This window comes from Candidatus Nanosynbacter sp. TM7-087 (assembly GCF_022828365.1).
In the GTDB taxonomy this organism is placed as follows: domain Bacteria; phylum Patescibacteriota; class Saccharimonadia; order Saccharimonadales; family Saccharimonadaceae; genus Nanosynbacter.
Map to the genome: position 1 here is coordinate 1 of NZ_JAJQJU010000002.1, position 57,671 is coordinate 57,671.

Here is a 57,671-nt window from a genome sequence, read left to right on the forward strand (position 1 = left end):
ATGAGAGTGTCGTTGCCAGCGTCGCCACGTAGCCAGTCGTTGCCAGAGTCGCCATCTATTAAAGTATACTGACTACCCACACTGAGAGAATCTCCACTAGCCGTTCCGCGTAAAACCTGTTCACCAGCAAAGTCGATAATACGACCATATTCCGCCGATTTACCAACATAATAACTTCTCAAAACAATAAACTCTTCACTGCTCTTCAGCCCGTAATATTTCATTGCCCGCACAAACTCGCTCAGCAAACTAACGCCAGCAACAGAGTCTCGAGAGATAGCATCATCTATTATCTGTTTAGCTTTCTCGAATGAAACCTCATCATTGTCATCAGTCACACTATTCACTACATCTTTCAACTGCGCTTGAGAAACCAATGATACATACACAACCTCAAACAACTTAGTGTACGAAGATTTTAGCAAGGGCGCCGAGTTGGCGTTTGGCGACCCTTGAAATTCTGCACCAAAAAATTTCTCCAATACAGCCAATTTTCGGGCATCAAACGCATCGCCGCGGCTTTTCGGATCAACGGAACCCACTCCCGCCCAACGCGCTAAAATATCCTCAGCTAACGCCTCGCGTTTTGCAACATCTTTTTCTGCAATAAATTGATTGACCAAACCGCGTAAAGAACCGGATTTATCCTGCATTATCGCCTTATGCAATGAACCGACATTGCCCGCTCCTTGTACATTTGGAAGCAGCGCAACATCATCGGAAATCTCTACCTGCGACGAATCCACCGAATACACCGGATTACGATTCAGCAGATATTCTCCAGTCATCCGAGTACTGCCATCCGCCAAAGTAAACGTTCCTGTTCGCACTTGGATGTTATTAGCGCCGTCGGTCACGCCAGTGTTGTTATACGACAAGCCAATGGACACAATCCCCAAATCAACCAACTGCTTTAATTCGCCAGCGGAAGCAATACCGTCGCCGTCAGAATCTTGCCAAATCCTCAGCAGTGTATATATCGCATCATTGCTATCAATCTTGCCGTCCTTGTTGTTGTCATACTCTGCCAATGCCGTAAAACCGCTTGATGCCAACGTTTTGCCATCTTTCATTAACGTACGGTCGCCGAACAACTCATTGCCGCCATTAATTATCCCGTCGCCGTTTTTATCATATGCCAACAAGCCTTCTTTGACACCAACCCACGAGGTTTTTTCAGCGAAGCCATTATCATCCAAATCAAAGAAAGCATTTGACTCCTCAAGTGAAACTGTCGTTATTCCGTCGCCATCCAAATCAAACACCAGCGGATCAATACGACGGTTCTGCTCGGCTTGGGCTTTCTGCATATCGACATACGATTCCATAAATTCGCCTGAAACAAGGCTACGTTCAAACTGTTGTACAACATAATTTGCATACGCTATTTGATCATGATTATATGACGTAGTAGATATTGAGCCATCGGATAGAGTTACAAGATTATTGTAATACGTAATACCATCATATGATATAGTTGTCAGCAATGGGGGTTTGTTAATGATATCCATATTGTAATTATTGTCAATTTTTGCACGCTCAATAACCTGGAAAGCATTAATTAAATTAAACAAATCTCGTAGGTTGCGAACCGACAACTCTTGATTCTCTATAGTCTCTGTCATTTTGTATTGCAGACCAGGCTTGCTAGGATCGTTGCATAAAAACCTATCCAAATTATGTCGAGAGGTGTTAAGAAGCCCGGAACCGCCATTGCCACCAACTTGCTCATAGCCTCTATAGACAGCCATCGTATCAGCAACCGTATACCTGCCCGTTTCATCTTCAATAGTATTTTTTATATCATTTATTTTACGTTTATATTCTAAATTATTTATACTACCCTTACTAAGCCATAATCTAACAGCCAACATTTCACCAAGAGCATTGAAATTAACCCTTGCATAATCTAGATCAGATTTATCTATATGATACACAGTATGTCCAAGCTGGAATCCATACGTGCCTACCCAATCAAGAGAGTTGACATGATCAACAACGTTATACTCACTAAGTCTAGTTAGGGCAGCAACGTCAAGAAGATTAGTTGCTATCCCAACAGCGTTAAAAGTAACAGCTTTAATACCTCCATAATGCTGTCCAGATGAAAAATCTGACGTCATATATGTCAAATAAGAGGCTAATCCACCGCCCAAAGAGTGACCTGTAACAGTAGCATTACTAGCCCGCAGATACCTAAGAGCATCACCTTTACTAACATTACCGTCGCCAGTAAGCTTAGCGACAGTAGACTTAACAAAATCCAGAGTACTCCAAAACTGCTGCACAGGAGGTGTAATCATAGTACCGATGGTTAAATCTGTAAGACCGTCGTTCCAGACTGGTATACCGTTCTTGTCAGTTTCAGTACCACGAAGAGTAAGAACAATATCTCCAGAAGGAGACTTAAAAGCCGCGCCAGCAAAGCCAGAAACGTCGTCTTTTTCAAAGTGGATGAGAGTGTAGGAGCGAAGTGGGTTAGAAGAATTTTGGAGGGCAGAGAGTTCAGGACTATCAAGGTTAAAATCTTTGCGTGATTTCTTTTTCTGCTCATCTATAATAATCTCGTCCAGAGTTAATCCAGCGTCAGATTCTTTAAAGTCAACATAAGCTAATGCTGACAAACTTAAGTACTCAATGGTTTTTACCATCTATCGCCCTCCTCTACTGGCATATTTTTTGACATATCAATACAACCTTTTATCTCATTAATTGATGACAACTTATCTCTATTACAATATTCTCTTGAAATAAGCTTGCCATTCTTCGATAAGTATATATTTACAGATATATCTTTAGGGCTCACTCCCACGTTTTTCGCATACTCTATCATCTCGCGTATACCACTAGCAAAACGACTCTCGTCTTTAATGTCACCATCATACTTAAAATCTAATCCATAAGCTAAATTGCCACGCTGCCCGACTTTATTTTCAGCCAAAAACACCTCCTCAAAAGTTGGCTTTTTCAGAGTGAAGGTACGCTCTACGTCTGGGTCTATTACGCCTAGTCTAACTTTTACATCAACGGGCATGTCTTTAAATATTTCTCTGACTTTGGGTTGAATTTTGGCAGTTTGTTCTTTTTGCCAAGTTCTTACAACATAGTCATCACTATATTTTGTTTGATTATCTACCCGAGAAACATACACCTTTATGCTTTTATCTGATTTAGGATAAGCATCAGCAGACCACACACAAGAAATACCAAGAGCACCGCCATTACAACTAGGTTTTTCTACTTCAAAATCTTGGTCATATTTGTTTTTTAGATAGCTAGTCATATTAGCCTGTTCAGTCTTATCGCTAACCGAACGTTTTATAATTCCACCTACAATGTACACTACAGTCATTACCACAATTGTTAACGACAGAGTAATTAAAATAATTTGCCAGATTTTTTTATTATTTACATGCGATTTGCTCGTTCTTTTGCTCTTACTATTCGCCATACAATATAGCCCCTATTGCTTAGTTATTTATCATTTTACCTTAAGAATAAGCACGATGCAACGGACTGATAATTCTATAATTTATTTCTATGCTAAACTTTTACCTCGCTGACGCTAAACGGGGATTGGGCTATAATCTTCCAGGAGCGGAGAGGATTAGAAGAGCTTTTGAGAGCGGAGAGTCCGGAGTCTAATAGCTTGAGATTATTAGAAAAGAGCTTTTTATCTATAATATAACCAACGCTTTTACCTTCTGTCTCCTTCGTAAAATCACCATAGGATAATGCACTAAGATTTAGATAATCTATAGTTGAAACCATTATTCACCCCTTCCTATTTCTGTCATTTTAGACAGTTTTTTATATTATCGTACGAATAGTCGAATGGTTTATCGTAGGTAGTCTCACATTTTTTAGTTTTACCATACCTAGTACTTATAGAATAATTTATGTCCAAATTGTGTATATTACTAGCACGGATAACTGAAGTAATACGATTAGCATCATTCACCATATCATCCATAGAAGTATCACTTTCTAAGTCTTCATAAGATAGCCCAACAGTATAAGACAAACCGTGGTCTTGCTTTATAATATTCTCCATTTTCGGATTATCTGGTAATGCGATATCAGATAGTGGTTCTGCAAGGTAAATTTCTACCGAAGCAGCAACCTTCCACTTTGAGCTTGAAGCATTTTGCTGAGCTATTCTATTCAGTCGGGCAGTCTCGCGCTGAGACCAAATTTTTGCAGTATACTGATCAGAAAAATTATCTCTATTTTCCGCTTTTATAATACGAAACACCATACTTTTGTCGTCAGTCGGATAAGCATCAGCCTCCCAAGTGCCGAGGACGTCCAGCCCACCACCGCTAAGCTTTGGACGACCCACTTCAAAATATTTGTTGTATTTATTTTTCAGATACTCAGACACCCCATTCTGGGCATTATATATTTTATTTTCATTTTTGACATGTAAGGCAATCGCTATAACAATAATAAGTGTAGTCACACTACAGATGGCAATCAATAATCTGTACGATTTACTTTTCTTTACTTTATCATATTTTGCCATCACCCACTCCAGCTACTTTCTAGATATTATTATTCTAGTTTAAACATAACTTATATACAAGAAGACCTTGTTATATAACGCTTAACCTTCTAACGGAAAAGAGGGTTTGAAGATATTTTAATAAATGTGCGTCCAAAATACTTCTGGCATAGTCATAAAACACAGCATTTAATATCAGATATTGCTCATTAGTTATGTTCACTCCACCTCCTCTTTATATATTTATCTACGTCACTCGAAGATTCTATATTGCTAATGTCCTGATCCTCCAGCCATAACTCATGTAGTGAATCATGATAGTCTATAGCCAGCATTACACCCATTTGCTTTCTTATTTCAGAAGTCACTCTATATATACGCTCTGACAAATCATCAAAATTAACGTCATTCTCTAAAGATATTGTCATATATATTTTTCTGCCAAATTTATTAAATGCATCTTTATAGGAGGGTATGTTTTTCGTAATAGCTCTACCAACCTCTATATTGCTGTTTATCCTTATTGATTTGAGTCTAACTCTACCGCCAAACTGCTTGCTAACTAGGTTAGCTATATCATTCCTAGACTCTCTTTCCCAAATACGATCTGGATAGGTATCAGAGTAAGCACTCTCGCCTTTTCTATAGTCAGCTCTATTCCACACTTCAAACCTAAGACTACTATCATCAACCGGATAAGCATCCACATACGGATCGCCTTCAACTCCAATACCGCCACCCTCAATGCGATAATTTTCTACTACAAACTCTTTCCCGTATTTTTCCTTAAGGTATTGCGCCATTTTATGTTGCTCTATCAAGGCACCGCCATTGATGAGCAGGTAGATAGCAGCTATTAACATAGCAACTCCAGCTATAATCCAGAATTTTGGTATACGCTTTCGGGTGGATTTTAGTTTAGAGTGTACTTTTTGCACAGGAGTGTTTTTAGGCGATCTTTTACCGCCCTGGACCTTTCTAACGTTTGCGTGTTTTGTTTTTATCGCGCTACTCTTTATCACTAGATCCCTATCTTGCTACTACTATCTTAGCATCATTTTATAGTAAGCATAAGTTCCTTGCAAGATTAAAAACAAATAAAAAAGACCAGTAAGGTCTTCTGTCTGTTACATGGTGACCTTACCGGGAATCGAACCCGGATTGCCAGGATGAAAACCTGGTGTCCTAACCGTTAGACGATAAGGCCACGACTTCAGATATCATAACAAATTATTGTCGAATTGTCTATAGCAAATCAGCCACTTCTCCGTCGTTATCTATTAATGTATAATATTTCCATGACAAAGCAGAAGAAAAAGCGCAATAAAAAATATTCTGGAATGGACGCGACATCTCAGCGACCAAAGGTAACAAGGATTACAGCAACGAATCGCTCCAAATTATCTCAATGGTTTTTTGATCGAAAAAAGCTCATTCGCACCATTGGCATGGCGGGACTCGTTGTAATTGCCTTAATTATCGTTATTTCTGGAATATTGAGCCTGTTTCGTTAACGAACCGGCAGCTTAAATCCAAAGGTGCTACCTTTTCCTTCTTCTGATTCAAAGATCATTTCGCCGTCGTGCGATAAAATAACTTTCCTCGCCAAAAATAAACCAACGCCAGTGCCGTCTGGTCGCTTTTTTCTGGCATTTGTGCCGCGGAAGAATTTGCCAAACAGGTTTGCTTGCTCTGATTTTGGCACACCAATTCCCGAGTCTTTCACCGTAAATTCAATCGCACCATTATTATTTTTCAGAGAAATTATTACCTTTTTATGTGGATTTGAATAGTAAATAGCATTGTCAATCATATTCAGCATAACTTGACGAATCTTCTCAGAGTCAGCCGTAATCGATGGAACTTTTTTATCAATCTTTAGGTCCATTTCGACAGACCTCTGATCGGCCACAACCTTAAGCAACGCAACTTCATCCCGAAGAATTTGAGCAACGTCTGTTTCCTGTTTATCAATGTTAAATTTACCAGTCTGAAGCCTAGAAACATTAAGAAAGTCGTTTATTAGCCTCACCATACGCTCACTCGAAGAAAACGCCTCTCTAAGAACCGTACGCTGCGTCGGTGTAATCTTCCCCAAATCGCCCTCCAGCATCATATCCAGATAACCTTTAATACTAGTCAATGGTGTCCTTAACTGATGTGAGGCCATAGAAATAAATTCGTTCTTCGCCTCGTCTAGTCGCTGAAGCTGTCGATTACTGAACCTCAATTCTTTCGTCGCCTCGTCAATTTTACGCTGCAAACTTTTATTCAACTCATTAATTTCTTCCAATGACAAAGAATTTCGAATCGACACCGCCAGCTCTCCAGCAATCGATTCCAGCATTTCAATATCGCGAGAACTATAGCCCAAGCTCTTGTGTTCGCCCAGAAATAGAATTCCCGTTTCTTGATTTTGATGTAGCAGCGGCATAACAATTTTCGTACGATGAATATCCAAAAGCTTCTTCAACTCTGGATCTTTTACTTGATTTGCCAAAATAACTTCTGGAAAACTGCAATTCTTATAGTAGTAATCCATAATCCTGTGAACGTCTTCCTCGACAACAGATATTCGTCGCCGACCCGCCCGACCGTATATTCCTTTTTCCGGAATACAAAACGCCACTTTTTCCGCCTTAAGAGAAGTCGCTATATAATTGCCAACGCGTCGAGTTAGGAGTTGCAGATCCGCCGTATAGGTTAATATTTTACTAATTTCACGCGTAAACGTATCAGCATCATATTCTCCGTAGTAAAAGACCCTATCAGTAAATTTATCAAAGATTTTCTTCACTGGTTGATATACAACCGCCAAGACCATAGCCAAAATCATGTTCATGAGATTTACGTGGCTATCAACCGTCAGGCTGCGTTGGAAAACCAAAATTGAAATGACATATGCAGAAATCACGTAAACGACAGCTAGTGCGATTAATAGCAACATATACGAAACGCTTCGAGCCACCGCCATTTTTACGTCCATCAATCGGTATCTGACGATGCTATACATAATTGCAAATAAGAAAATAATCGTAGCAATTGGACCAATCCATATATATCGATAATCACCAAGCGCCGGAAGAAACAGATCCACTACAAAGCCAGGAATGCTACATATCAACAGACCAATCATGTAAATCGCGACTTGCTTACGTCGAACAGGATCTGATTTGCGCCATGCTATATGTCCAAAACACATAGAAATTAAGAAGAATACCGAGAAAAAAGTTGCAAAAATAACATAGTTGACTGCATGAATCGGAATTCGAGAAAAATCTACTGGCGTGACGATTTCTGATGTATTGATAATGAATTCAGGCACCAAAATGATGTATAGCGAAAAAATCGTTATCAATATACTGGACGCACAGATAAAACTCTTCGTTGATTTTGTCGATGGAAGAAACGATTTCGTAGTAAAAATAGCCAACGCAGGACAAAAAACAGCCGAAGCGACATAAAACCACCTAGACGCAGTGTCCAGCATCACACTATTGTCTGCCAAAGAAAACACCTCAAGTCCAGCTGACCACACAGCCAAACATAGACAAACCAGAAAAAACCAATGCTTCGCATCATGATGACGCTTCGACTTTTTAAGTACGAGTACGCCCAAAATTAGCGCCATCAACGCAACCAATCCTAGTACTAACGCTCGTACCATCATACTAATGCTTATTATAGCATTTAATTTTATGTTTCAATCGCAAAAACTGTGTAAACGCCGCTTACGGTAACTGTAGCTTTAATAGATTCTTTTGGTATGCCAGATTTTTGGAGCAATTTAAAGCCTTCTTTAATTGAGCGCATCCTAACCTTTGGAACCCACCCCATTAGTCCATGCAAAAATTCTTTTTGTGGGCGATTTACGTTCATATTGCCAGTAATCATCAACCCGCCAGTTCGCAAGAGCTTCAGCGATTCTCGCGTCAATTGTTTATAAACACCATCTGGCAGATATTCTCGCAAGCCAGAATCTTCCGCAATATCCAGTTTACGATTGCCCAAAACTCCCTCCAAGCTCAAAGGTTTACCAAGCTTGCTGAATAATCGCTCGCAATGAACTTCAATCTTATCTTCCAAATCCCATTTCTTCGCCAAGCTTTGTGCTGCCGCTAGAGACAACGGATCTTGATCTAGCAGGATAACCGTTGGCGATTCACCCGTTTCGTCCTTAAGTTTTTTCAGCATCTTCAAAGTCGCCAGTCCCGTTCCGCAACCAAAACTCATCACCAACATATCATCAATTGAACGATTCTCTTTTTCTGCCACTTTCTTCAAATGATCAATCGATAGACCGTTCACTGTTTCCACTCGCTCACGAATACCAAGCGAATCCGCACAATGTCGAATGACGTTAGAAAACTTCTCCGTCACCGGCGCCTGGATAAACTCTCTGATTTCACTAATTCTCTTCTCTACTTCTTCAATAGCCGTCGCTTTATCTACGCCGTTGTTGATTTTATCTTGAATCATAACTTCCGTCAGCGGCAAACCATTAATCTTCTCATCAAATACCGATTCATCCAGTGGACCACTCATAGTTGGATATTTACCTTCTGACAATATTTCGCCATTTTTACCAGAAACACTTAAATCATCAGCTTCAGAAATTGTTAAAAATGTCAGCGCGGAACCTCGCTGATTGTGCCACGGCTGCGAATCAGTTTGATATTTACCATACAATAACTTATCACGAGAAATCTCCAGATATGAATCTATATCATTACCCCATTTATTTTCTCTCACAAAAGGAATCTTTTCTAGAACATTCGCAATTGCTGCGATAGCTAAATTTTTATGAATAATATCTTTACGAACATCCTTTAATTCCGCCCCGCCTTGCTCCAGATAATTGTATATATACTGAATTTTATCTGGATTATTATATGCAGGATCGGCTTTTTCTCCAATTTTAACCCTACATTCCTCACTCCTAAGATCAGCAATTTCCCTATTTAATTTTTCATTAGCTTCATGATCAACTCCATTAAGAAAATCACCTGTTTCTGTAATATACTGTTCGCCTCTAAATTTTTCCATGCCAGAAATTATAGCACAGTTTATATGATATACTTAGAGCATGATAAAAATCGCTATCATTGAAGACGACCCTACTATCAGCCAGATGTACCGAATGAAGTTCGAGTCGGACGGGTTTGACGTTCGCTTGGCTGCCAACGGACAAATTGGCATAGAAGTAGTCGAAAAGTTTCAGCCAGACATTATTTTGCTAGATTTACAAATGCCGGAAATGGACGGTGCGGAGGCTTTGAAGCGAATTAGGTCTAAAGATTGGGGAAAAACTATTCCCGTTATCGTCCTCACTAATCTCGGCGAAGAAGAAGCTCCGCACGATTTGAAGAAATTAGGAATTCATAGCTACATCGTAAAAGCAAACCTCACACCGCGCCAAGTTGTCGAGCAAGTCAAAGCTGCCATAAAAGCTGCTTAATTTTTTGATTGATTCGCAATTTTTAGACAAGCCGTAATTACATTGTCAAACAGCGCAGAAACTGTTAATGGACCAACTCCGCCTTTTTTTGGTGTAATAATTACATCATTACGCTGACGCATTTCTTCAGATACGTCGCCAACAATTTTTCCATTTTCCGAAGCAGTTCCCGCGTCAATAATAACCGCCTTAGTCTTAATCATCTGGCTTTTAATCAGCCCTGGAACTCCAGTTGCCGACACGATAATATCGTAATTTATCAATTGGGATAAATCGTCACCTTTTTCAAAAACCGTCACATCAACGCTAGACTTCAGCCACATTTTCTCAAGAGGCGCACCAACCAAACGACCTCGCCCGACAATTGCGACTTTTTTATTTTTCAAGTCAACGCCATATCCAGCCAGCAGCCAGCTAATAGCCGTTGGCGTAGCCGCCTGAAAAATCGCCCTTTTGCGCAGACCGTCAACGTCTTTATCTTCTCGAATACTCTCGAGTAATTCATCGGTCTGATCAGAATTACTAATCGGCAATTGCAGAATTATTCCTTGAATATCGTCTCGATTGTTCAATTCTTGAATCACCTCCAAAGCACCGCCCGCAGGGACTCGATGAATCTCCACGTCAATCAAAATATCAGCGCCATATCTCTGTTTCAAACGCATGTACGTTTCAATAACTGGATTTTCGACATCAGTAACAATCGCCAAACGAGGATTGATATGCCAAGCCTGCCTTAAAGCTCGCACCTGTTTCGCCTGGCGCTCCTTGATAAATCCAGCTAATTCTGAGCCATTTAGTTCTCTCATTGTCATTAAGTATAGCAATTTTACCATCTTGAGTACAGATATAGTGTGTGTTATAATTTGAAAAGCTTGGATCATGGCGGATGTAGCTCAGTTTGGTTAGAGCGCTGGATTGTGGCTCCGGAGGCCGTGGGTTCGAACCCCATCATTCGCCCCAAGTTTTACGACAATTTATTCACACCGATAGATTATTTTCAATAAAACGGTAGACATTTTTATTGATTGTTGTATAATGAAATCGTGGGCCAGTAGCTCAGCTGGTTAGAGCACCTGCCTCTTAAGCAGGGTGTCGAGGGTTCGAGCCCCTCCTGGCCCTCCAAAAAATAACCTCACGTTGAAGTGAGGATTTTTTATTTATCCAAACGTATTATATCCGCGAGAAGGCGGCTCGCGAAAAGTAGTTCGATTAGCATTGAAAGATTGGCGAGAGTTATTCGCACCTGACGGAACACTGTTATTTTGTAGACCATTGACTCGTCGATTCCCGCCAGACAGACCAACGTCATCTGGATTATTGTTAGCGACTCCCGACCGAGGTGCTACACTTATTTCCGCACCAAATCGTCTTCGATTGTCATAATTATTGGCAGATATCGAAGATCCGTATCCTTTAATATATCGGCGCTCCGAATTCACACCACGATTAGCGGTTAGCATTCTGCCCGTATCTCCATACGCTTTAAAACCATCAATTGATCTTCTTAAGGAGCCAGATAATCTAATCATCATTTCCCGCGTCATTTGCGGCTTTTTGTTCGCATCCATATATCCCCCGTTAGTTATATGAAATGGCGCCCCGAGTAGGATTCGAACCTACGACCTTAGGCTTAGAAGTCCTCTGCTCTATCCAACTGAGCTATCAGGGCGTATTCACATTATAACATCTTTCTGCTACAATAGTAAAAGCTTGCGGGTGTAGTACAGCGGTTAGTATGCAAGTTTTCCAAACTTGAGATGGGAGTTCGATTCTCCCCACCCGCACCAAGTTTGACAATTTCAATCCATAAAGGGCATCGATGGATCCATATATTTATACAGAAAAGCCAAAATACCAGCCGCATGATATTGAAGATGCGTCCGAATTTTATGATGTAATTGAACGAAGCAGCTTAACGCATCAATTGTCTGAAAACCGACCATATGTCTACTGGACAATGGAAATTTATGATAAGTCCAATGGCATTAAGGGTGGCGGCGGACTTGGAGTTTTGGCAGCGGACACGCGACGTGTAGCTGAAAAATTAGAAGTTCCATTCGTAGTGGTGACACCGTTTTATCGTAGCGAATCACACCAAAAAATCACCAACCTCGCACAAGAAGAGTTTTCAGAATCCGTTTCACCTCAAGATTACGGATTTGAATATATTGACGAAGTTTTCGTAAGTTCAAACGGATTCCCAGATGCAAGCTTAAGCATTTTTAAGAAGACGCTCGGTTCAACGCAATTTGTTACAATTTCAGAACCGAACTTTGGACAATTGTACGAAGGCGACGGATCTGGCGATCATAGACTATACCAAGAAGTAGCGCTGGGATTTGGCGGCTATAAAGCATTAAAACTCCTCGGCATTAAACCGGCCGTTATTCAACTTAATGAAACTGCGACGATTTTTGCCGCATTGGCACGGCTAGACGAGCTATGCGCTAACGGAATGAATTTACACGAGGCCATCGTCTACGTTCGCAAGCACACACTTTACACGAACCACACGCTTCTTCAAGCGGCCGAACCGGAATTTCATCGTTCGCAATTTGAAAAATTAGTTCTGCCAAATATAAAAAGTAATGCTGTACGTTGCTGGCTAATGGAACAATTCCGTAATGACAGACTGAGACCGAATCTTTTGGCAATTGAACTTACTGAAGCGAAGAATGGCGTTAGTAAATTACACGCCCGTGTAGCAAATTTCCGCGACCGCAACAACGACAAAGTTAAATTTCAAGCCATTACTAATGGAATAGATCTTGAAACATGGGTGCTACCTGAAACGTTGCAAACATATCGCAATCACGGCATTATTGATAAATTTGGATTGCCCACGAATGATTTTTCTGAAAAATTAAACTCGCTGAGTAGCGCGGATTTGAGGTATTTGAAAAAACTCGGTCGAAAGGAATTGAATCGAGTCCTATTAAGTCGTCAAGACCAGTACGGAAAATCCATACAAATCCCAGAAAATGCAATATTATTCGACTTCAAGCGAAGATTCGCCAATTACAAACGACCTTATATGCCGTTTGAAAACCCAGATTCATTGCGCCAAATTCTCATTAGCCACAACGCGCATTATATTCTGACAGGAAAAGTTCACCAAGGCGACGTGACGATGTATCAGAAACTGCTCGAAGTATTAAAATTGATTGATAACGATCCAGTTCTCAAGGAGCGTGTTCATTACATACAAGATTACGATGAAGAGCTGGGACGAGCGTTAGCAATCGGCTCGGATGCCTCGATAAACATTCCTATTGTCGGATTAGAAGCGTGCGGCACCTCATGGGAGAAAGACATCGCCAATTTAAAACTCCTCATCTCCACTAGTGACGGCGGCGTTGCCGATGTCCAGCCAATCGCTTGCCTCGAGGTTACCGGAAGAAACTATGAAGCTGAAGTTTCATCTCTGTACGTCAACATGCATAAAGCTGCCGCTATTTTGAAGAATGACCAATTATTGGAAAAACATATCCGCCACCAATTAAGCAGCTATTTGCCAATTATCTCTGGCGCTCGAATGATGAAAGATTATCTCAAATTTATTTTTCCAAAACCGCAAATCCAGCCTAAAAAAGAACCGCAGATCAAGCGAATTCCTATTCAATAATCACTTCAATCTCAGCACCTAGCGAATTTAAGCGTGCCGCCAATTCCTCGTATCCGCGATTAATCGAATATACGTCGCGAAGAATCGATACGCCTGGAGCGGCAAGCATCGCCAAAAGTATCACAACGGACGGACGAAGCGCTGGCGGAGCAACAACATCGGCCGGCTTCCATCTTGTTGGACCGGTGATATAAACACGGTGTGGATCAACTAGTTCAATTTGTGCATTTAGTTTGCTTAGCTCTGTAAAGTAAATTGCTCGGTTTTCGTAGCTCCAGTCGTGAACCAACGTACGCCCCTCAGCCACCGTCGCGATAAGTCCCAAGAACGGCAAATTGTCCATATTGATTCCAGGAAACGGCAAAGCGTGAAGTTTATCCTTTGCCGCCTGGAGTTTGGAACGCTGCAATTTAATATCAACCAAACGAGTTTGCCCATTATTAGCAAAATATTCCTTACTGAGTTCAAATTTAAGACCCATTTCCGCCAATGTCGCTAGTTCAATTTCCAAGAATTCAATCGGCGCACGACGAACAGTAATTTCCGAATCCGTCACTGCAGCCGCCGCAATAAAGCTCATCGCTTCAATCGGATCTTCGCTCGGATAATAGTCCAGATTTTTACTAATTCGTTTACGACCCGTGATTTTCAAGGTTGTCGTACCAATTCCCTCAATTTTCACACCCAACTTTTTCAAGAAGAAGCAGACGTCTTGAACCATGTAATTTGGGCTAGCATTGCGGATGATGGTAGTGTTTGGCGACAACGCCGCAGCCATAATTATATTTTCCGTCACCGTATCGCCACGCTCCGTCAACAAAATCGTTCGATCACCAGAATTGACATCAGTTTTTGCGTGATAATAATCAGTTTCCGCCGTGACATTCATTCCAAAATGCCTCAAACCACTAAGATGCGGCTCGACCGTGCGCTTCCCTAAATTACAGCCGCCAGCAAACGGCAATTTGAAATCGTCATATTGATGTAGTAGCGGGCCAAGGAACATAATCACCGTCCTAGTTCTCTTCGCCGCAGCAATATCCATATCTTCAAGCCTCAAGCGTGCTGGCGGCACAATCTCAAGATCACTACCGTCCAACCAGCGAGTTTTAACGCCAATCGAATTCAGAACCTCGATAATTCGGTTAACCTCTTCAATTCGCGCCACTTTCCTAAGAGTCGTCTTCCCCTTATTCAACAAACTTGCACAGAGAAGACCCACTGCAGCGTTTTTACTAGTCTTAACTTGTATCTCACCAGACAATTTTTTGCCACCAGTTACCTTAAAATTCATTTTTCCGGAATGATTTACGGTTACAATATTGTTATTAAGCACTTCACTAATTCGAGCGATCATATCAATACTAATATTCTGACCCCCGTTTTCAATGCGATTGATAGCACTCTGAGACGTGCCAATCGCCTCAGCTAATTGCGTCTGTGTCAAACCTTGTTTTTGGCGATTTTCAGCGATTAAATTGCCGATTTTTTGAAGATACTTGTCTTTTATCATGCGTAAATTATATCACTGATGATATATATAAGCAATGATATAATAAGTATAAACGGAGGTTTAGTCATGAAAGACAAGCAAATTGAAGAACTTATAAAAGCAGAAAAAAAGCGCCAAACGGACGGCCTGGAACTAATTCCTAGCGAGAATTACGTTTCGTCAGATGTACTTCAGGCGCTCGGTAGTGTTTTCACTAATAAATATTCAGAAGGCTACCCTGGTCGACGTTATTACGGCGGACAAGAAAACACCGATCAAGTCGAACAGCTGGCAATTGACCGCGCTAAGAAACTTTTCAAAGCAGATCACGCTAACGTCCAGCCACATTCTGGAGCGCAAGCTAATGAGGCGGTTTATTACGCTTGGTGCGAGCCCGGCGACACTATTCTGGCTATGGATTTGGCTCACGGCGGCCATCTTACACACGGAGCTCCAGTTACTCGTAGCGCCAGAGAGTACAACTTCATTCGCTATGGCATAAAAAATATCGACACTGGCGAAATTGACTATGAAGAAATTCGTCAATTGGCACTTAAACACAAACCAAAGATCATTTTGGCGGGATTTTCGGCATATCCACGAGAGCTAGATTACGAAAAATTTGCTGAAATTGGCAATGAAGTCGGCGCTATGCTAATGGCAGATATGAGCCACATTGCAGGACTAATTGTTAGTGGCGTTGCCAAAAACCCGTTCGACTATGGCTTTCATGTAATCACCACAACAACTCATAAAACTCTACGTGGACCACGAGGCGGGCTGATTCTTAGTCGAGGAATAGTTGGCAATCCATTGAAAAAACCAGAGAAAACTCTTGAGAATTTACCTACGTTGATTGATCGAGCAGTATTTCCTGGCACACAAGGCGGACCGCACATGCACACCATCGCTGCAAAAGCCGTAGCGTTCGGTGAAGCCTTGCAGCCAGAGTTCAAAGATTACGCCGAGCAAATTGTTAAAAATGCGAAAAGACTAGCGGAAGAGTTGCAAAAGCGCGGCTTTAAGCTAGTAACTGGCGGCACCAGCAACCATTTAATTCTGGCAGATATTCACAGCAGTTTTGGCATTGATGGCAAGGAAGCGGAAATCGCCATGGATAAAATTGGTCTGACATTGAATGCTAATGCAATTCCAAATGACCCACTACCAAGATTCAGACCAAGCGGCATTCGCCTAGGCACTCCAGCTGTCACAACGCGAGGCGCCAAAGAAGACGACATGGAAAAAATCGCGGAATGGATGAAGCAGTCAATAGATAATCGTGACAATGACGAAGCGTTGGCTGAACTACGTAAAGAAGTTATGGAATTCTGCCATACTCTACGCGATATTTAATATAAACCCGCACATAAAAAAACTCTGGCTTAATGCCAGAGTTTTTTATTACCTATACCTAATTACGAAGCACAAGTACCGACTGTTCGCTCTTCTGCTGTGTTACTGGAGAAGTTAAAGTACCTAACGTGCGCACCCGTAGCATCACCCGTAGTCGGACATGGAACATACTCAATAGTATTAGCCTCTGAAGGAGCGCTAGATACGCTACCAGACCTAACAGTACTCTCGTCTAAGTAGTATGGTTCGCCAGTCTGTGAAACAGAAGAAGTGCCAGAAGTAACAGTCTTACTTGTTAAGTCTGCCAAGCTAGATGGGTACTTGCTCTTAGCTGTATTGTATAGCTCAGCTTTCTTAGCAACAGCGTCAGCAGCAGATTTAGCAGCAGATGTCTTTGCTTGGTTTTGCAAACCGTTGTATGCAACCAAAGAAACAACTGTCAAAATTGCGATGATCACGATAACGATCAAAAGCTCAACTAGTGTAAAACCTTGATTTTTGATATTCTTTGTAGTCACGATAATGTGCCCCCTAAATTGTTAGTTTGACTTGTAACTTGATAATACTACAACGTTTTTAAAAGCGCAAGCATTTTTAATATATATATCTATTCTGCACTGGACGCAAGAATAAAGATTCCGTTGGGCTGAACCTATTATTTTCACTACCTGAAGTTCCGTCACCAATCTGCCCATTATCATTCAATCCCCAACAGTAAGAGCGCTTGTCCGACATAATTACACAGCCGCGGTTTGCCCCAGCGGACAAACTTACTACACTCTCTGAAGCAGGAAGTCCATTTGGACCAACATTAACCGACTGAGGAGTAAATGAATATTGAATGTCCGTCCTATTTGCTCCAAGTTGACCCAATCTGTTATCGCCCCAACAATAGACTTTCTTAGTACCAGCATCGTTCACCAAGGCGCAAGAATGAGCAATGCCAACCTCAACCTGCAGCGCCACTCCAGGCAAACCACCGACCAACCTCGGCTCAATATGCTTTTTAGGAGAGCCACTCCCCGGAGATCCAGCCTGTCCGCGCCCAGCGCCACCCCAGCAGTACACTTTACCCGCAGCAATAGCGCAGGTGTGAGTTACATAATCGGGAGAGCCCGACCAAGTGTATCCATCTTGAGATATATCAGTCACATCCTCCAAGTCCTTAACTCTGGTAGCATTACCATAGCTGATATAATGCGTCGCACCAATACCCAGCTGCCCATACCTAGCTTGCCCCCAACAGTAAGCTCTTTTTTCAGTGGTTATAACACACATAGTTTGTGAACGAGATCCGCCAGTTGATAACTTAGTAGCAAAATAATTATTAGGAAGCCTGTCGGGGCCGCCCGAGTTAATACGCACTGGCGTTGCGCTGGACTTAGGGCTGCCGGGGCTGCCGTAACCCAATTGACCCATACTATTACTGCCCCAACAATACACCTTTCCTGCAGCAATAGCACACGAAACATCGCCGGTTCCTCCAATTGCACTGATATTATTTCCAGCAAAATCTGCAGCTAGCGCGCCAGTAGGCGGTTTAACCTCGACTGGAACACTAGAATATTTACCTTCGCCAAAATCTCCATTACCTAGTTGTCCAAATTTATTATTACCCCAACAATATATCTTCCTGACAGAACTAAATTCAGTCAATACACAGCTATGAAATTGTGCCGCAAATATATCAATAATTTTCCCATTTCTCATATCGCCCACAGAACGCACCTTCACAGGGACATTAGAACTAACAGTAGTTCCGTCGCCCAATTGACCCATAGTATATTCATTACTTTCATACTTGTCATTATTGCCCCAACACCAAACATTATTCGACAATATAGAGCACGTACGATAAGTGCCGCTTACTGTACGCGTTGCGTCAATATCAGCTGGCCAAGTAACTGATTTCTTTACAACAGCAGTATAAGTTTTTAGGACTGTGCTACTACCATTTGTTATTTCAACGCGACCAGTAGATGAGATTTGAGCGGTAGCAGCCGACAGAGCCGCGCTTCTAGTCGAAGCCTCCAAATTGCCAACTTCAAAAGTCGTTCTTAACTTGCTATTCTCAAATACATATCTATTACCAGGAAAAGCTACAGCCCCCTTACAATTGGTTTCTGGACGAAGCGGACCAATTCCACCAGGAACCGAACCCCATGATTGCTCAGCTCCATTAGAATCCAAGCAGGCGTTAGCATACGCCGTACCCGCCTCACCAGCCTCTTGGGCTAACTTGTAATAATACTCTTCCTGAGAGTAGACGTATGACTGAGTTACAACCCTCATAGCACCAGCCAAAAGAGCCAATATGAAAGTACTCATAAGTACAATTAGCACCAAAGAATAGCCATTTTTTCGTTGAATCATAAGTTATTTATCTTTCGTATCATTAATGTTTGAGAATCGGAAACTTGCTTGCTAGGTGATTGAATTGTCAGAGTAATTTCTACATTATCCGCACCATCAAGAGCTTTCTTATCGCTATCTGGAGCGTCGCTATTTTTGCTTATCAGCGTTTTTCCATCATAGTAATTAATCTTAAATTCCGAAACTCCAGTCGCCAAAATCGAATCTTCGCGAAGCTTCATGGCTCGATCTTTAAACTTATCAGCATCCAGGCTATTCATACAGAAATATCCCGCAGCAGACCCTGAGTATGGCGCTGGAGGGTAACTGGAGAAATCAACTAAATCATTATAGATAGTCCGTCGATGCAACTCTCCATTCTTCAAAAAATATATGACTATTTTTTTATACTTCGGTTGCTGAGTCTTATTTGCTCCGCAGTCAAACTTCGGAGTTCTTAGATACACAATCTCCCTAGAATCGGCACCTCGACCCATATTTGTAGCATATTGAAGCAGTATAAGTGAGTTCTTTTCGGGATCAGTAATGGCGCTACTTGAATACGGATTACTTCTATATCTCCATTCTCTGGGCGTCGCACCAGAGAAATTTTTATCGGTAGCAAACGTATCCTCTCCATCATAACTACTCACCTTAAAGCGCGAAGCTTGACGTACGTCAGTTTCAATTGCATCCATGGAATTGTGCATATTTCGGCTAATCTCGACTTTTGCCTTGCTGATAGACGCGCTTTGGTTTGCTGAAATTAACATCTGACTAAACACGCCGACGACCATCGCGACAATGACCATCACCAGGGCTAGTTCTACTACAGTAAAACCACTCTCATTAGAACGCCACATATGTCGCATGTACCACCTTCTTTCCACTACCCACGCCGGAGCTTGGCAATCCATATTCTACGATAGACTCCACTTTAATCGGCATCCCCAAGCTAATTGTTCCATTCTTACATCCGTATGGCGCTGATGCATATACTTGTTGACTGACCACCCCAGGAAGCCCATCGACATTACCAGTAGTTCTTGTAACTTCATACCTAGTGTTCGACGACGCCGTATTACACTTAAACCATGACGGGGCGGAATCATTCGCGTAACGACGCATATTATTATATGCCAGAAGACTCGCTTTATTATGCTGAGCGCTTAAAACCGATATCTGGCTAACTTGCGCTTGCATACTTAATATAACAGCCATGAAAATACCAATAACAACCAGAGTAACTGCAACTTCGACAATAGTAAATCCATCGCTTTTTCTCACTAGTCGCGCCATATACTATTCACCCTTTTTTCCGACCCCGTCGAAAATTCCTTATATATAATGTTATATTTCACGCAAGTTGCCGCCGTCACGTCAGTTATAGGACCAGAAGTTGACTTCGTGCAATCTCCATCGTCTATGTTTGCTGCCTCATACAACAATTCGCCATTGCTACCGCCAGACCAATCACTACGATTACACTTGATCATCTCCTTTTTCAGAGAATCACCTCCTACAATTGACGAAAAACTTTTAATAAGATCAGCGCAGGAAGGATACTCGTGTCCAATAGAACTAACATCTTTATACTTGTAATATCGCTCCAACCTCAAAGACAACTCAGATACATCGGCTTTTTGCTCCTGATCTCTAGTCAAATTCAAAAATCTTCCGCCACCAACAAACGCGATACTAGCCAAAATCGACACAACCACAATAACCACTGCCACTTCAACTATCGTATAGCCACCCGTCCCACGATTCATATCAATATTGTAGCGCAAATCTACAAAAAAGCATATGCTTATTGTCGGGAAAGTTCTAGCGGTTCTTGCTCAATTTTTATACCGAACTTGTCAAAGACAATTTGCACAATTTCCTCACGAATCGCCGCCAAGTCATCATATCCTGTTGCCGAATCATTCACAAGCACCAACGCGTTCTTCTCATAAACCCGCATGCCGTGACTGCGATAACCCCTTAAGCCAGCCTTATCTATCAACCAACCTGTCGGGATTTTATATCTTCCGTCAGACATTGCATAATTTGGAATGTCGCTATATTCTTTTTGCAACTCTTCCAATTTCCATTTTTCAACCAGCGCGTTTTTGAAGAAAGAGCCTGCACTTGGCAATTCCGCTGGGTCTGGCAATTTTTCCGAACGAATATTAAGAACTGCCACGCGAATCACTGACAAATTGACCTCACGAATATCATTTTCATCAATATATTTCTGCAAAGAAGCGTAGTATGGCGGTTTCGGCTCTGCTTTATTTAGTCGCAAAGTAATATTCAGAATACAATATCGCCCTTTTTCCTTGTCGCGAAAAATACTGTTTCGATAAGAAAAGTCACATTCATCAGCAGAAATAGTTACAATTGTGTCGGTTTTTGAATCGTAAGCCTCCAGACTAATCAACGTGTCGGCAATTTCTTGACCGTACGCCCCAACGTTCTGGACCGGCGCAGCTCCAGCCGTTCCAGGAATTCCCGACATAGCTTCAATTCCCTGAAGTCCAAGTCCAATAACCCTCTCAACAACCTCGTCCCAGACTTCGCCCGCACCAATTTTCACATCAGTTGTTTCGTCAGCTTCAGAGATAATCTCAAAACCTTTAATCCTATTCAACAGTACAATCCCTTCAAAAACCTCATCATGCGTAATCACATTACTGCCACCACCCAACACAAAAATTGGCAAATTTTCCTTTCGGGCATTACGATATAACGACACAACATCACTAGCAGAATCCGCTGTCGCCATATAGCGAGCCTCACCTCCCAATTTCATAGTTGTGTATTGTTTCAGTGATATATTAGTCATGACGTCCATGCATATAGTATATCATTTTACTCGACCGTCATCTATGATATAATAACTTCATACGCACCCGTAGCTCAGCGGATTAGAGTACTTGGCTTCGAACCAAGGGGTCGCAAGTTCGAATCTTGCCGGGTGTACCAAAATAGCTCGTCATTATGACGGGTTTTTATTTATGACTACACCATAAAAACACCAGTCGAGCGGCTGGGCTAGCTATTCAATGGCGGGTTCTGAATCTCTGGCGATATTTGCGCAGATTGTGAACCTAAAATTTGGCGAATTTGATCAGCGGTGATAATTGTGGTCGAGCCAGGCGCGACAGTTCCCGCCAGCATTTGCTTAGCGACGGTATTCTCGACAGCTCGCTGAACAACGCGGCGCATCGGGCGAGCTCCCAATCTTGGATCATAGCCAGCCTCGACCAACAATTTCCTACCTTCTTCCTCGACCGCAACTTGAATTTTTTGCGGCGCCAAGGTTTTATTGACTCCCGCCAAAATCAAATCAACAACCTGCAACAACTCCTCTTTTCCTAGTGGACGGAACAAAACGATTTCATCAAAACGGTTCAAGAATTCTGGGCGGAATAAATTGGCATTAATCAACTCGTTAATAAATGTCTGCTCGAATTGCTCCAATTGATAGCCTCGCTCAATATATTCACGAATTCTATCCGCGCCAGCATTTGACGTCGCAATTACAATCGTATCGCGAAAACTAATTTCTCGGTTGTTTTCATCACGAAGTATTCCTTCATCCAAAAGCTGCAAAAGCGTCGTCAGAACCTGAGGATGAGCCTTTTCAATTTCGTCCAAAAGCACGACAGAGAACGGACGCTTCTGAACTTGAGCAGTCAAACTCCCTGGATCTCGCGCGCCATCCGCAATTAACCTAGCCACGTCATCCGGCCTGACAAATTCGTTCAAATCCAAGCGAATCATATTGCCTTCACCGCCAAAATAAACATCCGCCAAAGCTTTAGAAAGCTCCGTTTTACCAACACCAGTCGGACCAAGAAATAGGAATGCGCCAATCGGTCGATTCTGATCTCTAACACCTGTGCGCGCGCGGCGAATAGCGTCAGAAACAACTGTCACGGCTCGCGTCTGATTGATCATTCGCTGATGAATTAATGACTCCAAGTTTAACAATTTTTCCTTTTCGTCGCTCAAAGATGCTACCGAAATTTTTATGCCAAGAGTTTTTTCGATCGCGTCATCCACAGATTGCGCGGTCACTAGCCCGCCGCTGGCATAACTTGCCGCCGCTTCCAAAATTTTCAACGCCTTACCTGGCATCACCAAATCTTGAACATAGCGATCGCCAACACGATACGCCTCCGCCAGCGCCTGATACATATATGTCACTTTGTGCTGCGCCTCAAATAAAACCAATTGATCGCGCATAATTTTCATAGTTTCAGGTTCGTTTGACGGCTGAATTGCAATTGTATTCAAAGCGTGAGCAAGCTGTGGCTTAGTCTGAGAAATTTGCAAAAATCGCTGATCGTCCATCGTTAAAATCGTCCTAAGTCTGCCCGCCTCCAGAATTGGCAATAACACATTACTCAAGTCAACCGAACCAACGCCTTCTTCGAAAAATAATTGCGCATTGTCCAGACACAAAATCACATTTTTCGACAGAAAAGCCTCGTTCAAAATCATCGTAACTAGATTTTCCAATTCCCCGCGACCCGACGCTACGCTGATCAACGACGACGCGTCCAGCATAAAAATTTGCTGATACATCAGCGAACCAGGAACGCCTCGATGCCCGTCAATCAGCATTTCCGCAAACGCCGACACGACAGTACTTTTTCCCGCACCGTCAGCACCAACCAGCGTAATATTCTGCCGCCCGCCAGAACTAAACGTTTTAAGCATCTGCCCCAGCGCCTCCTCGTGCGCAGCCAACTTAGTTGTAAACGCGCCGCCAGATACACTGACGCTAATATTCTGAGCAAATCGACTCAGCAGTGGCGTATAACCAAAAGACCAATCCCTAGCAATTCCGCCAGTATTTAGCGGCTTCTCTTTATATTGATCAATCAGCGCCTTTATTCGCTCATACCATCGAATAGCCTCCTCGATATCATGAAAATCGATCTTCATATTCGCCAGCAAAGAATCGTGCTGTGGCAATTGCTTCACTATCGCCGCCGCCAAAACCGCGCTAGTAATCTTCGGACTTTCCGTGCTCTGCCAAATTTCAATCGCCGCTTTCCAAATCTGCTCCGTTCGATTCGGATCGTCGACGGAAATATTGCGCAAGAAATTCGGTGTCAAACCCAGCCGCACTGCCAAAAATTGCCCGGCTCGCGTGCCTGTAATCGCCTCAGCAATATCAATCGGCGTCGGTCTGCGCGGCAATTTGCCCAAAACGTCCGCCGCCATCACATCGTCAATTGTCTTAGGATTTTTACTAATTTCCGCCGTCTTAAGATCTTTTTCCCACCAAATCGACACCATAATCATTGGACCACTCAGACCAAATAATAGCCAGCCAATCGCCCCGTGTTCAATCAACAACCACAAACCAAGTAGCACCATCATAATACCTACAGCTATCGCCACGATATGCCAAGCATTGCCAAACCTTACAGAAAATCGCGATTTCTGAGATCGTAAACTGTCGTAATTAAATCTCGGCTCTATTTCCATACAGAAACTCCCAATTGCCATAAAATAATTCCGATAAACGGCATCAGCGGCAGCGCCAGCCACATAATAATTCCTACAATCATCCACAAAAATCGTAGCAATATCATCAATATTCCAATAATTATCACCATAGAGCGCACCACCGCGCCAATTACTCGCGAAAACATTTTGTCAAAAAACGCAGATAGCTGCACAGATAAGTCGCCGCCAACCGGAGCGGCTGAAATCTGGCGAAACGGATTGAATAAGGTTTTCAAAAGTAGCCCGACTGAGAAAAAATCTGCGGTTCGTAAAACGCTCAGAAAACTTTGTCGGATATATTGCAACAAGCCATTGCCATACCACCACTGAAAGATACCCACCAAAAACATATTGATATTGTAGCACATCGACCCGGCAGAGTATAATAGACAATATGGCAAGACAGATGATTAGTACTATTATTGGCAAAAGCGTCAAGAAAGTCGCTAAATTACGCGGTGGCGGTTCAGCCTTGCCGGGTTTGGTGATTGAAAAAATTGACCCAAAATTTATTCAAAGAACGTTGGCAGATTTACCGCAAGGCGTGGTGATTATCAGCGGAACGAATGGGAAAACGACGACGACAAAAATCGTCGTAGAGTTGCTGGAATCAGTCGGACTGAAAGTCTTCACCAATCGCACTGGTAGCAATTTTTCCCGAGGCGTGGCAGCGGCGCTACTTGACGAGGTTAATATCCGCGGCAAGCTGGATGCCGACATTGCAGTTCTGGAACTGGACGAGGCTTGGGCGGTTAAGTTTGTGCAAATTGTTCGTCCGCGCTTTTCCCTGCTTCTGAATGTTATGCGCGATCAATTGGACAGATTTGGAGAAATCGACAATACAGCCGCATTGCTTCAAAAAATAGCTGAAGCAACCAGCAACACTGTCGTTCTCAACCGCGACGATCCGCGAATTTTTAAGATTAGCGAACATATTCAGGCTAAAAAAGCTTTCTTCGGCACAACCAGCGAATTACTTCAATTGATGCCAACGGACGACACTCTAAAATACGGAACCGCGGTCGCAAATCAAAGCGTAGTTGCCGATGTCTTATTGAAAAAAATTAACGCTCAACAGGCAACTTTTCAAATTGACAATAAAGAAATTGACGTAGATCTGCAACTCACTGGAGTTTACAATCTTCTCAATGCGGCGGCGGCGGTTGCTCTGGCTCGACAAATAGCGGGACCGGAAATTACCGATACGATTTTATCTGCGCTGGAAAATATAAAGCCGGCGTTTGGTCGTGGCGAAACGATTTACCTGAATGGCACGCCAATTGAGCTTATTTTGGTGAAAAATCCAAGCGGCTTTCGGCTGGCACTTCTGTCGTTCGCCAAAAATAATAGTGCTACGATGATCGCCGTTAATGACAATTACGCCGACGGACGAGATGTAAGTTGGTTCTGGGACGTCGATTTTTCGCTATTAAAAAACGTAGCAATGATCAGCGGCGTGCGTGCTTACGATATGGCTTTGCGGCTTCAATATGATGACATTCCAATTGGGAAAATTGACACCAATATTTCGAAAGCCCTGGAAGATTTCATTAATACTAATCCCGACGAGCCAAAACAGATTTTTTGTAGCTACACAGCCATGACAGCAATTCGTCGCCTACTGAGCGAAAAAACCGACGTGGAGGAAATATCATAATGAAAATAACAATTGCGCAACTTTATCCGCGAGATATGAATCTTTATGGCGACTGGGGCAACACGCTAGTCCTAAAAAAACGGCTGGAGCGACGCGGCTTCGAAGTTGAGATTATCGATCACAATCCAGGCGATTCAACGGATTTTTCTAAAATTGATATTTTTGTCGGCGGCGGCGGACAAGATTCTGGGCAGACGATTATCCAAAATGATCTTCTGGCGCGAGCTGATGAACTGCGACAATTAGCAAAAGACGGTGTGCCGATGTTAATGATTTGCGGAATGTACCAATTATTTGGTCGATTTTTCCGAACACTCAAGGGCGAGGAAATTGTTGGCGCTAACATTCTGCCGATTGAAACGATTGCTGGCGACGAGCGGATGATTGGTAACATTGTCATTAGAAGCCAGGAATTTGGCGATATTGTTGGCTATGAAAATCACAGCGGACAAACTTTCTTAGATAAGACCGCCAAACCTCTTGGGCAAGTTATTAAAGGCGCTGGTAATAATATGACCGACGCAAACGAAGGTGTTCGCTATAACAATATCATTGCCACTTACCTCCACGGTCCGATTCTACCTAAAAACCCGCAAATTGCAGACTTTCTTATTGGCGAGGCGCTAGAGCGACGCGGCGTAAGTTCAGACTCGGGATTGGGAAAAATTGACGATACTTTAGCGAATAAAGCGAGAGAGATAGCGTTAAAATTATCCAGATAATTCATGAAAAAAATCCGTATATATCTTAAAAAGCTATATGCATTTCTTCATAAAATGCCCGGTTGGATTTGGCTAATTCCAATCTTAATTTTAGCCATCAACGTTCGACTTGCCTATTTAACAAAAGCTGACATTTGGCATGACGAAGGATATACGGCGGCCATCATTCAGCAGCCAATCAGAGAAATTATCGCCATCACAACCACGGATGTCCACCCGCCGCTTTATTACGTTATCATACACGTTTGGCAATCGATTTTCGGCAATTCCGTAGCTTCACTCAGAGGATTTAGTGTTACGTGCGGAGTTCTGACAATTGCTCTGTTATTTCTATTACTCCAAAAACTTTTCTCTAAAAGAATTGCCGTATTTGGAAGTTTTTTAGCAGCGCTAGGACCGTTCTTAATTCGCTATAGCGACGAAGCTCGAATGTATGCACTGGCGGCACTCTTAGCCGTAGCAATGACTTACGCATTCGTCGTGGCAGTCGAGCACAAAAATAAGAAGTTCTGGTGGGCGCTATACGGAATTTTAGTAGCACTCGGTCTTTATACTCAGTATTTTCTAGCGCTCATATTACCGGCACATTTTGTTTATATTTGTCTAAAACTTGGCGGAAATCACACTGCCATAAAAAATATATTTAAGGACAAAAACGTTTGGCTTGCCGCAGGAACATGCTTTTTACTATTCCTTCCCTGGCTACCAGTTATGATCTCCCAAACCAGCCGGGTAAGCGGCGGCTTCTGGATTCCCGAAGTCACTAAATTTACCATCCCGACAACATTATCAATGTTCTTAACTTATGACAATAGAATTGTTCGCTATTTTGGGCTGCTACTGCCGCCAATTATAATCGTAATTTCATTCATCCTAGCCAAAAAACACTCAAAATACCAAGCAGCAATTTGGATTTTAACAATTTGGTTGCTGCTACCGATGATCATCGTTTACATACTCAGCCAGGGTCGACCAGTTTACTTAGATCGATACTTCACTTATTCAGCGCCGGCGTTTTACGGCTTGATTGCGGTATTCATCGGGCTTATTTTTTCTAATAAAAAATGGTGGTCTATTGGAATATCTATTGTCCTGACATTATTTATTGGTCATTACATGTGGCATATTGGCGGTAAAAATATTGCGGAATCATCCTGGAACAACACCAGCACAGCCATGAATCATATAAATGAAAATATCCAGAGTAGTGATGCTATTATCTCTGGTGAAATCTACACTTACTTTCACACTTCCTATTACAACCGCACAAATAAAGAAATTATACTTCTGAAGCCGAAAGAAGAGCTAGGTTGGGTTGGCGAATGGGGATTAATTAAAAAATTGAATACTCCAGAAATTAGTTCATTAGAATCAGTAAAAGCGTCGAGAATCTGGCTTATTCTTCGCGAAAAAACATATGACGAATATAAAAAACAAGTTCCACCCTATTGGCAAATAAAGCAAGAATTCCATGATGGCGACTTGATTATTGGACTATACGAAAATAAAAAATAACTGGTTAAACACCAGTTATTTTAATACGTTGAATGATTTCAATTGGTCGGGGTGAAAGGACTCGAACCTTCGACCTCACGGTCCCAAACCGCGCGCGCTAGCCAACTGCGCCACACCCCGAAGATATCTCTATCATTCGCTCTGATCTATCTTAACATATATCGCTAAATAAGTACAGGAAAATCCCATAAAACTTAAAAGAGATCACTAAAAATATAACAGCTAAGCATTCACGGCTTCAATCTCAACCGACAATACTTCTTTTTTGATTGGCAAAGATTGACCGGGTTCGAACGTATAAACCAGTAATCGACCAAATGGCATCTCTACATTCGCCATTTCGGCTTCTGGAACTTGGTCGAGATGTTTAATTAAAGCTCGAATAGAATTGCCGTGAGCCACCAATAAAATATTCTCACCATTCTGCAATTTCGGCAAAATTTCTTGCTCAAAATATGGAACAACCCGTGCATAAACATCTTTCAAAGTTTCGCCGCCCGGTACTGGATAATCCCAACCGCGTCGAATACCATTAAAAGCCTCTTCGCCAATCTCCGCTTTAACCTCCCATTTATTTTTTCCAGTCAAATCGCCATAATCACGCTCATTTAACTCAGTTGCATGCGTTGTTGGTAGATTTTCGACTCCGCATCCTTCGAGTAGCGCAGCCAAAGTTTGTTGTGTGCGTTTTAATGATGAAGTGTAAGCTTCATTAAATGACAAGTCTTTCAATAAAGCGCCCAATCGCACTGTGTCATTATGACCCTTTTCCGTCAAATTAACATCCGTCCAGCCAGTCCACTTACCGAGCAGATTCCATTCACTCTCACCGTGCCGACTAATAACTAATATTCCCATTATTTCCCTCCAATCATCGGCGCAAAAAAATCTACAACTTCTTTTTTCACGCCGTCATTATCAATAATTTTCGTATTTACGTAACCGAATTTATCAATTGCCCAAAATCTTATTGCCCAGAGCAGCGACATGTCTTCAAAATCAACCTCATTTTTGGCAATAAATTTACTAGCCACAATTTCCGATTCCTGCAATTTTATCTCAGAAAAAGCATCGTTTTCTAACTTTGTAAAAAACACAAATTGATGCGTCAAAAACTCATCAGAATGACGCGAAGCAACCATGGCAAGTTTCAGATCCTTAGGATCGACTTGAATGTCGACTTCTTCTTTCACCTCGCGCACCGCCGCTTCCAACGGGGATTCTCCAGCGTCAACAATGCCACCAGGCAGCGACCAATGGTCTTTATAGCCAGCCTTGACGATCAATAGTTCGCCCTGCTCATTTTCAATTAACACCGCCGCACTGGAAAAACGCCTATCCAAACTTGCCAGCCAAGCCTGTCGCTCTTCATCTGTAAATTTCATTATTTAGCAAACTCAATTGCTCGCGTTTCGCGAATCACGTTAACCTTAATGGTGCCAGGATATTGCATTGTCGACTCAATTTTCGTCGCAATATCTCGCGCCAATTTAATCGCCGACAAATCATCAATCGTCTGAGGCTTCACGATCACACGAACTTCACGACCAGCAGAAATCGCATAAGCCTTATCAATTCCCTCAAAGCTGGTGGCGACATTTTCCAAATCACGCATTCGCTCTGCAAAGTTTTCAGCGGAAACGTTACGCGCACCCGGACGCGCCGCCGAAGCCGCGTCGCAAACTCGAACAATAATCGCCTCTGGAGTTGTCGCTTCGATATCATCGTGGTGCGCTTCGATTGCGTGAACAATTCTCTCATCCATGCCATATTTACGAGCCAATTCCGCCCCAATGTGATGATGTTTACCCTCGATTTTATGTGACACCGCCTTGCCGACGTCATGAAGAAGTGTAGCAATCTTTGTAATGCGCACATCCGCGCCGATTTCTTCAGCGATCATCCCCGCAATTTGCGCCATCTCAGTCGAATGCTTCAGGACGTTCTGACCGAAGCTGGTACGAAATTTCAACTCACCAAGAAGCAATAGCATCTCCTTCGGAATACCAATCACGCCAGTTTCACGCATAGCATCTTCACCGGCTTGTCGAACCTCTTTTTCAATCTGTTTCTTAGCTTTAGCAACAACCTCTTCGATGCGCGCAGGATGGATACGACCATCCTTCATCAGCATCTCAAGACTAAGACGAGCCACTTGTCGGCGAACAGGATCAAAACTCGACAAAATAATCATGCCAGGTGTGTCGTCAACTAAAATATCGACGCCAGTTTCGCGCTGGAGCGCCTGAATATTACGCCCTTCCTTGCCAATAATTCGACCCTTCATCTCGTCATCAGTCAGTTTGACTGCAGTCACCGTGCGCTCAGCGGTAACTTCACTGCTCATTCGTTCCATTGCAGTCACCAAAATCATTTGCGCCCGTTCTTCAGCGTCATCCATTGCGTCATGTTGTAATTTTGACACCAAACCGACCAAGTCTTGCTTAATGTCACGCTCAGTCATCTGCATTAACTTATCAGCAGCGTCCTTCTTTTTCAGGCCAGCGATTTTTTCAAGCTTTTCCTGCTGACGTGTGCGAATATCGCGAATTTCATTCTTAAGATTATCAACTTCATCCTCATGTGCGCGCAATTTTTCTGCTCGTCGATCAAGCTCTTCCAGCTTATTGTCCAGAGTCCTCTCGCGATCCGCCAAGCGATTTTCGGTCTTTTGCCATTCCTTGCGACGCTCGTTTTCAATCTTAAGCGCCTCGTCCTTAGCCTTAAGGACGATGTCGCTCGCCTTAGTTTTCGCATCCGCCAGATCTCGCTCAATCTGATTTTTACCGTTAATTTGGCGAGTTCTCTGATATCCAACAAGACCAGCAGCACCCGCGCCAGCTCCAATAGCCGCGGCAATAATTACTTCTATCATTATCATTCCTTTCCGATCAGCCGCCCCTGAGTGTTCGTCTCAAGGAAAAATATCAACAGCCAATCAACTTCAAACTATCTAATTCGGCGAATCAAAAATCACAAACCGCCGTAATTTAATTATACACGGCTTTGACGGTTTGGGCTATAAAAATTATTTTCGCGGCGCAGTGATATTCGCAGCAGCACCGTACTCTGGCATAACAATTTTTTCATTCTCGCCAGAACGCAATTTGCCCAAAGCCAAATCACGCCAATTGTCACCCATCGCACCAACAATAGGAATATTCAAGCTATCCGCCAAAGTGTTCACAACCGTCAAACCAATTCTCAGCCCCGTAAAGCTTCCCGGTCCTTTCATCACGCCAATGCCGCTTATCAGATGCAAATCGCCAGTCTTTTCTTCCAAAAATTTCAACAAATTCCGCGCCAACGTTCGCCCAGCTTCCCACTCAAAATCCTGACGATTTTCTCCATTGACTATTGTCAAAAAACATGTTGATGTTGAAGTGTCCAATAAAATTATCACGCCATATTCTCCTTTATTTTTCCCAAAAGTTCATCAGATTTTTTGCCGCCAGGATAAAATTCCACAAGCCGCCCTTCTTCGCTAATCGCAGTAATTTTTATCACCAACCGATCACTCGGCAATGCATCATCGACAGCGCCAGCCCATTCAACTACAACAACCGAATTAGAAGCCGCCACTTCGCGAATCTCCTCGCTCATAATTCCAGCATTTCCCAATCTATAAAAATCGTAATGCGCCAAACTCAGACCGCGAGGCGAATCGTACACACGCGAAATCGTGAAAGTTGGACTCTGAACTGGCTCGTCAATCTCTAAAGCCTGCGCAATTCCCTTCGTCAATGTGGTTTTCCCCGCGCCAATATCGCCGACCAATTCCAGAACTTCCCCGCCAGAAACAGCCCGACCAATTGCCACGCCCAATTCTCGCATTTTCTCTTCACTAGAAATATTCACTCTTATATTATACTATGCTAGCTTTTTTTTGGCGATAATAGTACAATAATCATAAGAGTTATGCGTGTTTCAGACCAGACAATTGAGAGCATTCTGAAACAAGGTGGGGTTGTTGATGAGCCGCAGCTTGCTGATTTGAAATTGATCGCTGAACGGTCGAAGCAAACATTACAAGAAACCGCTATTGAACAAAAAGTCATTTCTGAGGAAGATTTGACAAAGTTGATCGGCGATTATATTGGCGTACCTTTCGTGCGAATTGAGCCAAAGGATATTCCCGAAGATGTGTTGAAACGAATTCCTGAACATATCGCGCGCCAGTATAATGTTGTGCTTTTTGAGAAAAATGAGGACGACAGCTTGTCACTTGCGATGGAAGACCCAGACGACGTGCAGGCGTTGAACTTTATTCAGAAAGAAATTGGCTACAACACTAAGGTTTTCCTAGCGACAAAAAGCAATATTTTGGACTGCTTGGAAAATTATCGCGGCAATATTAACGCCGAGCTTGACGAAGTTATTGCAGTCCAAAAAGACGCGTCTGCAGAAGACCAAAACGTTAGTCAAGACGATTTTGCGGAGAATTCACCAATTGCCCAAACTGTTAATTTGTTGCTGGAATACGCCATAAAATCCAACGCTTCCGACATTCACATTGAGCCGCGCGAAGATTATGTTCAGGTTCGCTACCGAATTGACGGTGTTTTGAAGGAAGTTAACAAATTGCCACGAAACGTTCACGGCGCTTTGGTGAGCCGCATTAAAATTCTCTCTAATCTGAAAATTGATGAACGCCGCGTGCCGCAGGACGGTCGATTTAAGATAAAAGTTTCAGGAAAACAATACGCGCTTCGCGTTTCGACATTGCCAATCGCTGACGGCGAAAAAGTGGTCATGCGTATTTTGGACGAATCGAACCAGGCCGTTAAACTGGATCAGCTTGGCTATTGGGGCCTGTCGCTCGCAACTGTAAAAGACGCAATGGCTCAGCCGAACGGAATGATCCTGGTGACTGGACCGACTGGATCGGGAAAATCGACCAGTTTGTTTAGCGTCTTGTCTGAACTCAATACTCCAGATGTCAATATTTCCACAATTGAAGACCCGGTGGAATATAAAATCCCAGGAGTCAATCAAACCCAAACTAACGCCAAAGCCGGGATGACCTTCGCTTCAGGACTAAGAGCCCTACTCCGCCAAGACCCAAATATCATCATGGTCGGAGAAATTCGCGACGGCGAAACCGCAAACCTTGGCGTTCAAGCGGCGCTAACTGGACACTTGGTGTTCTCCACTCTACACACAAATAACGCTGCAACATGTTTGCCACGTCTGCTGGATATGGGAATTGAGCCATTCTTGATCGCTTCAACCGTGAAGGCGGTGATTGGACAGCGACTAGTTAGGCGCCTGTGTATGAATTGCCGCCAAGAATATACTCCAAACGAAGAAGAAATAAAGTATATCACCGAGATGTTTAAGATAAACACCGAGTCGATTAAAAAAATTCACAACCTCGAAGAACAGGCTTTTGAGGATAAAATTGGTGGCGACACGCCCATGGGATCAACAGATTCAGGAATTGAACACTTATGGAGGCCGAACCCAGAAGGTTGTGACAAGTGTGGACATAGCGGATTCAAGGGTCGCGTTGGCATTTACGAGGTTCTTGGCATTTCCATCCCTATCCAAAAAATGATTACCGCCAACGCCACCAGCAACGATATTCAAGATCAAGCGATTTCCGAAGGCATGGTGACAATGCATATGGACGGACTTATTAAATCACTGCGCGGAATCACCACCGTGGACGAAGTTTTGAGGGCAACAAGGGAGTAACATTATGCCAATTTTTGAATATTTGCTTGTCAATAAAAAGAAAGAGACCGTCTCTTCAACGATTGAAGCAGCCGACAAACTATCTGCCATTAATAATTTGAGGTCACGCGGACAATTGATAAAAATTGAAGAAAAAGGCGCAAAAAAAGAGCTTAGTTTTTCTTTCGGCAAGAAAAAGAAAGGTGCCAAGACTGAAGAATTGGTGATGTTTACTCGTCAATTAAGCGCCATGGTTTCAGCTGGCGTTCCTATTCTTCGTTCCCTTAACTCTATGGCAAAACACGCCGAAAGCGCCAATTTCCGAGACACGATCAACGCTGTGATTAAAGACATTGAAGGCGGCATGTCTTTCGCAGATGCCCTAAGCAAACATCCAGAGACCTTCAATGATATTTACGTGAATATGGTTGCTGCGGGTGAAACTGGAGGTATTTTGGATGACATCTTAAAGCGTCTAGCCCTACAACAAGAAAAAAACTCATCCATGAAGAAAAAAATTAAAGGCGCCATGACATATCCAATTGTCCTTTTAATCATCACAATTATTGCCTTCTTTATCCTGATGATCTTCATCATTCCGGTCATCGGTAAAACCATTAAAGATATGGGCGGACCTGACGCTAAACTACCAATGCTTACTGAGATTATGCTCGGAATCAGCGATTTCGTAGTGTCGTTTTGGTATATAATCATTCCAATATTTGTCGGAAGCATTTGGCTATTGATTCGCTATATTAAAACCCCAAAAGGTCGCGTAAAATTTCACAATATTATCATCAAAGTTCCAGCTGTCGGTCCAATTGTTAAGAAGGTGGCAATCGCTCGCTTTACTCGAACCTTTTCTGCTCTTATCGGCGCGGGCGTGGCTGTGCTTGAAGCATTAGACGTAACTTCGCGTGCCGTCGGAAATGTCGCTTATGAAAAATCCCTAAAAGAAGCTACTAAGCGAGTCCAAAACGGTGAAGTTTTGTCAAAAATTATTGCCGAACGAGATGATTTATATCCGCCGATTGTTGCGCAAATGTTATCTGTCGGCGAGGAAACCGGCCAAACCGATAAGGTTCTAGTTAAAGTCGCTGACTTTTACGAGGAAGAGGTTGACACCGCGATTGACGGCGTTAGCTCTATTATTGAGCCGGTGATGATTGTCGCAATGGGTGTTGTTATTGCCCTAGTGGCGGTCAGCGTCATGGGTCCAATTACAAGTATGGCGGGTCAAGTTAAGGAATAATAGTTTTTCAAAAAAGCTTATGCTATAATACTGACATATAGGTGGGAAAATAATAACGTGTCGAGCATATTTTATAGAAAAAAACCAATTATCGGCCTAGATATCAGCCGAACAAGCATAAAAGTAATGTCGATTGACAGAAATCGGATGCTGGTTCATGGATATGGATCGATTAACCTCGATTCTCAAAAAAGCGACGGAAATTCTACAGACAACACTGAATATTTGGCGCAGAACATCAAAACGTTATTGAAGAAAAACGTCGTAGGACAAATTAACAGCAATCGCGTAGCGCTGGGCATACCAACTAACCGAACATTTTCGCGAACATTTAGCCTGCCCGTAAAAGAAGAAAGTAATATTCGCAGTGCGGTAAATTTGGAAGCCGAACAATATATTCCAGCTCCGTTAGATTCTCTTTATTTGGACTATCGGATTATCAATCGCACAAAAGATGAACTTAGCGTATTGATGTGCGCCGCACCGAAGAAAATGATCGACAGCATGTTAGACGCCACAAAACAATGTGGTCTGGAAGTTGCGATAATTGAGCCGAACATCAGCGCAATCGCTAGACTTCTGAAGCGCACAGAAGAAGGAATGCTTCCTACTGTTATTGTCGACATAGGCACATCAACTACAGATATTGCAATTCTAGATTCTGATATACGTGTGACGGGCGGCTTAAATGTTGGCGGCTATTCACTCACCTTAAATTTAGCTAAAAAAATGAATGTACCAATTGAAACAGCTCATCAATTTAAGGTATTAAACGGATTAAATCCTGGTCCAAGGCAAGCCAGAATCGCAGGAGCCTTGCACCCAAGTTTGGAAAAAATGACCAATGAAGTTAAGCGCGTTATGCGATATTACACAGACCGCTTCCCTGATGAGAAAAAAATCGAGCAAATTCTCATAGTCGGCGGCGGCGGTAATTTACCAGGAATTGGTGATTTTTTCACAAACGAGCTATTAATGCCAGCGCGCGTGGCAAGTCCGTGGCAAATGCTGAATTTCGATGGACTAGAGCAGCCGGCAAAACAGCTTCGCTCCCAGCTATCACCAGTCGCAGGTCTAGCCTTAATCAAGCAGGAGGATATTTATGATTAACCTTCTCCCTCCTCAAGAAAAAAAGCAAATCAGCGCTGGACGAGTAAACGTCATCTTAAGACGGTACTGCATCATATCGTTGATATTTGCAGGCCTGCTATTCTTAACTATTGGCGGATTTTATCTGTTCTTAGAAAATAGCCGCACCTCAGCTCAAGCCAACATCGACGAAGGAAACGCTAAGCTTGCTCAATACCAATCGACACAAAAAGAAGTTAGCGAGTTTAAGAAAGACCTCGACTCGGCTAAGGCGATAATTAGCAACGAGGCTCATTACTCTACAATTATCCCAAAAATTGCACAGTACATCCCATCAGGTATGGTTTTGGACTCTCTGACGCTAGACACTTCAGCGTTAGATAAACCATTGTCATTAACAGCTCTTGGAAAAAATAAGGATGACGCTATTCGAATAAAAACCAGCTTAGAAAAGTCAGAAATATTTAGTGACGTTCACTTGGAGACTGTTGTTTATAGCGATGGAAGCCAATCGTCAGACAAGCCTGCGGATTATCCAATCACTATAACAATTAGCGTTACACCAAAGCCAGAGGTCTTAAAACAATGAAAAAAGTTCTAAATGCCAGTATTGCGCGAATTGTCCTGTCGTTACTATTGCTCATAATATTATCAGCAATGGTGGGACTAGTTATTTTCGCCTATTCATTCTTAAGTAAAACATCAGAAGAAGTTGGAAAAATGCAAACAGAAGCAATTGCAGTTGATGCAAAAATACAAAGTTTGCTAGCGTCAAAATCTCAGCTCGACCGCAATTCCGACACAGTTAAAAAAGCAAAGAATATCGTCTCAGAATCGAAACTTTATCAATATCAGAATCAGATTATTAAGGATTTAAATACCTACGCCGACCGCGCTGGCATTCCAATTAAATCTTTCTCTTTCCAAAACGAACCAACAACTTCCGCTAAGACGGCGACATCTAGCAAGCGGACACCCGCCAGCCCTGCTGGAGTGAAAAGCACTTTCGTATCAATTCAATTGGGAGATCATATAGATTACACGAAATTCCTACATTTCCTTAGTCTTATTGAAAAAAATGTCACCCGGATGCAGCTTTTAGGCGTGTCAATTTCCAGAGGTGCAAATAATCATGAAATATCAATCCAATCACTTGAAGTAAAGGTTTATACACGATGAGTCCATCAATATCAGAACAGCTTGAACCAATCGTAAAATCACTGTCCAAATTCCTGTGGCGATTTCATGTGATAATATATAGCGTTGTTGTAATCGGAGGCGTAGCGATCGCGATATTTCTTTTGAGCGGACTTTTAGCAGTTTCTACCGAAGAACCACAAACCGCATCAATAAGCTTCGATAAAAAAACCATGAAAATTATTAAAGACTTCCGACCATCAACTTCAACAAACGACTCATTTAGTCTGCCGACTGGTCGCTCCAATCCATTTGCCGAATAAAACACAACCGTTTATAATATAGTTATGCTTATATCCGCAGATCGCTTCCTTAATATTCCCGTCATGAGCCTTCAGACGGGCTCCGAACTGGCGCGAACATCGCGGGAAATTATCAATCCGAAGAATCTGTCTATAATCGCATATGAGCTCGAGGGGCGACTTTTGGACCAACATCCTAGTTTACTTCGCATTGATGATGTCAGAGAAATTGGGCCGCTCGGTATGATTATTGATTCAACCGATGAGATCATAGGCATTGATGATGTTATTGCTATAAAAGAAATTTATGAAATCAATTTTGCATTAAAAGACAAGTTGGTTATTGATGAAAAGAATAAGAAAATCGGAAAAGTTATCGGATATACGTTGGCGGCTGGGAATTTTATTATACAACAGCTCCGAATTCGGCGACCATTCTTGAAAAGTTTTGGCGACACAGAGCTACTTATTCATCGTTCTCAGATTGTAAAAGTGACCGATGATAAAATCGTTGTAAAATCAGCAACTATCTCGCATATAGCCGAAAAAACACCTATTCCGCAGATAAATTCATACGAAAATCCATTCCGCAAGCAGCCTCGTCCACAACCAGAATCTACGAAAGTTGATTAATCTTTTGGGCTTTCAAGAGCCTTCTTAATGTCGTCGTAAGAAAAACCCTGCCTAGCCAAATATTGCATAAACTTCTGCTGGTCGCTATATCGATAACGTTTTTTAGCAATGACCTTCCGCAATTCCTCGTCATCAGAGCGAATATTCTCTTTAACTAACGACTCAATCGTTGTATTATCAATTCCCTTTTGCGCCAACTCCAGCTTCAAACGACGAATACTGGCGCCTTTTTTCATGAACCGCTGCTCAAACCAAAATCGAGCAAATTTTTCATCGTCCAAATATTTCTTTTCAATAAGACGATCCAAGACGCGCTCAGTAATCTCCGGCTTCACTCCGGGACGTTCAATAATTTTTCCAGTTTTCGTTGAACGTCGACGAGTGGCCAGCGTTTTACGACGCAGATAATCGCGCACTTCTTTGATGGCTCGCGGACGCATTAAGCAGTACTCTATGGATCTAGCATATAACTTGCCAAACTGACTATCGTCTTCTAGCCTCGAAATTTCCTCTTCCGTATATTCGCGACCGATCTTAATGCCTAGTTCGCCGACCTGAAATACATCCAAGCTAAAACGATATTTCCCGTCAACGCTTACATTGACACGATTTTTATCACGAGTCTGAAGAGAAATATCGGTGATTTTCATCTATATATGAATTAACTTTCCGTTTCCTTCACTTTATCACGCACTTTCTGATCAATTTCCACCAGAACCTCAGGATTTTCCTTCAAATAAGTCTTCGTCTTATCACGCCCCTGACCAATCGTTTCACCGTTATATTTATAAAACGCACCCGACTTTTCAACTATACCGTGCGTTGCCGCTAGGTCCAGGATATCGCCAGTTTTACTAATTCCCTCGTTGTACATGATGTCAAATTCAGCCACACGGAACGGCGGTGCAATCTTATTTTTCACAACCTTAATTTTTGTGCGATTACCAATAATATCATCGCCAACTTTGATCTGACCAATTCGACGAATATCAATTCGCTGCGACGCATAAAACTTCAACGCATTACCGCCAGTTGTCGTTTCAGGATTGCCAAACATCACGCCAATTTTCATACGAATCTGATTGATAAAGATCACCGTGGCTTTTGATTTATTGATAATTCCCGTCAATTTACGTAGAGCCTGACTCATCAATCGAGCCTGAAGACCCATATGAGAATCGCCCATATCGCCATCAATTTCAGCCTGTGGCGTCAATGCGGCCACTGAGTCAACTATCACCAAATCCACCGCGTTCGAACGAACCAACGTCTCCGTAATTTCCAATGCTTGCTCGCCGTTATCTGGCTGAGAAACCAACAAATTTTCCGTGTCCACGCCCAGACGCTTAGCGTATGCTGGATCGAGAGCGTGCTCAGCATCAATAAACGCCGCCGTACCACCCTGCTTCTGGATTTCAGCAATAGCGTGAAGCGTCAATGTTGTCTTACCCGAGCTTTCTGGACCATAGATTTCTATGATACGACCTTTTGGATATCCGCCGCCGAGCGCCAAATCCAAACTCAAAGCGCCAGAAGGAATTACTTCAACATCGACTTTATGAGCCTCGCCCAATTTCATAATTGATCCGTCGCCAAACTGCTTGGTAATTTGATCCATTGCTAGACCAAGCGCCTTAAGCTTACCTTCATCAACTTTTTTATCCGATGCCTGACTTGACTTTTCTGGATTTACTGTTTTACTGTCTGATTTTGCCATAGCATTCCCTCCTTAGTTACTTCCTTTATTATACCGATTTGTCGCAAGATTTGCTATAATTACATTCATGAATAAGCGAAACGGTTTTACTATTATTGAACTTTTGGTTGTAGCGACTTTCTTGATTATTATCGCAATCTTAGGTTTCTCACAATATACAAAATTGACCAACGAATCAAACAACGCCGAAAAACGCACCGCGATTAACGCTATGCATTATAGCCTGGAAGAAGGTTTTTATGTTAAAAATGGCTATTACCCAGAGAAGTTGGAAGAAGGTACGCTTCCGACTATGGATCCCGCGTTATTGAAAGATCCACAAGGTAAGAAAATTGGCGAAAAAGACAGCAGTTATCGTTATGAATCTTCAAATTGTAATGACGGAAAATGTAAGTCATATAAACTCGTTGCGACGCTTGTCGATGAAGATGACTATATAAAAGAAAGTCGCCACAAATAGTTAGCTAATCATCACAAACAGGACGGCCATTCTTAAAGTCTTCAATGGCATTATTGATTATCGCAATTTGCTTGCGTGGATTTGCCACAAAATGGAATATATATGTCGTTTCTTCACCCTCGGTGCTGAGGCGAATCGTGCCATAATTGAAAAGAGTCTGAATAATGCCTGATTGGCGGAAGCTTGCATCTTCAATACTGCCTAGGCTCACCGTTTGCTCGTGCCTATAAAATAAGCTACCCTGGATTTCCTGAATCACACTTTCGTTGGTCATGTAAAAATGATTCTGCAAATATATCCACAAAGACACCGCACCACCAAGTGCAACCAGCCCAATAAGCAACATTGCCACGCCAAACACATCGGTTAGTGACGGCATTGGCGAAATAATCGAATCTCGAGCAATTGACGGATAAAACATCACAAACACCATGATCATCCCCACTAAGAAAACCGAGATTCCTGTCGGGATTAGCATGCCAATTGGATGACGTTTAATGTCCAAAATAATATATTCGCCTTCGCTCAAATTGAGATTCGGGTATTGTTGAACTGATTTTTCATGTTTTTGCTTTAGGTCGTCACTGATAGTAAACGGTTTCGGGTCAATATCCCTGGCAACATGTACGACTTGCGGTTCATTAGCATACTGACTACGCAATCGCGGATCAAAATTCTCCCCATCAATAATTTCTGGCCTTACCGTCACGTAAGAATTCGTCTGCGCCACAACCGGAGCTGGACGACCGGTCTGTGGTGGATGATGGTACAGTGGTCGACCATCAGCATCGTACGCAACAGGCTGCGTTAAATCTTCTGATGGAGACGTTTGTGGATTCATGCCTATATTATAGCATGATACGCCTCAAGGTGTGCTTGTTTTTTACCGCCAGCACCCAGTTAGACTTGCCGGTTCTAACTAAACCACAAAAAACCAAGGAATACGATAACTATTTTTCCAAATGCCGCTTCGCTTTAATTGTCACTCGACGGCCACGCGGCGTACGCTCAATAAACCCAATTTGCAGTAAATATGGCTCATAAAAATCCTCAATTGTCGTCGCCTCGTCACCAGTCAGTGCCGCAATTGTTGTTAAGCCAACAGGATTATCGCCATAATTTTCCAAAATCGATTGTAATAAATTACGATCAGCCGGATCCAAGCCCAACTCATCTACTTCCAGCATCTCCAAAGCGTTGGTTGTAGTTTTTACGTCAATTATTCCGTCGCCATTAACGTCGGCGTAGTCACGGACGCGCTTAAGAAGTCTATTGGCAATACGTGGCGTCAAGCGTGCTCGTGTTGACAATAGATTCGCCGCTTCACTTCGAATTGACGATTCCAAAATCTTCGCACTACGCGTCACAATTTTCGCAATATCTTCTGGCGTATAAAATTCCAAGCGGTAAATATGCCCGAACCTATCACGTAAAGGTGCCGCCAAACTTCCCGTTCGCGTCGTCGCACCAATCACCGTAAACCGCGGCAAATCCAATCGAATTGATCGCGCTGCCGGACCTTTTCCAATCACAATATCCAGCTTAAAATCTTCCATTGCTGAATACAAAATCTCCTCCACTGATCGCCCCAACCGATGAATCTCATCGATAAACAGAATATCACCGTCCGACAAATTAGTCAGAATCGATGCCAAATCGCCCGCTTTTTCAATAGCCGGACCGCTGGTAATTCGCAAATTCGTACCCATTTCATTAGCAATCACCGTCGCCATAGTTGTTTTACCAAGCCCCGGCGGACCGTATAATAATACATGATCCAACGGCTCGCCGCGCTTTTTAGCCGCATCAATCGCCAAGCGCAAATTACGTTTTAATCTTTCCTGACCAACATACTCAGAAAAACTCTGCGGACGCAAACTAACTTCAATTCGCTGTTCTTCAGAATCATCATCATGCGAACTTGTATCAACTATTCTTTCAATTGCCATACACTAATTATATCATTTGTAGTACAATAGGGGTGTCTACATCTAGAACCAGGCGTTTTGAGCGCATTGTTTACGTGCATAATGGGCAGCCGTTATCGAGCGTAAACTTGCGTTCTAGGTGTAGACAGCCAAATTTAACGGCTGTCCTTTTTGTTGGGCGGCACATCTCATAGGAGGGGATGATGAACACAAGCGAGAAAAAACCAATTTTTAAGAAGGTGTGGTTTTGGGTAATTATTGTTATTATTGTGATTGGAGTATCTAGCGCATCGCAACAGAACAAAGCCACTGTCGTCAATACAAACAATAATAACGCTACTTCGGAAAATAAACCAACCGAAAAAACTACTTTCAAAGTCGGCGAAACTATCGCTTTCGACGGCAAGGAGGTGACTGTTAAATCAATTGAGCGCAATTGGAAATCAGATAACCAGTTTATTAAGGCTAATGACGGAAAAGAATTCGTTAAAGTGAATGTGTCAATTGTCAACAAATCAGATAGCGAGCTATCATTTAATACGTTCGACTGGAAAATTGAGGATGCGAATGGTGCCATTGAAGGGCCAAGCGGCACAGCCTTCACTGCAAGCGACAACCTAGGGTCTGGCGACCTAGCAGTCAACGGCAAAAAAGAAGGTTCTGTCATATTTGAAGTAGCGAAAGATTCAAAAATTAAAATTCACTACCAGCCTTCATTTTGGTCAAATAAAAAAATTATTATTGAGCCGTAAGAAAACTAATTATCATTACGAGGACGCTATTGCTTTTAGCGTCCTTTTTATTTCTTCAGCGCCTCAGTTACTCGCTGAGATGTCGGCAAATTGACATCGACATTTTCAAGCGCCTTAGTGGCATCCGCTAATGTATAGCCCAAAGCCATCAACGCCTCCAAGGCCTCATCAGAAGTGTTTAATTCAGTCTGTAACGGAGCTTCCGTTCGGCCGTAATGAGTCGGTAAACCAACTTTATCACTCAAATCAACCACCACTCGCTCGGCGGTTTTTTTGCCGACGCCAGTGGCCTTTTGTACAAAGCTGCTGTCAGCATTAGCAATAGCATTGCGCACTTGCTCGGCATCACCCAAGCTCAAAATAGCCAGCGCCGCCTTTGGGCCAACCCCCTGAACCGTGATTAGCATCTCAAACAATTTTTTCGCTGCCAAACTAGAAAAGCCAAACAATTCCTCCGACTGTTCGCGCACGTGATGATAAGTATAAAATTTTACTTCTTGATCTAATATCACCGCGTCAAAATCATTAGTCGCCACGCTAACTTCATATCCAACACCGTGAACATCAACAACTAGCGAGCCATTAAACTTCTCAGCAACTTTTCCAAAAACATGTGCAATCATATTTCAATTATACCCGATTCATCGCCGCGTGTGTAATTGCTGCAGCCAAAGCATCCGCGCAGTCATCCGGCTTCGGAACATCTTTCAAACCCAAATTAAGGCGCACCATTTCCTGAACCTGCTTTTTATCAGCCTTTCCATAACCGGTCAAAGTCTGTTTTATTTGCAACGGTGTATATTCAGCAATCAGCATTCCGGCTTTTCGCCCAGTCAACATCGCCACACCACGAGCCTCCGCTACAGAAATCGCCGTCGTAACATTGCGCGCAAAAAATAGCTTTTCAATCGACATAACATCAGGATTTGTTTCGGCAATAATTTCTGTCAGGCTATCAAAAATATCTTCAAGCCTTTCGTCAATTGGCGTATGTGCTGGCGTCGTCACAACTCCCGCCGTGACCATCTTGAACTTACCGCGAGAAAAATCAATCACGCCAAACCCTAAAATCCCCGTTCCCGGGTCAATCCCGATAATTCTCATATCTTTATTATAGCAATTATTTGCCGTTAGCGGATTTAATGCTTTCGTGGATTTTTCGTACAAATTGCGAAATTTCCCACCGCCATTGCCATACGCCGTAACCGACGGCCAGTAAGCTCACGCCACCAAATACCCACCAACCCCAAGTAGCACCAGCGACTTGCTTAACTTCAGCGGCCGCCGAACCAACAGTCGGCATACTAGCCGATTTTATCTTTCTGCATCGCTTAGTCTGCGGATTACGCTCAAATCCTTCTGGGCATTCTTTTGCTATATCGTCAGTGGAGGCAATTTTCTTACATCGACCCGTAGCTGAATTGCGGAATTGACCTTCTGGGCAAGGCTTCAAAGTTTTTGCCGCAGCCGATGCGATAGATCGGCATCTGCCAGTTTCTTCACTACGATAATAGCCATCTTTACAGGGCGTAATAGTTTTTTCCACTTCAATTTTTCGACAACGGCCAGTTTCTGGATGACGATATTGACCGGCGGGACAAGAAACCTCAATGGGCGGAACGGAAATTTTCACACATTTACCCAACACATTTCGCTCGTAACCACTCTGACAGTCTGGATATTCCTTAAAGATATTCTCAGAATTTTCAGTTATCATAAACGTTTGCATCCACTCATCATCAATCAAACTCCACGAAGAGCTTTTCGATAACTTCTCATATTCAGCGGAATCAATTTTCGAGCCAGCCTCATCCAGTAAATAAACTTTTCCTTTTGTTTTTGGCAATTTCAGATTCGTATTTTTTATTTTGATCGTTAAAAATTCGCCAGGATTTAATTCGATGTCACCAATATTTTCACGAACGCCAGAATCACCAACTGTCAATTTACAGCCTGTCGTAATGACGGTTTTTTCGCCAGAATTGATAATTTCAATGAATTGTTCATCAACATTCGACGCGATTTCACTTAACTTCAGGCCTTCACATTTATTCAACTCCTTTGGAGATTCAGATTTGGAATCTGGGGTTTTGCAATTTGGTCGCGAATACGGCACAATTTCCTGATTATCAAAACCTTTACTCGACAAAAAAACAGTGGAATTATTTTTCGAATCAATAATATTTTCACCAACAAAACAGCGCCAAACAATTTTCACACCGCCTTTAATTGGCGAACCTGCAGACTTTGAATTACTCCCCCAACCAACAGTATCTGCGACCGACCCGTCCGAGCGCAACAACACGACCGATCCATCGCTCTGAGCCAAACCTAAATTATTATCAAACTTTATGGCGCCTGCCAACATCTTATCGTTCGACAAAACCAAAAATCCGTTCGCTAAGATTACTTCATCCTTGAAAATTTTTCCAACGGGTTTAGCGCTAGATCTAGCATAATACTCTATTTTCCAACCAGCCAAATTAACATTCTGATTCGTCGGATTATAAATCTCAACGTATTTTTTGTCCTGACTAATCTTTGAAATTAATATCGGCGCATTTTCTTCTGTGCTTTTATCTGAATTATCTGTTTTTGGCGGCTCAGATTCGGAATTTGATTCAGGCTTTGGAGGCTCATTGGCAATAGGATTTTCATTCGAGTCATTTGTAGACGGATTTTCCGGTAGAGTCTCGGGATTTTCACTTGATTGAGAAGGTGAATTACTATCGATCTGTTCCTTATCAACAACTGAATCTTTTGCTTCCTCAGTCGATTTAAGACTATTATCAACAGTCTGAGCGTCATCAACTTTCGACTCTTGAGTAGCATTTGAAGCACCTTCCGCCAAAACCAACGGCGACGGCATTATTAGTGCCGCGGCTAATATCATAAGTAGTGTGTTGCGCAAATATTTCATGCTCGCTCCTTGCTTATGGTTAATCATCTTTAGTTTAGCGTACTTTTTGTCAAATTAAAAATCGCCCCAGAAAAGGAGCGATTACTTAAAGCGATAATTTTATTCCGCCGTGATATCCGCATTTGTATGAACGTTCACAACGTCATCCAAATCGTCCAACGCATCAATCATCTTCATCAATTTCTGCGCAGTTTCCATGTCGGCAATTTCTATCGGCGTATTGGCAATATATCGCAGTTCCGCATCTTTAACCTTCAAGCCTTGCTCAACCAATTTATTTCGCACACTCGCCAAATCTTTCAACTCCGTATACACGATAATCTCACCGTCTTCCTCGACAGCATCTTCGGCGCCAGCGTCCAAAACCGCTAGCAACAAATCTTCCCCGCTGCCTTCGATAGTAATGACGCCTTTGCGCGTAAATTGGAACGTCACACTACCAGCATCAGCAATTCGCCCGCCATTTTTAACCAACGCAGTTTTTACCTCTGGCAATGTTCGATTGCGATTATCTGTCGCCGTTTCAATAATAACACCCACGCCGCCAGGACCATAACCTTCGTAAGCAATTTCTTCCAAAGCCGCCGCACTCTTATCTGCCACTCGGTCAATTGCTCGCTGGATGTTTGCGCTAGGCATATTTGCAGCCTTAGCTTTTTCAATTGCCATCGCCAAACTCGAGTTCAGCGCTGGGTCTGTGCCGCCACGTGCTGCAATAGCAATTTGATTACCCAATTTCGTAAAAATCGCGCCGCGCTTAGCGTCAACAATCGCTTTTTGTCGGTGAGTTGTAGCCCATTTACTGTGTCCTGACATAATTTCTCCTAAAGTTATTTGCTATTTCAATCTGTTACTATTATACACTACTCCACAATATTTATCTTAGCGAGGTCTAATTTAGTTTGCTTTTTCATCCAAATCATTGCCAAAATTAGCGCCACATATAAAACCACACACTGCCACAAATTGATACTAACTTCCATTTGAGCCCATTCAAATCCAGCCGTCCAATTGGTAACTTGAATCATATAGCCAAGTAGCCATGTCGTCGGAATTGCAATCAAAACACCAATCATCGGCACAAAAACCAGTACACCCGACATAAACGTCAGCAGCATCGCTAGCGGTACAAACGGCAAGATCAGCATATTCGCAATTAGCGCCACATTACTAATAACCCCAAAACTCATCATAAGTAGCGGCAATGTCATAATTTGCGCCGACAAAGTTTCAATTAAAATTTGTCGAAACGCGCCCGGCTCTTTATTGCCAAAAAAGTAAGAATGTAAAAGCGGCGCTAACATAATTACACCCGCAAACGAAGCAAAGCTTAATTGCCAACCCAAATCGCCCCAACCAAATTGCGGATTTATCAATAGCGTGATTGCCGCTGACACGGGAAGTAGAATCAGTGGATGAATTGTCCGACCATAATACCACGCCGCTAAACTCAGTCCCGCCACCAAGCCAGCTCTCGACATACTGGGACTTAATCCAGTCACCGCCATAAAGCCAATTATCATAACAGCCGCGCTGAGCATCGCTAAATATTTTGATCGCTTGGCAAATAATCGTCGCGCTAAACGAACTAAAATTGTTAAATTATAGCCGCTCGCCACCACGATATGCGTTAGTCCAGCAATTTTTAAATTGTCACTTAATTCAGCTGGCATAGCACGTCGCAATCCCAATAAAAATCCCAGCCCTAGCGCAGATTCAGACTCTGGAACGTGAGTGCGAACTCGCCCAGCAAACCAATCACGAACTCCCACCGCCACATCACCCGGAACGGGTCTTTCGGCACTAATAATTTTCGCCCGATATATGCTTGCTGAAAAAGCCCCAAATCCCGCCGTCATTTTGCCCTTAACTCTCACAATATCACTGCGCTTAATTGAGTTTTTATCTGGCGTCGTCACCCAAATTTGCCCTGGCAATTTTTCATTATTCATCCGCAAATTGCCTAGTCTAAGAACCGTTTGACTATTTTTATCGAGATCAGGATCCTCCGAAACTTGACCCTGGATAATTGCGACTTTTCCGATTAACGAATCATAAACCTCCACGCCTTTTCTGCCGATTTCACCGCGCCAAAGACCAATCAAAACTCCAGAAATAATTGCTAAAATCACAAAAAATCGCCAGCGCCAAATTGCCACAATTACGAAAATAGCCACCCCGACCAATAAAAATAATGGATTCGCCGCAAACGACCGCGGTATGTAATGGATGGAAATTACGCCAATTGTCAAACCGAGACACCACGCCGCCACCAGCCAAGAAATATGCAACTTATTAAATAGCCAACTATTCATACTTAAAGTATAGCTGGATCTAAAGCCATAAAAAAGACTCCGCCAAGGGAGTCGATTTCAAATTTGGAGGGTCCACCGGGGCTTGAACCCGGGACACCCTGCTTAAAAGGCAGGTGCTCTAACCAGCTGAGCTATGGACCCATTCGGAATATCCGCTTTCTTCATCCTAGCACAAACCAACACAAAGGTCAATGCTTAGCTAGTTTATGTCCGCCAGTATGTAGTGAAAAAATGTCAATTAGACCACACACCAGACCAAACGTAGCCACGTATCGCCAATTATTCGCAAAAATCTTATACAACTCCAGCGCCTGTCCGTCTAGTGATATATATTTTCCCAGAGGAACCACCAATAGCGCTGCTGTCAAAAACGCGACTCCCGCCGCAGAAACAATTCTCTCATGTTTTTTCTGATATCTAGGTCCGCTTAGAAGAAGCATAATTAACGGAACCAACGTTAAGACTAATCCCGAAATTACACCATTTGGCAATAAACCAGTTTCCAATTTCAAGCCGTCCAACACCCCCGTCAGCCAGCTGCCCCACCATTCTGATAGTAAAAATCCCGTCGCCAACGACAGTGCCAATGGACCGAATCTTCGAGATGAAACAAATGCAACCGCAAAAACCGTTACTAAAATTGCTCCAAATAAAATTATCACACTCATTTATCCTCCTCCAAATCAAATTTTACCTGTGACCCAACCGTGGCGCTCGCCTGCTTAGCAACTCCCGCCTTCACCTCCAATACGTACTTTGCCGGAACTGGTGGCGCATATTTTTCATGCGGCTCAGCGTCTGGCTTGACGTTATGTTTTACATAGACAACGCGCTTTTTATCATTAATCCAAATCATATCAACCGAAAACTTCATATCTTTCATCCACATTTTATGACGATCGTTATGATCAAAAACAAATAGCATGGCATAATTCTCATCAATTCCCAGCCTTCCGGACAGACCTTTCCGCTGCGATTCTTCGTCATTAGCAATTTCCGCACGAAGCATCGTCTTATTCAGGTAAATCATTTCCGTTTTTGGCGAAACCGTTCGAAAAGCATAAAAAATTGCCCCACCAATAACCATCAGCATACCGCAGATAAATATCCATTTGATGACAGTTTGAGTTACTGTCGAGTGACGAGGCTCGTCCATAAACCTATTATAACAAGTTTATGCTTAAGCGCCGATTTTATCTTTTTTATTGCCACGCTTGGCGTTTCGATCGATGTATTCAATTATCTTTCCAGCCACATTTCGGCGAGTAATCTTCTCAATTCCAAATCCTGGACTAGCATTAACTTCCAACACCAAAGCACCACGGCTTGATCTCATGAAGTCGACTCCGGCAACCGTTAATCCCATTGCCTTAGCGGCTTTCACGCACATTTTACGTTCAGAATCCGTCAATTTTATACTGGTTCCTTCGCCGCCCTTGTGCAAATTGCTACGAAAATCATCGTCCAAACTCTGACGCTTCATACTAGCCACCACTTGACTACCAACCACAAACGCACGAATATCGACACCAGCCGACTCCCTAATAAACTCCTGTAGCAATACGTTGGTGCCGTCAGAATTTGTCAAATAAAATGCCTGCAGAACCGACTTGGCAGCCTTTTTAGTTTCCGCCAGAACCACGCCATTTCCGTGCGTACCACGCGCCAACTTAATAATCGCCGGCATACCACCAATCTCTTCAATTAGCGAATCAATGTCAGTCGCGTTTCGGGAAAAGACCGTCTTCGGAATCGACACTCCCGCTTTAACTAATAACTGTGTTGAGCGCAATTTATCCCGCGCCCTAGTAATTGCAATCGAGCGATTCATAAAAAACGCCTTCGGGTGCATCATTTCTAGTTGACGCAAAACCGCTGTTCCATACTTTGTCATATGGCTCGCGATTCGCGGAATCACCACGTCAAATTCACCAATCTCTTTACCCTTGTAAATAACCGTCGGATGCTTTTCGTCAATTGAAACGTAGCAGTTTTTATACTTAATAACCTTGACTTGATGACCGCGCTTTTCAGCCTCTTCTTTCAGGCGAAGCGTCGAATAATTAATGTTGCCGTTAGATAAGATTGCAATTCGCATTATTTTTCTTCACCTTTCTGATGATATTTTTTATAAAATTCGTATGGATTCAATTTTATTTCTTCATTAAGACTAGTAGTTACGGACGGTTTTTTCCTGCGAACATTTTTTCTTGAGACATCCACTAGGAATTTTCCAGAAATCGACCGTCTTCCGATTAGCACAGGGAATTCATTTTTTGATCGATCAGACAAATTCATTAACATTTTAATTTTTCGCCCACTAATTTTTACCCAAAAGTGCGTTCGATAACGAATCTGCTCATGCCCCATTGCGGAGCGCACCCTCGCCACCGAATAATCAGTTCTCTTAAATATTTTACCATTATAGTACGGCGAGCCTTCGCCAAACAGAGAAAATTTCAACACCCCATCTTTATCAATGCGAATATTACTCGCCCAAACCGCACTGGAATCGGCGCCCGTATCAATTTTAGCTGGGACTTTTTGCGCTCGCTCGCCGAAGTTCACAAACTCGGTTGACCCAATAATGGATTTTTCTTTCATACGTCAATATTATGGCATAATTTATGATATATATCAATATCTAAGCTGTGCTTATTTAAGAGAATAGCCCTCGTTTTTTCGCGCCCTTAAACTGCTCCAAAAGCTCCTTCTGCTTTTTAGTCAATTTGGTTGGCGTATCAACAATAACACCCACAATATGCGGACCACGAGATTCACTATGTAAGTGCGGCACGCCATGGTCTGACAACTTGAAGTCGGTGCCGCTCTGAGTACCCGCTGGAATTTTCATCGTTATCACGCCGTCCACAGTTTCCACATCAATCTCCGTTCCCAGCGCCGCATCAACCATAGAAATATGCTCTTCGCTAAGAATAATATTACCCTCACGAGTGAATTTTTTATGCGCCTTAACGCGAATGTGGACATATAAATCACCTCTACTACCACCAGCAATTGCTTCTCCACGATCTCGCAGACGAATTGTCGCGCCATCATCAATCCCTGCCGGAATTTTAATAGTGATATCCTGATTCTGTCGGGTCGTGCCTTTTCCTCGACAAACTGAACATTCTTTTTCAGGAACTTTTCCCTTACCGTGACAAGTTTCACAAACAACCGCCTGCTGAATTTGCCCAAACAGCGAATTCATCGTTCGAGTTTGCTGACCCGCACCCTTACAAGTTGGGCATGTTTTCATTCCAAATCCAGGCTCGGCGCCATCGCCATGACAATGCTCACATTCAACATCCAGCATTAAACTAATTTTCTTTTCTACACCAAATACCGCGTCTTCAAAACTTAGTGTTACACTAGTTTCAACATCACGCCCACGCGAACGACCATTTCCAGCGCCGCCAGCCGCACCACCGAAGAATTGGCTAAAAATATCACCTAGTCCACCGTCACCAAAATCAAAGTGAACGTTTTGACCGCCGAATCCACCAAATCCTTCAAACGGATTACCAGAAAAACCGCCACCAGACGCGCCACCAACGCCAGCATGACCAAATTGATCATAACGCTGTCGCTTCTGTTTGTCTTTCAGAACTTCATAGGCTTCATTAATTTCCTTAAATTTAGCCTCGTCGCCACCCTGTTTGTCAGGATGATATTTGATTGCTAATTTACGAAAAGCCTTTTTTATCTCATCTTCAGAAGCGGTCTTTGGAACGCCCAATATTTCATAATAATCACGCTTGCTCATACCTTATATATTATACGCGTTTAGCACTCTCAGTACAAGAGTGCTAAGTCCAAAAAAGGCCACTCTTTTTATCGAGCAGCCTTCTTTGTAAAGACGTTAAGTTTATTTTTCGTCGACAATTTCGCCTTCGACCGGCTCATCTTTATCAGACTTTTTGTCGCCAGCTTCGTCAGCTTTTTTATCGTCGGCTGATTGTTGATACATCTTAGCCCCAATTGGCATAATCGCATCATTCAAGGCTTTAATTGCAGCGTCCAATTCGTCCTTATCTTCAGAATCTTTGTGCTTTTCAGCCTCTTCGACAGCCTTTTCAATCGCTTGCTTGTCGTCGTCAGAAATCTTATCTTTGAATTCGTCCGGCATTTTCTTTGCCTGATAAATAGCGTTTTCAAGCTGATTCTTCGTATCGACAGTTTCGCGTTTTTTCTTATCTTCGTCCGCGTGAAGTTCGGCTTCTTTTTGCGCCTTCTCAATATCTTCCTTACTCATATTGCCAGAGTTTTGAATAGTGATTGATTGCTCTTTGCCTGTTCCCTTGTCTTTAGCCGTAACATTAAGAATACCGTTGGCGTCAATGTTAAAGGTCACTTCAATTTGAGGCACACCGCGCGGTGCTGGCGCAATACCGTCAAGCACAAAACGACCCAAACTTTTATTATCATTGGCAAATTCGCGCTCACCCTGAAGAACGTGAATTTCCACCTGAGGCTGGTTATCCGCAGCCGTCGAGAAAACTTCACTCTTGCTTGTTGGAATCGTCGTATTTCGGTCAATCAACTTCGTCGATACGCCGCCCATCGTCTCAATTCCAAGAGAAAGCGGAGTCACATCCAGAAGCAACACATCCTTAACATCACCAGCCAAGACACCACCTTGAATTGCGGCACCAACAGCCACAACCTCATCTGGGTTCACGCCTTGCATTGGATCTTTTCCAAAGAAATTCTTTACGCGCTCGACCACAGCTGGCATACGAGTCATTCCACCAACCATAACTACATTGTTAATATCGGACTTAGAAAGCTTGGCGTCCTTCAAAGCCTTTTCTACTGGACCATCCAAGCGATCCAATAAATCCTTAACCAAATCTTCCAACTTGGCACGACTCAAGCTCATCTCAAAGTGCTTTGGACCGTCAGCATCGGCGGTAATAAATGGAATGTTGACTTCATATTCCGTAACCGTCGACAATTCTTTCTTTGCCTTTTCAGCCTCATCCTTCAGGCGTTGCATCGCTGCATTATCTTTACGAAGATCAATTCCTTCCTTCGACTTGAAGTCGTCCAAGAAGTAATTGACAATAGCGTTGTCGAAATCTTCACCACCAAGGTGTGTATCACCATTGGTTGCCTTAACTTCAAATACGCCGTCACCCAGTTCCAGTACCGACACGTCAAACGTACCGCCACCAAGGTCGAACACTACGATAGTTTCGTCGTTCTTACCCTTCTCCAGACCGTACGCCAAAGCCGCAGCTGTTGGTTCGTTGATAATACGCTTAACTTCTAATCCGGCAATTTTACCAGCATCCTTAGTCGCTTGGCGCTGCGAATCGTCAAAGTAAGCTGGCACCGTAATCACTGCCTCTGTTACTTTTTCACCCAAGAAAGCCTCGGCGTCAGCCTTGATTTTACTAAGAATCATTGCTGAAACTTCTTCTGGCGTGTATTCCTTATCGCCCATTTCGACTGCCACACCAGTACCTTTTTTAACAATCTTGTACGGCATGATATCCAAGTCTTTTTGCACTTCCTTGTCATCAAACTTACGACCAATCAAACGCTTAACGCCGTAAATCGTGTTTTTTGGATTTGTTACACGCTGACGCTGAGCAACTTGACCGACGAGTCGTTCGCCCTTTTTATTAACCGCAACCACAGATGGCATAGTGCGATTACCTTCAGCATTAGAAATAACCTCTGGCTTGCCAGCTAGCATATACGCAAACGCGCTGTTGGTTGTACCGAGGTCAATACCAATAATTTTACCCATATGATTCCCCTTTCTGTTATGATCACATCTGGTCTATATCTTATATTCATTCTAGCACTCTTTCGTGGCGAGTGCCAACTATCTCAGTATAAATAATTAGCACTCTCATGTCAAGAGTGCTAAACATAGTTTTTTCTTAATCAAATTATTGACGAGCAACTTTTACCATTGCGTCGCGAATGACTGAACCATTCAAAGTATAGCCAGCACGAAGCTCCTCGGCAACAACTTCCTTGTCGCCATCCGTTGATTCGTCAAATTGAACAGCCTGATGAAATTCAGGATTAAACAAAGTTCCGGGTTTGGCGTCAATTTTCTCCAAACCAATCTCCTTCAATTGCTTGTCAAGTTGCTTATTCAGACCAGCCACGCCCTTAACCCACGCATTATCTTGAATCTCCTCTGGGACGTTAGCAACAGCTCGCTCAATTGTATCAATAACTGGCAATAATTTCATCACCGACTTAGTTTGACCCAACTCATGAGCTGATTGCTTTTCTGTCTCCACGCGCTTACGATAATTCTCAAAATCCGCTCGAGTCCGCTGCAGATCCGACGTCAGCTCAGCAACTTCTTTCTCTAAATCTTCAGCTTTTTTATTCTTCGTCATTTTTCCTCCTTTTAAGCACTACAAGACTTCTTCCAACATCGCACCCGTACGGCGCACCAGCTCCATCGTTCGACGATAATTTTGTCGCGTCGGACCAATCACACCGATGTAATTATCGCCGCCAGACGATGACTTAAATTTACTTATAATCAACGTAGCTCCACTACTTTTACCGATTGGGTTTTCGCTACCAATAAACACATTTAGCGGTTCGTCCGGTGCCGCTTCGCGCAGCCACGGCTCGATATTGTCAATCAATTTAGCAACCGCCTGGACGTGATCGCCATCACCAAACTCTGGCTGACTGAATAACTGAGTCATTCCGTTCATATACAAACTCGAACCAAACGACGCAAAACCAAAATTGCCAGTCATTTCCACCAAACCATCAACTGCTCGACGAATCGCTTTGTCTGAAGTATCAACATTTGAATTGACGTGCGCCTCAATTGCCTTCGTGCTGCTATCAATACCACTCGGCAATTCCGTCATTTGCGCCGCCGTGATTCCATTGACATAAAAACGATATCCCTTATCTGTCGGAATTCGACCTGCGCTCGTGTGGGGCGCCTCAATAAATCCCATCTCCTCAAGTTTTGCCATCTCACTGCGAATCGTTGCGCTACTCACGCCAAATAACTTGGCTAGCGTTACACTACCAACTGGCGCCGCAATTTCAGCGTATTGCTCAATAATAGCGACAAGGATTGCTTGTTGACGTTCGGTCATAGTCCAATTATATCGCAAATCTAGCACTCATACAAGCAGAGTGCCAAGCCTTATCGTCTTTCCGTAAAGTAGCGCGCTGCATCTGAAGAGAACAACATCATGATCATAATATGCACGCCAATTGAGATCAAAAGCAGCATAATCGACGCATTAATTCGCCCAATTGTCACGGATAAAGATTCGGTGACAATAGCTAATGTCGCCACAGAAAGTAGTGAGATTCGCGCCCGACTACTTCCTCGAAGCAACAACCCAACCAGCACGATTTCCGCCACGACCAGCAGAACATTAAAGCCAGCCATCATTGACAACATAGTATTCGCGGCATTTATATCAATTCCGTCAATATTCACAACCTGCACCAAAGTCGTCGGCCAGCTAGAAAAGTCCACCAACATTTGCCCAATTGTGAATAACGACGCCAGAATCATTAGTCCACCGCCAATTAAAATCTGCGGTGGTCGGCGACTCCAAAGCTCTTCCAATAAAGTTTCGTGATTTCGTGGATGACGATCATAAATTGTGCCATCCATAATCACCCCGAGCCGCGTTGAAGCGGTGACATTATCACCAGCCTTTATTCGACCAACTCCCAAAATTGGCAAATCGCCATCAGTGCGGATAGAATCTCCAAGACCATTGCGCGAATGATAACCCGTTGAAAAATCCTTTAATATCGTCACTCTAACATTTTTATTGTTACTTTTAACTGACTCAATGATATAATCTCGTTCAATATCAATATTCTCGTCAATTTTATGTGTGAACTGAAAAGTAAACAAAGAAAAGCCAACACTCTTATCGTATGTACCAGCCGCCAACCAATCAACTCGATGACCGCCAGGAAGAAGCCAGCCAGTTGGGCATCGCCAAAACCTAACGTGATGACGACGCCTTGGATTGCCGTCAACTTCCTGCTGATAAGCAAAGTCTTGCCGTCTGCCAAACAAAAATGCTGGCGACACTGGCGCATTTGGATAACTACGACCACTAAGCACAGTAAGCACCATTTTCCAAGCTGATCTTGGAGTTATGTCATCCGCCAAAACCCAGCCAGCCTCAGTCATTGCCTTATGGAGCTTTTCTTCCGAGCCACGCACGCTCAAATTGACAGGGTCGCTTAATACTCCGTCCGCCGTTCGCGTCCTGCCGATAAAATAATTCGGTACGTACATATTGCTCAAAATTCGATGAAGTCTAGGCAACGCCAAATATGCTACAATTATCCACACAACAAAGAATAAGCCAACCAGCCACCAACCGCCCGTCGCCCAACCTTCTCTAAGCACCAACCACGCCAACCAAAACGACGCCAAACCTGCAAAGATAAAAAAGGATTGGTCTAACAATGCAGTCAAGGTCTTCAAGGAGCGATCTTGCCTGGCTGCTATTTTTTTTGGAGTTTTTGCTGAACTCATAGATTAATTATATCATTGAGGAGATTTCGAGCTACCAAACGCGCCTCGTCATCTTGACGCTTAAACACGTCGCCGCGCAAAATAATTTCCTCGGTCACTCGAATTGCTCGCTCCAAATCGTCATTGATAATCACGTGATAATACGGAACTTCAAGCGCGTAAGCCAACTCTTTTATCGCTGAAGCATGGCGCTTTGGCCACTCCGCCTGAAAATCTTCTTCGGTTGCATAACGCTTTTTTAATCGCTCAATCCAAGTTTGGCTATTTGGCGGCACAATAAAAATCGCAATGCTATCTGGCGCCAGTCGCTCATACTCCTCCACGCCCTGAACGTCAATGTCGGTAATTGCCACGCGGTTCTGATCATGCGCTAATTTCAGCTCAGCCACCGATGTCCCATAAACTGTACCGTGGACAAACTTTGCCTCAATAAATTCATTATTTTGTAGCATATTTTCGGCAGTTTGCAAATCAATAAAGTGATAATCAATTCCATCTTGCTCGGCACATCCATTATTTGTGCGTGGCGCACGCGTAGTGTGAGAAACAATATCGCGAAACTCCGTCGACTTCAGCAATTGTTTTTTTATCGTGTCTTTGCCCGCACCAGAAATTCCCGCGAGCAGCGCAATTTTCGTACTTTTGACCAACTCAATTGTCGATTCAGTTGGCTGATAATTTGTAATAAGATCTTCAATACTTAGCATAATATTTACCTATAATAACTCATCAAGTACAGATTGCCAATTGGGAAATTCAGAACTTCCAAAACGAATA

Annotated in this window: 58 protein-coding genes and 8 tRNA genes (1 of these 66 running past the window's edge); 20 read left to right on the forward strand and 46 right to left on the reverse strand. The window is 42.9% G+C overall.

What is annotated here, in order from left to right:
* The 5 genes from LRM41_RS02860 to LRM41_RS02880 form a co-directional block, all read right to left on the reverse strand.
* Positions 1-2,651: alpha/beta hydrolase family protein (locus LRM41_RS02860; protein ID WP_243819378.1), on the reverse strand; the 2,651-nt coding region annotated here is incomplete at its 3' end.
* The gene (locus tag LRM41_RS02865; RefSeq protein ID WP_243819379.1) at positions 2,645-3,451 is read right to left on the reverse strand and encodes a hypothetical protein; all 807 of its coding nucleotides are present in this window, start codon (positions 3,449-3,451) and stop codon (positions 2,645-2,647) included. The genes LRM41_RS02865 and LRM41_RS02860, both read right to left, overlap by 7 nt.
* Positions 3,452-3,793: 342 nt before the next feature.
* Positions 3,794-4,525: a hypothetical protein gene (locus LRM41_RS02870; RefSeq protein ID WP_243819380.1), complete on the reverse strand. Its 732-nt coding sequence runs from the start codon at positions 4,523-4,525 to the stop codon at positions 3,794-3,796.
* 188 nt (positions 4,526-4,713) lie between these two features.
* Positions 4,714-5,526: a hypothetical protein gene (locus tag LRM41_RS02875; protein ID WP_243819381.1), complete on the reverse strand. Its 813-nt coding sequence runs from the start codon at positions 5,524-5,526 to the stop codon at positions 4,714-4,716.
* 110 nt (positions 5,527-5,636) lie between these two features.
* Positions 5,637-5,711, reverse strand: a tRNA-Glu gene (locus tag LRM41_RS02880).
* Positions 5,712-5,802: 91 nt separating this feature from the next.
* On the opposite strand from LRM41_RS02880, the gene LRM41_RS02885 reads away from it, so the two are divergent.
* Complete coding sequence (locus tag LRM41_RS02885) at positions 5,803-6,018, forward strand: hypothetical protein (protein ID WP_243819382.1); 216 nt, start codon at positions 5,803-5,805, stop codon at positions 6,016-6,018.
* Here LRM41_RS02885 and LRM41_RS02890 read toward each other — a convergent pair.
* Complete coding sequence (locus tag LRM41_RS02890) at positions 6,015-8,174, reverse strand: sensor histidine kinase (protein WP_243819383.1); 2,160 nt, start codon at positions 8,172-8,174, stop codon at positions 6,015-6,017. The two genes, LRM41_RS02885 and LRM41_RS02890, sit on opposite strands and share 4 nt — an antisense overlap.
* A gap of 26 nt (positions 8,175-8,200) precedes the next feature.
* Positions 8,201-9,550 (reverse strand): class I SAM-dependent methyltransferase, encoded by a 1,350-nt coding sequence (locus tag LRM41_RS02895; protein ID WP_243819384.1) that lies wholly within the window; start codon positions 9,548-9,550, stop codon positions 8,201-8,203.
* A 40-nt stretch (positions 9,551-9,590) separates the two neighbouring features.
* On the opposite strand from LRM41_RS02895, the gene LRM41_RS02900 reads away from it, so the two are divergent.
* The gene (locus tag LRM41_RS02900) at positions 9,591-9,962 is read left to right on the forward strand and encodes a response regulator transcription factor (protein ID WP_129631472.1); all 372 of its coding nucleotides are present in this window, start codon (positions 9,591-9,593) and stop codon (positions 9,960-9,962) included.
* Here LRM41_RS02900 and LRM41_RS02905 read toward each other — a convergent pair.
* Positions 9,959-10,771, reverse strand: coding sequence for a bifunctional 5,10-methylenetetrahydrofolate dehydrogenase/5,10-methenyltetrahydrofolate cyclohydrolase (locus tag LRM41_RS02905; RefSeq protein ID WP_243819385.1), 813 nt, complete (start codon positions 10,769-10,771; stop codon positions 9,959-9,961). The genes LRM41_RS02900 and LRM41_RS02905 overlap by 4 nt on opposite strands.
* A gap of 76 nt (positions 10,772-10,847) precedes the next feature.
* On the opposite strand from LRM41_RS02905, the gene LRM41_RS02910 reads away from it, so the two are divergent.
* Both LRM41_RS02910 and LRM41_RS02915 read left to right on the forward strand, forming a co-directional pair.
* A tRNA-His gene (locus LRM41_RS02910) sits at positions 10,848-10,925 on the forward strand.
* Between the two features lie 85 nt (positions 10,926-11,010).
* A tRNA-Lys gene (locus tag LRM41_RS02915) sits at positions 11,011-11,087 on the forward strand.
* A gap of 35 nt (positions 11,088-11,122) precedes the next feature.
* On the opposite strand, the gene LRM41_RS02920 is transcribed toward LRM41_RS02915, so the two are convergent.
* Together LRM41_RS02920 and LRM41_RS02925 are read right to left on the reverse strand one after the other, a co-directional pair.
* Complete coding sequence (locus tag LRM41_RS02920) at positions 11,123-11,533, reverse strand: hypothetical protein (RefSeq protein ID WP_243819386.1); 411 nt, start codon at positions 11,531-11,533, stop codon at positions 11,123-11,125.
* A 24-nt stretch (positions 11,534-11,557) separates the two neighbouring features.
* A tRNA-Arg gene (locus LRM41_RS02925) sits at positions 11,558-11,634 on the reverse strand.
* 43 nt (positions 11,635-11,677) lie between these two features.
* Here LRM41_RS02925 and LRM41_RS02930 point away from each other — a divergent pair.
* A tRNA-Gly gene (locus LRM41_RS02930) sits at positions 11,678-11,752 on the forward strand.
* Positions 11,753-11,784: 32 nt separating this feature from the next.
* Positions 11,785-13,590 carry a glycogen/starch/alpha-glucan phosphorylase gene (locus LRM41_RS02935; protein WP_243819387.1) on the forward strand — a complete coding sequence of 602 codons (1,806 nt, stop codon included), beginning with the start codon at positions 11,785-11,787 and terminating at the stop codon, positions 13,588-13,590.
* Here LRM41_RS02935 and LRM41_RS02940 read toward each other — a convergent pair.
* A complete protein-coding gene (locus LRM41_RS02940; RefSeq protein WP_353524530.1) occupies positions 13,580-15,100 on the reverse strand; it encodes a helix-turn-helix domain-containing protein in 1,521 nt (506 codons plus the stop codon). The genes LRM41_RS02935 and LRM41_RS02940 overlap by 11 nt on opposite strands.
* Before the next feature lie 69 nt (positions 15,101-15,169).
* Here LRM41_RS02940 and LRM41_RS02945 point away from each other — a divergent pair, with 69 nt between their 5' ends.
* Entirely contained in the window at positions 15,170-16,438 is a 1,269-nt protein-coding gene (locus LRM41_RS02945; protein WP_243819389.1) for a serine hydroxymethyltransferase, read from the forward strand.
* Positions 16,439-16,500: 62 nt separating this feature from the next.
* On the opposite strand, the gene LRM41_RS02950 is transcribed toward LRM41_RS02945, so the two are convergent.
* The 6 genes from LRM41_RS02950 to murB all read right to left on the reverse strand — a co-directional run bounded on the left by LRM41_RS02950 (position 16,501) and on the right by murB (position 21,629).
* A complete protein-coding gene (locus LRM41_RS02950) occupies positions 16,501-16,956 on the reverse strand; it encodes a prepilin-type N-terminal cleavage/methylation domain-containing protein (protein ID WP_243819390.1) in 456 nt (151 codons plus the stop codon).
* 76 nt (positions 16,957-17,032) lie between these two features.
* Entirely contained in the window at positions 17,033-18,811 is a 1,779-nt protein-coding gene (locus LRM41_RS02955) for an RCC1 domain-containing protein (protein ID WP_243819391.1), read from the reverse strand.
* Positions 18,808-19,653 carry a PulJ/GspJ family protein gene (locus tag LRM41_RS02960; protein WP_243819392.1) on the reverse strand — a complete coding sequence of 282 codons (846 nt, stop codon included), beginning with the start codon at positions 19,651-19,653 and terminating at the stop codon, positions 18,808-18,810. Before LRM41_RS02960 ends, LRM41_RS02955 begins: the two co-directional genes overlap by 4 nt.
* Positions 19,640-20,089 (reverse strand): type IV pilus modification PilV family protein, encoded by a 450-nt coding sequence (locus LRM41_RS02965; RefSeq protein ID WP_243819393.1) that lies wholly within the window; start codon positions 20,087-20,089, stop codon positions 19,640-19,642. Before LRM41_RS02965 ends, LRM41_RS02960 begins: the two co-directional genes overlap by 14 nt.
* Entirely contained in the window at positions 20,077-20,562 is a 486-nt protein-coding gene (locus tag LRM41_RS02970; RefSeq protein ID WP_243819394.1) for a prepilin-type N-terminal cleavage/methylation domain-containing protein, read from the reverse strand. The genes LRM41_RS02965 and LRM41_RS02970 overlap by 13 nt, the downstream gene beginning before the upstream one ends.
* Positions 20,563-20,600: 38 nt before the next feature.
* Positions 20,601-21,629, reverse strand: coding sequence for a UDP-N-acetylmuramate dehydrogenase (gene murB / locus LRM41_RS02975; RefSeq protein WP_243819395.1), 1,029 nt, complete (start codon positions 21,627-21,629; stop codon positions 20,601-20,603).
* 54 nt (positions 21,630-21,683) lie between these two features.
* Here murB and LRM41_RS02980 point away from each other — a divergent pair.
* Positions 21,684-21,760 (forward strand) — tRNA-Arg (locus tag LRM41_RS02980).
* A gap of 69 nt (positions 21,761-21,829) precedes the next feature.
* Here LRM41_RS02980 and LRM41_RS02985 read toward each other — a convergent pair.
* Complete coding sequence (locus tag LRM41_RS02985) at positions 21,830-24,280, reverse strand: AAA family ATPase (protein WP_243819396.1); 2,451 nt, start codon at positions 24,278-24,280, stop codon at positions 21,830-21,832.
* Positions 24,271-24,651 carry a hypothetical protein gene (locus LRM41_RS02990; RefSeq protein ID WP_243819397.1) on the reverse strand — a complete coding sequence of 127 codons (381 nt, stop codon included), beginning with the start codon at positions 24,649-24,651 and terminating at the stop codon, positions 24,271-24,273. The genes LRM41_RS02985 and LRM41_RS02990 overlap by 10 nt, the downstream gene beginning before the upstream one ends.
* A gap of 44 nt (positions 24,652-24,695) precedes the next feature.
* On the opposite strand from LRM41_RS02990, the gene LRM41_RS02995 reads away from it, so the two are divergent.
* The 3 genes from LRM41_RS02995 to LRM41_RS03005 are packed head-to-tail and all read left to right on the forward strand — an operon-like array spanning position 24,696 to position 28,195.
* Positions 24,696-25,958 (forward strand): Mur ligase family protein, encoded by a 1,263-nt coding sequence (locus LRM41_RS02995; RefSeq protein WP_243819398.1) that lies wholly within the window; start codon positions 24,696-24,698, stop codon positions 25,956-25,958.
* On the forward strand, positions 25,958-26,680 hold the full coding sequence (locus LRM41_RS03000) for a type 1 glutamine amidotransferase (RefSeq protein WP_178142786.1): 723 nt from the start codon (positions 25,958-25,960) through the stop codon (positions 26,678-26,680). Before LRM41_RS02995 ends, LRM41_RS03000 begins: the two co-directional genes overlap by 1 nt.
* Positions 26,681-26,683: 3 nt before the next feature.
* Positions 26,684-28,195, forward strand: coding sequence for a glycosyltransferase family 39 protein (locus LRM41_RS03005; protein ID WP_243819399.1), 1,512 nt, complete (start codon positions 26,684-26,686; stop codon positions 28,193-28,195).
* A 43-nt stretch (positions 28,196-28,238) separates the two neighbouring features.
* Here the strand turns inward: LRM41_RS03005 and LRM41_RS03010 are convergent.
* The 6 genes from LRM41_RS03010 to tsaE form a co-directional block, all read right to left on the reverse strand.
* Positions 28,239-28,315 (reverse strand) — tRNA-Pro (locus tag LRM41_RS03010).
* A 102-nt stretch (positions 28,316-28,417) separates the two neighbouring features.
* A complete protein-coding gene (locus LRM41_RS03015; RefSeq protein ID WP_243819400.1) occupies positions 28,418-29,053 on the reverse strand; it encodes a 2,3-bisphosphoglycerate-dependent phosphoglycerate mutase in 636 nt (211 codons plus the stop codon).
* Entirely contained in the window at positions 29,053-29,580 is a 528-nt protein-coding gene (locus LRM41_RS03020; protein WP_243819401.1) for an NUDIX domain-containing protein, read from the reverse strand. Before LRM41_RS03020 ends, LRM41_RS03015 begins: the two co-directional genes overlap by 1 nt.
* Positions 29,580-31,070 carry a ribonuclease Y gene (rny, locus tag LRM41_RS03025; protein ID WP_243819402.1) on the reverse strand — a complete coding sequence of 497 codons (1,491 nt, stop codon included), beginning with the start codon at positions 31,068-31,070 and terminating at the stop codon, positions 29,580-29,582. The genes LRM41_RS03020 and rny overlap by 1 nt, the downstream gene beginning before the upstream one ends.
* 153 nt (positions 31,071-31,223) lie before the next feature.
* Positions 31,224-31,598, reverse strand: coding sequence for a tRNA (adenosine(37)-N6)-threonylcarbamoyltransferase complex dimerization subunit type 1 TsaB (gene tsaB, locus LRM41_RS03030; protein WP_129635285.1), 375 nt, complete (start codon positions 31,596-31,598; stop codon positions 31,224-31,226).
* Positions 31,595-32,053, reverse strand: coding sequence for a tRNA (adenosine(37)-N6)-threonylcarbamoyltransferase complex ATPase subunit type 1 TsaE (tsaE, locus tag LRM41_RS03035; protein WP_243819403.1), 459 nt, complete (start codon positions 32,051-32,053; stop codon positions 31,595-31,597). Before tsaE ends, tsaB begins: the two co-directional genes overlap by 4 nt.
* A 60-nt stretch (positions 32,054-32,113) precedes the next feature.
* On the opposite strand from tsaE, the gene LRM41_RS03040 reads away from it, so the two are divergent.
* The 7 genes from LRM41_RS03040 (at position 32,114) to LRM41_RS03070 (ending at position 38,284) form a co-directional block, all read left to right on the forward strand.
* Positions 32,114-33,892, forward strand: a complete 1,779-nt coding sequence (locus LRM41_RS03040) for a GspE/PulE family protein (RefSeq protein ID WP_243819404.1) — start codon at positions 32,114-32,116, stop codon at positions 33,890-33,892.
* Between the two features lie 4 nt (positions 33,893-33,896).
* Entirely contained in the window at positions 33,897-35,123 is a 1,227-nt protein-coding gene (locus LRM41_RS03045; RefSeq protein WP_243819405.1) for a type II secretion system F family protein, read from the forward strand.
* 57 nt (positions 35,124-35,180) lie between these two features.
* A complete protein-coding gene (gene pilM, locus LRM41_RS03050) occupies positions 35,181-36,233 on the forward strand; it encodes a type IV pilus assembly protein PilM (RefSeq protein WP_146423394.1) in 1,053 nt (350 codons plus the stop codon).
* The gene (locus LRM41_RS03055) at positions 36,226-36,801 is read left to right on the forward strand and encodes a PilN domain-containing protein (RefSeq protein WP_243819407.1); all 576 of its coding nucleotides are present in this window, start codon (positions 36,226-36,228) and stop codon (positions 36,799-36,801) included. The genes pilM and LRM41_RS03055 overlap by 8 nt, the downstream gene beginning before the upstream one ends.
* Positions 36,798-37,391 (forward strand): hypothetical protein, encoded by a 594-nt coding sequence (locus LRM41_RS03060; protein WP_243819408.1) that lies wholly within the window; start codon positions 36,798-36,800, stop codon positions 37,389-37,391. The genes LRM41_RS03055 and LRM41_RS03060 overlap by 4 nt, the downstream gene beginning before the upstream one ends.
* Positions 37,388-37,672, forward strand: a complete 285-nt coding sequence (locus tag LRM41_RS03065) for a hypothetical protein (protein WP_243819409.1) — start codon at positions 37,388-37,390, stop codon at positions 37,670-37,672. Before LRM41_RS03060 ends, LRM41_RS03065 begins: the two co-directional genes overlap by 4 nt.
* Before the next feature lie 63 nt (positions 37,673-37,735).
* On the forward strand, positions 37,736-38,284 hold the full coding sequence (locus tag LRM41_RS03070) for a PRC-barrel domain-containing protein (protein WP_243819410.1): 549 nt from the start codon (positions 37,736-37,738) through the stop codon (positions 38,282-38,284).
* Here LRM41_RS03070 and LRM41_RS03075 read toward each other — a convergent pair.
* The gene (locus LRM41_RS03075; RefSeq protein ID WP_243819411.1) at positions 38,281-38,934 is read right to left on the reverse strand and encodes a regulatory protein RecX; all 654 of its coding nucleotides are present in this window, start codon (positions 38,932-38,934) and stop codon (positions 38,281-38,283) included. The genes LRM41_RS03070 and LRM41_RS03075 overlap by 4 nt on opposite strands.
* Positions 38,935-38,945: 11 nt before the next feature.
* Positions 38,946-40,001: a recombinase RecA gene (gene recA / locus LRM41_RS03080; RefSeq protein ID WP_275973500.1), complete on the reverse strand. Its 1,056-nt coding sequence runs from the start codon at positions 39,999-40,001 to the stop codon at positions 38,946-38,948.
* 67 nt (positions 40,002-40,068) lie between these two features.
* Here recA and LRM41_RS03085 point away from each other — a divergent pair, with 67 nt between their 5' ends.
* Complete coding sequence (locus LRM41_RS03085; RefSeq protein WP_146423220.1) at positions 40,069-40,461, forward strand: type II secretion system protein; 393 nt, start codon at positions 40,069-40,071, stop codon at positions 40,459-40,461.
* A gap of 4 nt (positions 40,462-40,465) precedes the next feature.
* Here LRM41_RS03085 and LRM41_RS03090 read toward each other — a convergent pair whose 3' ends face one another.
* On the reverse strand, positions 40,466-41,302 hold the full coding sequence (locus LRM41_RS03090; RefSeq protein WP_243819412.1) for a PH domain-containing protein: 837 nt from the start codon (positions 41,300-41,302) through the stop codon (positions 40,466-40,468).
* Between the two features lie 109 nt (positions 41,303-41,411).
* Positions 41,412-42,410, reverse strand: coding sequence for a Holliday junction branch migration DNA helicase RuvB (gene ruvB / locus LRM41_RS03095; protein ID WP_243819413.1), 999 nt, complete (start codon positions 42,408-42,410; stop codon positions 41,412-41,414).
* A 179-nt stretch (positions 42,411-42,589) separates the two neighbouring features.
* Between ruvB and LRM41_RS03100 the strand changes: the two genes are divergently transcribed.
* Entirely contained in the window at positions 42,590-43,141 is a 552-nt protein-coding gene (locus LRM41_RS03100) for a DUF4352 domain-containing protein (protein WP_243819414.1), read from the forward strand.
* A 47-nt stretch (positions 43,142-43,188) separates the two neighbouring features.
* On the opposite strand, the gene ruvA is transcribed toward LRM41_RS03100, so the two are convergent.
* The 17 genes from ruvA to LRM41_RS03185 all read right to left on the reverse strand — a co-directional run.
* A complete protein-coding gene (gene ruvA / locus LRM41_RS03105; protein ID WP_243819415.1) occupies positions 43,189-43,764 on the reverse strand; it encodes a Holliday junction branch migration protein RuvA in 576 nt (191 codons plus the stop codon).
* 7 nt (positions 43,765-43,771) lie between these two features.
* Positions 43,772-44,245, reverse strand: coding sequence for a crossover junction endodeoxyribonuclease RuvC (gene ruvC, locus LRM41_RS03110; protein ID WP_243819416.1), 474 nt, complete (start codon positions 44,243-44,245; stop codon positions 43,772-43,774).
* Between the two features lie 16 nt (positions 44,246-44,261).
* Positions 44,262-46,061 (reverse strand): lamin tail domain-containing protein, encoded by a 1,800-nt coding sequence (locus LRM41_RS03115; protein ID WP_243819417.1) that lies wholly within the window; start codon positions 46,059-46,061, stop codon positions 44,262-44,264.
* A 99-nt stretch (positions 46,062-46,160) separates the two neighbouring features.
* Positions 46,161-46,877: a YebC/PmpR family DNA-binding transcriptional regulator gene (locus LRM41_RS03120; protein ID WP_243819418.1), complete on the reverse strand. Its 717-nt coding sequence runs from the start codon at positions 46,875-46,877 to the stop codon at positions 46,161-46,163.
* Between the two features lie 47 nt (positions 46,878-46,924).
* Entirely contained in the window at positions 46,925-48,376 is a 1,452-nt protein-coding gene (locus LRM41_RS03125) for a ComEC/Rec2 family competence protein (RefSeq protein WP_243819419.1), read from the reverse strand.
* 64 nt (positions 48,377-48,440) lie between these two features.
* Positions 48,441-48,517: transfer RNA gene (locus tag LRM41_RS03130), tRNA-Lys, on the reverse strand.
* Positions 48,518-48,564: 47 nt separating this feature from the next.
* Positions 48,565-49,044 carry a hypothetical protein gene (locus tag LRM41_RS03135; protein ID WP_243819420.1) on the reverse strand — a complete coding sequence of 160 codons (480 nt, stop codon included), beginning with the start codon at positions 49,042-49,044 and terminating at the stop codon, positions 48,565-48,567.
* Positions 49,041-49,532, reverse strand: a complete 492-nt coding sequence (locus tag LRM41_RS03140) for a DUF192 domain-containing protein (protein ID WP_243819421.1) — start codon at positions 49,530-49,532, stop codon at positions 49,041-49,043. The genes LRM41_RS03135 and LRM41_RS03140 overlap by 4 nt, the downstream gene beginning before the upstream one ends.
* A 24-nt stretch (positions 49,533-49,556) precedes the next feature.
* Positions 49,557-50,474, reverse strand: coding sequence for a RimK family alpha-L-glutamate ligase (locus LRM41_RS03145; protein ID WP_178142762.1), 918 nt, complete (start codon positions 50,472-50,474; stop codon positions 49,557-49,559).
* A complete protein-coding gene (locus LRM41_RS03150; RefSeq protein WP_243819422.1) occupies positions 50,474-50,980 on the reverse strand; it encodes an ATP-dependent zinc protease family protein in 507 nt (168 codons plus the stop codon). The genes LRM41_RS03145 and LRM41_RS03150 overlap by 1 nt, the downstream gene beginning before the upstream one ends.
* 55 nt (positions 50,981-51,035) lie before the next feature.
* Positions 51,036-52,145, reverse strand: coding sequence for a molecular chaperone DnaJ (gene dnaJ / locus LRM41_RS03155; RefSeq protein WP_243819423.1), 1,110 nt, complete (start codon positions 52,143-52,145; stop codon positions 51,036-51,038).
* Between the two features lie 102 nt (positions 52,146-52,247).
* Entirely contained in the window at positions 52,248-54,137 is a 1,890-nt protein-coding gene (gene dnaK, locus LRM41_RS03160; RefSeq protein WP_243819424.1) for a molecular chaperone DnaK, read from the reverse strand.
* 145 nt (positions 54,138-54,282) lie between these two features.
* Positions 54,283-54,747, reverse strand: coding sequence for a nucleotide exchange factor GrpE (locus LRM41_RS03165; protein ID WP_243819425.1), 465 nt, complete (start codon positions 54,745-54,747; stop codon positions 54,283-54,285).
* Positions 54,748-54,765: 18 nt separating this feature from the next.
* Positions 54,766-55,476 carry a transcriptional regulator gene (locus tag LRM41_RS03170; RefSeq protein ID WP_129631658.1) on the reverse strand — a complete coding sequence of 237 codons (711 nt, stop codon included), beginning with the start codon at positions 55,474-55,476 and terminating at the stop codon, positions 54,766-54,768.
* Positions 55,477-55,526: 50 nt separating this feature from the next.
* Entirely contained in the window at positions 55,527-56,894 is a 1,368-nt protein-coding gene (locus LRM41_RS03175) for an LssY C-terminal domain-containing protein (RefSeq protein ID WP_243819426.1), read from the reverse strand.
* The gene (locus LRM41_RS03180) at positions 56,891-57,601 is read right to left on the reverse strand and encodes a guanylate kinase (protein WP_243819427.1); all 711 of its coding nucleotides are present in this window, start codon (positions 57,599-57,601) and stop codon (positions 56,891-56,893) included. The genes LRM41_RS03175 and LRM41_RS03180 overlap by 4 nt, the downstream gene beginning before the upstream one ends.
* A gap of 9 nt (positions 57,602-57,610) precedes the next feature.
* On the reverse strand, positions 57,611-57,671 hold the 3' portion of the coding sequence (locus LRM41_RS03185; protein WP_243819428.1) for a 5' nucleotidase, NT5C type. It continues 398 nt past the right edge of the window; 61 of the gene's 459 nt are visible here — the last part of the coding sequence; the start codon falls outside the window, past its right edge — the gene reads right to left on this strand; it ends in the stop codon at positions 57,611-57,613.

Excerpts from the sequence above, each read along its gene's own strand:
- LRM41_RS02865 (WP_243819379.1), bottom strand. The coding sequence starts at position 3,451 with ATGGCGAATAGTAAGAGCAAAAGAACGAGCAAATCGCATGTAAATAAT.
- LRM41_RS02870 (WP_243819380.1), bottom strand. The coding sequence starts at position 4,525 with ATGGCAAAATATGATAAAGTAAAGAAAAGTAAATCGTACAGATTATTG.
- LRM41_RS02885 (WP_243819382.1), top strand. The coding sequence starts at position 5,803 with ATGACAAAGCAGAAGAAAAAGCGCAATAAAAAATATTCTGGAATGGAC.
- LRM41_RS02890 (WP_243819383.1), bottom strand. The coding sequence starts at position 8,174 with ATGATGGTACGAGCGTTAGTACTAGGATTGGTTGCGTTGATGGCGCTA.
- LRM41_RS02895 (WP_243819384.1), bottom strand. The coding sequence starts at position 9,550 with ATGGAAAAATTTAGAGGCGAACAGTATATTACAGAAACAGGTGATTTT.
- LRM41_RS02900 (WP_129631472.1), top strand. The coding sequence starts at position 9,591 with ATGATAAAAATCGCTATCATTGAAGACGACCCTACTATCAGCCAGATG.
- LRM41_RS02905 (WP_243819385.1), bottom strand. The coding sequence starts at position 10,771 with ATGAGAGAACTAAATGGCTCAGAATTAGCTGGATTTATCAAGGAGCGC.
- LRM41_RS02920 (WP_243819386.1), bottom strand. The coding sequence starts at position 11,533 with ATGGATGCGAACAAAAAGCCGCAAATGACGCGGGAAATGATGATTAGA.
- LRM41_RS02935 (WP_243819387.1), top strand. The coding sequence starts at position 11,785 with ATGGATCCATATATTTATACAGAAAAGCCAAAATACCAGCCGCATGAT.
- LRM41_RS02945 (WP_243819389.1), top strand. The coding sequence starts at position 15,170 with ATGAAAGACAAGCAAATTGAAGAACTTATAAAAGCAGAAAAAAAGCGC.
- LRM41_RS02955 (WP_243819391.1), bottom strand. The coding sequence starts at position 18,811 with ATGATTCAACGAAAAAATGGCTATTCTTTGGTGCTAATTGTACTTATG.
- LRM41_RS02960 (WP_243819392.1), bottom strand. The coding sequence starts at position 19,653 with ATGTGGCGTTCTAATGAGAGTGGTTTTACTGTAGTAGAACTAGCCCTG.
- LRM41_RS02965 (WP_243819393.1), bottom strand. The coding sequence starts at position 20,089 with ATGGCGCGACTAGTGAGAAAAAGCGATGGATTTACTATTGTCGAAGTT.
- LRM41_RS02970 (WP_243819394.1), bottom strand. The coding sequence starts at position 20,562 with ATGAATCGTGGGACGGGTGGCTATACGATAGTTGAAGTGGCAGTGGTT.
- murB (WP_243819395.1), bottom strand. The coding sequence starts at position 21,629 with ATGGACGTCATGACTAATATATCACTGAAACAATACACAACTATGAAA.
- LRM41_RS02985 (WP_243819396.1), bottom strand. The coding sequence starts at position 24,280 with ATGGAAATAGAGCCGAGATTTAATTACGACAGTTTACGATCTCAGAAA.
- LRM41_RS02990 (WP_243819397.1), bottom strand. The coding sequence starts at position 24,651 with ATGTTTTTGGTGGGTATCTTTCAGTGGTGGTATGGCAATGGCTTGTTG.
- LRM41_RS02995 (WP_243819398.1), top strand. The coding sequence starts at position 24,696 with ATGGCAAGACAGATGATTAGTACTATTATTGGCAAAAGCGTCAAGAAA.
- LRM41_RS03000 (WP_178142786.1), top strand. The coding sequence starts at position 25,958 with ATGAAAATAACAATTGCGCAACTTTATCCGCGAGATATGAATCTTTAT.
- LRM41_RS03005 (WP_243819399.1), top strand. The coding sequence starts at position 26,684 with ATGAAAAAAATCCGTATATATCTTAAAAAGCTATATGCATTTCTTCAT.
- LRM41_RS03015 (WP_243819400.1), bottom strand. The coding sequence starts at position 29,053 with ATGGGAATATTAGTTATTAGTCGGCACGGTGAGAGTGAATGGAATCTG.
- LRM41_RS03020 (WP_243819401.1), bottom strand. The coding sequence starts at position 29,580 with ATGAAATTTACAGATGAAGAGCGACAGGCTTGGCTGGCAAGTTTGGAT.
- rny (WP_243819402.1), bottom strand. The coding sequence starts at position 31,070 with ATGATAGAAGTAATTATTGCCGCGGCTATTGGAGCTGGCGCGGGTGCT.
- LRM41_RS03040 (WP_243819404.1), top strand. The coding sequence starts at position 32,114 with ATGCGTGTTTCAGACCAGACAATTGAGAGCATTCTGAAACAAGGTGGG.
- LRM41_RS03045 (WP_243819405.1), top strand. The coding sequence starts at position 33,897 with ATGCCAATTTTTGAATATTTGCTTGTCAATAAAAAGAAAGAGACCGTC.
- LRM41_RS03055 (WP_243819407.1), top strand. The coding sequence starts at position 36,226 with ATGATTAACCTTCTCCCTCCTCAAGAAAAAAAGCAAATCAGCGCTGGA.
- LRM41_RS03060 (WP_243819408.1), top strand. The coding sequence starts at position 36,798 with ATGAAAAAAGTTCTAAATGCCAGTATTGCGCGAATTGTCCTGTCGTTA.
- LRM41_RS03065 (WP_243819409.1), top strand. The coding sequence starts at position 37,388 with ATGAGTCCATCAATATCAGAACAGCTTGAACCAATCGTAAAATCACTG.
- LRM41_RS03070 (WP_243819410.1), top strand. The coding sequence starts at position 37,736 with ATGAGCCTTCAGACGGGCTCCGAACTGGCGCGAACATCGCGGGAAATT.
- LRM41_RS03075 (WP_243819411.1), bottom strand. The coding sequence starts at position 38,934 with ATGAAAATCACCGATATTTCTCTTCAGACTCGTGATAAAAATCGTGTC.
- recA (WP_275973500.1), bottom strand. The coding sequence starts at position 40,001 with ATGGCAAAATCAGACAGTAAAACAGTAAATCCAGAAAAGTCAAGTCAG.
- LRM41_RS03085 (WP_146423220.1), top strand. The coding sequence starts at position 40,069 with ATGAATAAGCGAAACGGTTTTACTATTATTGAACTTTTGGTTGTAGCG.
- LRM41_RS03090 (WP_243819412.1), bottom strand. The coding sequence starts at position 41,302 with ATGAATCCACAAACGTCTCCATCAGAAGATTTAACGCAGCCTGTTGCG.
- ruvB (WP_243819413.1), bottom strand. The coding sequence starts at position 42,410 with ATGGCAATTGAAAGAATAGTTGATACAAGTTCGCATGATGATGATTCT.
- LRM41_RS03100 (WP_243819414.1), top strand. The coding sequence starts at position 42,590 with ATGATGAACACAAGCGAGAAAAAACCAATTTTTAAGAAGGTGTGGTTT.
- ruvA (WP_243819415.1), bottom strand. The coding sequence starts at position 43,764 with ATGATTGCACATGTTTTTGGAAAAGTTGCTGAGAAGTTTAATGGCTCG.
- ruvC (WP_243819416.1), bottom strand. The coding sequence starts at position 44,245 with ATGAGAATTATCGGGATTGACCCGGGAACGGGGATTTTAGGGTTTGGC.
- LRM41_RS03115 (WP_243819417.1), bottom strand. The coding sequence starts at position 46,061 with ATGAAATATTTGCGCAACACACTACTTATGATATTAGCCGCGGCACTA.
- LRM41_RS03120 (WP_243819418.1), bottom strand. The coding sequence starts at position 46,877 with ATGTCAGGACACAGTAAATGGGCTACAACTCACCGACAAAAAGCGATT.
- LRM41_RS03125 (WP_243819419.1), bottom strand. The coding sequence starts at position 48,376 with ATGAATAGTTGGCTATTTAATAAGTTGCATATTTCTTGGCTGGTGGCG.
- LRM41_RS03135 (WP_243819420.1), bottom strand. The coding sequence starts at position 49,044 with ATGAGTGTGATAATTTTATTTGGAGCAATTTTAGTAACGGTTTTTGCG.
- LRM41_RS03140 (WP_243819421.1), bottom strand. The coding sequence starts at position 49,532 with ATGGACGAGCCTCGTCACTCGACAGTAACTCAAACTGTCATCAAATGG.
- LRM41_RS03145 (WP_178142762.1), bottom strand. The coding sequence starts at position 50,474 with ATGCGAATTGCAATCTTATCTAACGGCAACATTAATTATTCGACGCTT.
- LRM41_RS03150 (WP_243819422.1), bottom strand. The coding sequence starts at position 50,980 with ATGAAAGAAAAATCCATTATTGGGTCAACCGAGTTTGTGAACTTCGGC.
- dnaJ (WP_243819423.1), bottom strand. The coding sequence starts at position 52,145 with ATGAGCAAGCGTGATTATTATGAAATATTGGGCGTTCCAAAGACCGCT.
- dnaK (WP_243819424.1), bottom strand. The coding sequence starts at position 54,137 with ATGGGTAAAATTATTGGTATTGACCTCGGTACAACCAACAGCGCGTTT.
- LRM41_RS03165 (WP_243819425.1), bottom strand. The coding sequence starts at position 54,747 with ATGACGAAGAATAAAAAAGCTGAAGATTTAGAGAAAGAAGTTGCTGAG.
- LRM41_RS03170 (WP_129631658.1), bottom strand. The coding sequence starts at position 55,476 with ATGACCGAACGTCAACAAGCAATCCTTGTCGCTATTATTGAGCAATAC.
- LRM41_RS03175 (WP_243819426.1), bottom strand. The coding sequence starts at position 56,894 with ATGAGTTCAGCAAAAACTCCAAAAAAAATAGCAGCCAGGCAAGATCGC.
- LRM41_RS03180 (WP_243819427.1), bottom strand. The coding sequence starts at position 57,601 with ATGCTAAGTATTGAAGATCTTATTACAAATTATCAGCCAACTGAATCG.